The 54297-nt window shown below is 43.6% G+C and carries 70 protein-coding genes and 8 tRNA genes (2 of these 78 running past the window's edge); 9 read left to right on the top strand and 69 right to left on the bottom strand.

From position 1 onward, the window contains the following. The 4 genes in view from fadB to fadX are tightly spaced (at most 52 nt apart) and all read right to left on the bottom strand, a layout consistent with a single transcriptional unit that may run on beyond the window. Nucleotides 1–1190 carry the 5' portion of a 3-hydroxyacyl-CoA dehydrogenase/crotonase FadB gene (gene fadB, locus ACZ43I_RS07485; RefSeq protein WP_344702406.1) on the bottom strand. 1069 nt of this gene lie to the left of the window's left edge, so the window shows 1190 of its 2259 coding nt (coding positions 1–1190); it begins with the start codon at nt 1188–1190; its stop codon lies off the left edge, out of view. Between the two features lie 52 nt (nt 1191–1242). Beyond that, entirely contained in the window at nt 1243–2448 is a 1206-nt protein-coding gene (gene fadE, locus ACZ43I_RS07490) for an acyl-CoA dehydrogenase FadE (RefSeq protein ID WP_425568355.1), read from the bottom strand. A 52-nt stretch (nt 2449–2500) separates the two neighbouring features. After that, complete coding sequence (fadD, locus tag ACZ43I_RS07495; protein WP_344702404.1) at nt 2501–4015, bottom strand: long-chain-fatty-acid--CoA ligase FadD; 1515 nt, start codon at nt 4013–4015, stop codon at nt 2501–2503. A gap of 24 nt (nt 4016–4039) precedes the next feature. Then, complete coding sequence (gene fadX / locus ACZ43I_RS07500; protein WP_344702402.1) at nt 4040–5602, bottom strand: fatty acid degradation protein FadX; 1563 nt, start codon at nt 5600–5602, stop codon at nt 4040–4042. 467 nt (nt 5603–6069) lie between these two features. On the opposite strand from fadX, the gene ACZ43I_RS07505 reads away from it, so the two are divergent. Both ACZ43I_RS07505 and ACZ43I_RS07510 read left to right on the top strand, forming a co-directional pair. Continuing rightward, a complete protein-coding gene (locus ACZ43I_RS07505) occupies nt 6070–7260 on the top strand; it encodes an amidohydrolase (RefSeq protein WP_344702400.1) in 1191 nt (396 codons plus the stop codon). Nucleotides 7261–7872: 612 nt separating this feature from the next. After that, nucleotides 7873–8661, top strand: coding sequence for an Ltp family lipoprotein (locus ACZ43I_RS07510; protein ID WP_344702398.1), 789 nt, complete (start codon nt 7873–7875; stop codon nt 8659–8661). A 187-nt stretch (nt 8662–8848) separates the two neighbouring features. On the opposite strand, the gene ACZ43I_RS07515 is transcribed toward ACZ43I_RS07510, so the two are convergent. The 6 genes from ACZ43I_RS07515 to ACZ43I_RS07540 all read right to left on the bottom strand — a co-directional run bounded on the left by ACZ43I_RS07515 (nt 8849) and on the right by ACZ43I_RS07540 (nt 12309). Further along, entirely contained in the window at nt 8849–9760 is a 912-nt protein-coding gene (locus ACZ43I_RS07515; protein WP_344702396.1) for an N-acetylmuramoyl-L-alanine amidase, read from the bottom strand. Between the two features lie 49 nt (nt 9761–9809). Further along, a complete protein-coding gene (locus ACZ43I_RS07520) occupies nt 9810–10091 on the bottom strand; it encodes a holin (protein ID WP_344702394.1) in 282 nt (93 codons plus the stop codon). A 19-nt stretch (nt 10092–10110) separates the two neighbouring features. Continuing rightward, entirely contained in the window at nt 10111–10368 is a 258-nt protein-coding gene (locus ACZ43I_RS07525; RefSeq protein WP_344702392.1) for a hemolysin XhlA family protein, read from the bottom strand. A 12-nt stretch (nt 10369–10380) separates the two neighbouring features. Further along, nucleotides 10381–10512 (bottom strand): hypothetical protein, encoded by a 132-nt coding sequence (locus tag ACZ43I_RS07530; RefSeq protein WP_344702390.1) that lies wholly within the window; start codon nt 10510–10512, stop codon nt 10381–10383. A 246-nt stretch (nt 10513–10758) separates the two neighbouring features. Continuing rightward, nucleotides 10759–11178, bottom strand: a complete 420-nt coding sequence (locus ACZ43I_RS07535) for a sigma factor-like helix-turn-helix DNA-binding protein (RefSeq protein WP_344702388.1) — start codon at nt 11176–11178, stop codon at nt 10759–10761. Nucleotides 11179–11379: 201 nt separating this feature from the next. Continuing rightward, nucleotides 11380–12309 (bottom strand): DnaD domain-containing protein, encoded by a 930-nt coding sequence (locus tag ACZ43I_RS07540; RefSeq protein ID WP_464761403.1) that lies wholly within the window; start codon nt 12307–12309, stop codon nt 11380–11382. 359 nt (nt 12310–12668) lie between these two features. On the opposite strand from ACZ43I_RS07540, the gene ACZ43I_RS07545 reads away from it, so the two are divergent. After that, nucleotides 12669–13019: a helix-turn-helix domain-containing protein gene (locus ACZ43I_RS07545; protein ID WP_344702384.1), complete on the top strand. Its 351-nt coding sequence runs from the start codon at nt 12669–12671 to the stop codon at nt 13017–13019. Nucleotides 13020–13213: 194 nt separating this feature from the next. Then, nucleotides 13214–13660 carry an ImmA/IrrE family metallo-endopeptidase gene (locus ACZ43I_RS07550; RefSeq protein ID WP_344702382.1) on the top strand — a complete coding sequence of 149 codons (447 nt, stop codon included), beginning with the start codon at nt 13214–13216 and terminating at the stop codon, nt 13658–13660. 40 nt (nt 13661–13700) lie between these two features. On the opposite strand, the gene ACZ43I_RS07555 is transcribed toward ACZ43I_RS07550, so the two are convergent. Continuing rightward, complete coding sequence (locus ACZ43I_RS07555; protein WP_344702380.1) at nt 13701–14306, bottom strand: DedA family protein; 606 nt, start codon at nt 14304–14306, stop codon at nt 13701–13703. Nucleotides 14307–14459: 153 nt separating this feature from the next. Here ACZ43I_RS07555 and ACZ43I_RS07560 point away from each other — a divergent pair, with 153 nt between their 5' ends. Both ACZ43I_RS07560 and ACZ43I_RS07565 read left to right on the top strand, forming a co-directional pair. Further along, entirely contained in the window at nt 14460–14699 is a 240-nt protein-coding gene (locus tag ACZ43I_RS07560) for a hypothetical protein (RefSeq protein ID WP_344702378.1), read from the top strand. Nucleotides 14700–14954: 255 nt separating this feature from the next. Further along, complete coding sequence (locus tag ACZ43I_RS07565; RefSeq protein ID WP_344702376.1) at nt 14955–15695, top strand: hypothetical protein; 741 nt, start codon at nt 14955–14957, stop codon at nt 15693–15695. 631 nt (nt 15696–16326) lie between these two features. Here the strand turns inward: ACZ43I_RS07565 and ACZ43I_RS07570 are convergent. The 8 genes from ACZ43I_RS07570 to ACZ43I_RS07605 form a co-directional block, all read right to left on the bottom strand. Beyond that, nucleotides 16327–16414, bottom strand: a tRNA-Ser gene (locus ACZ43I_RS07570). Between the two features lie 36 nt (nt 16415–16450). Beyond that, nucleotides 16451–16522 (bottom strand) — tRNA-Glu (locus ACZ43I_RS07575). A 1-nt stretch (nt 16523) separates the two neighbouring features. Beyond that, nucleotides 16524–16598, bottom strand: a tRNA-Asn gene (locus ACZ43I_RS07580). 6 nt (nt 16599–16604) lie between these two features. Next, nucleotides 16605–16678: transfer RNA gene (locus ACZ43I_RS07585), tRNA-Gly, on the bottom strand. A gap of 9 nt (nt 16679–16687) precedes the next feature. After that, nucleotides 16688–16763: transfer RNA gene (locus ACZ43I_RS07590), tRNA-His, on the bottom strand. 13 nt (nt 16764–16776) lie between these two features. Continuing rightward, a tRNA-Phe gene (locus ACZ43I_RS07595) sits at nt 16777–16849 on the bottom strand. 33 nt (nt 16850–16882) lie between these two features. Continuing rightward, a tRNA-Asp gene (locus tag ACZ43I_RS07600) sits at nt 16883–16958 on the bottom strand. Between the two features lie 23 nt (nt 16959–16981). Continuing rightward, nucleotides 16982–17055 (bottom strand) — tRNA-Met (locus tag ACZ43I_RS07605). Nucleotides 17056–17533: 478 nt separating this feature from the next. Between ACZ43I_RS07605 and ACZ43I_RS07610 the strand changes: the two genes are divergently transcribed. Then, nucleotides 17534–19012 carry a purine-cytosine permease family protein gene (locus ACZ43I_RS07610; protein WP_344702374.1) on the top strand — a complete coding sequence of 493 codons (1479 nt, stop codon included), beginning with the start codon at nt 17534–17536 and terminating at the stop codon, nt 19010–19012. 281 nt (nt 19013–19293) lie between these two features. Further along, nucleotides 19294–19650 carry a hypothetical protein gene (locus ACZ43I_RS07615; protein ID WP_344702372.1) on the top strand — a complete coding sequence of 119 codons (357 nt, stop codon included), beginning with the start codon at nt 19294–19296 and terminating at the stop codon, nt 19648–19650. Nucleotides 19651–19923: 273 nt separating this feature from the next. Here the strand turns inward: ACZ43I_RS07615 and ACZ43I_RS07620 are convergent, their stop codons facing one another. The 44 genes from ACZ43I_RS07620 to ACZ43I_RS07835 all read right to left on the bottom strand — a co-directional run bounded on the left by ACZ43I_RS07620 (nt 19924) and on the right by ACZ43I_RS07835 (nt 50963). Further along, a complete protein-coding gene (locus ACZ43I_RS07620) occupies nt 19924–20145 on the bottom strand; it encodes a hypothetical protein (protein WP_344702370.1) in 222 nt (73 codons plus the stop codon). Between the two features lie 56 nt (nt 20146–20201). Further along, nucleotides 20202–20810, bottom strand: a complete 609-nt coding sequence (locus ACZ43I_RS07625; protein ID WP_344702368.1) for a hypothetical protein — start codon at nt 20808–20810, stop codon at nt 20202–20204. After that, nucleotides 20810–20980, bottom strand: coding sequence for a hypothetical protein (locus tag ACZ43I_RS07630; RefSeq protein WP_344702366.1), 171 nt, complete (start codon nt 20978–20980; stop codon nt 20810–20812). Before ACZ43I_RS07630 ends, ACZ43I_RS07625 begins: the two co-directional genes overlap by 1 nt. Nucleotides 20981–21245: 265 nt before the next feature. Continuing rightward, on the bottom strand, nt 21246–22784 hold the full coding sequence (locus tag ACZ43I_RS07635; protein WP_344702364.1) for an N-acetylmuramoyl-L-alanine amidase: 1539 nt from the start codon (nt 22782–22784) through the stop codon (nt 21246–21248). Then, complete coding sequence (locus tag ACZ43I_RS07640) at nt 22768–22905, bottom strand: hypothetical protein (RefSeq protein ID WP_344702362.1); 138 nt, start codon at nt 22903–22905, stop codon at nt 22768–22770. The genes ACZ43I_RS07635 and ACZ43I_RS07640 overlap by 17 nt, the downstream gene beginning before the upstream one ends. A gap of 55 nt (nt 22906–22960) precedes the next feature. Continuing rightward, nucleotides 22961–23254, bottom strand: a complete 294-nt coding sequence (locus tag ACZ43I_RS07645; protein WP_344702360.1) for a holin — start codon at nt 23252–23254, stop codon at nt 22961–22963. 16 nt (nt 23255–23270) lie between these two features. Continuing rightward, the gene (locus tag ACZ43I_RS07650) at nt 23271–23561 is read right to left on the bottom strand and encodes a hemolysin XhlA family protein (protein ID WP_344702358.1); all 291 of its coding nucleotides are present in this window, start codon (nt 23559–23561) and stop codon (nt 23271–23273) included. Nucleotides 23562–23599: 38 nt separating this feature from the next. Next, nucleotides 23600–23896 carry a hypothetical protein gene (locus tag ACZ43I_RS07655; protein WP_344702356.1) on the bottom strand — a complete coding sequence of 99 codons (297 nt, stop codon included), beginning with the start codon at nt 23894–23896 and terminating at the stop codon, nt 23600–23602. A gap of 1 nt (nt 23897) precedes the next feature. Beyond that, on the bottom strand, nt 23898–24266 hold the full coding sequence (locus ACZ43I_RS07660; RefSeq protein ID WP_344702354.1) for a hypothetical protein: 369 nt from the start codon (nt 24264–24266) through the stop codon (nt 23898–23900). Nucleotides 24267–24299: 33 nt separating this feature from the next. Then, nucleotides 24300–29450, bottom strand: a complete 5151-nt coding sequence (locus tag ACZ43I_RS07665; RefSeq protein WP_344702352.1) for a phage tail spike protein — start codon at nt 29448–29450, stop codon at nt 24300–24302. Further along, entirely contained in the window at nt 29447–30247 is an 801-nt protein-coding gene (locus ACZ43I_RS07670) for a distal tail protein Dit (RefSeq protein WP_344702350.1), read from the bottom strand. The genes ACZ43I_RS07665 and ACZ43I_RS07670 overlap by 4 nt, the downstream gene beginning before the upstream one ends. Beyond that, nucleotides 30244–34071: a hypothetical protein gene (locus ACZ43I_RS07675; protein ID WP_344702348.1), complete on the bottom strand. Its 3828-nt coding sequence runs from the start codon at nt 34069–34071 to the stop codon at nt 30244–30246. Before ACZ43I_RS07675 ends, ACZ43I_RS07670 begins: the two co-directional genes overlap by 4 nt. An 18-nt stretch (nt 34072–34089) precedes the next feature. Further along, nucleotides 34090–34440: a hypothetical protein gene (locus ACZ43I_RS07680; RefSeq protein WP_344702347.1), complete on the bottom strand. Its 351-nt coding sequence runs from the start codon at nt 34438–34440 to the stop codon at nt 34090–34092. 5 nt (nt 34441–34445) lie between these two features. Then, nucleotides 34446–34946 (bottom strand): tail assembly chaperone, encoded by a 501-nt coding sequence (locus tag ACZ43I_RS07685; RefSeq protein WP_344702345.1) that lies wholly within the window; start codon nt 34944–34946, stop codon nt 34446–34448. Between the two features lie 69 nt (nt 34947–35015). Continuing rightward, complete coding sequence (locus ACZ43I_RS07690) at nt 35016–35558, bottom strand: phage tail protein (protein ID WP_344702343.1); 543 nt, start codon at nt 35556–35558, stop codon at nt 35016–35018. A gap of 13 nt (nt 35559–35571) precedes the next feature. After that, nucleotides 35572–35988 (bottom strand): tail completion protein gp17, encoded by a 417-nt coding sequence (gene gp17, locus ACZ43I_RS07695; RefSeq protein WP_344702341.1) that lies wholly within the window; start codon nt 35986–35988, stop codon nt 35572–35574. Nucleotides 35989–35999: 11 nt separating this feature from the next. After that, a complete protein-coding gene (locus ACZ43I_RS07700) occupies nt 36000–36386 on the bottom strand; it encodes an HK97 gp10 family phage protein (protein ID WP_344702339.1) in 387 nt (128 codons plus the stop codon). Beyond that, a complete protein-coding gene (locus ACZ43I_RS07705) occupies nt 36383–36703 on the bottom strand; it encodes a phage head closure protein (RefSeq protein ID WP_344702337.1) in 321 nt (106 codons plus the stop codon). The genes ACZ43I_RS07700 and ACZ43I_RS07705 overlap by 4 nt, the downstream gene beginning before the upstream one ends. Beyond that, entirely contained in the window at nt 36696–37019 is a 324-nt protein-coding gene (locus ACZ43I_RS07710) for a phage head-tail connector protein (protein ID WP_344702335.1), read from the bottom strand. Before ACZ43I_RS07710 ends, ACZ43I_RS07705 begins: the two co-directional genes overlap by 8 nt. A gap of 12 nt (nt 37020–37031) precedes the next feature. After that, complete coding sequence (locus ACZ43I_RS07715; RefSeq protein ID WP_344702333.1) at nt 37032–37205, bottom strand: Rho termination factor N-terminal domain-containing protein; 174 nt, start codon at nt 37203–37205, stop codon at nt 37032–37034. A gap of 14 nt (nt 37206–37219) precedes the next feature. Then, nucleotides 37220–38020, bottom strand: coding sequence for a N4-gp56 family major capsid protein (locus ACZ43I_RS07720; RefSeq protein WP_344702331.1), 801 nt, complete (start codon nt 38018–38020; stop codon nt 37220–37222). 21 nt (nt 38021–38041) lie between these two features. Further along, complete coding sequence (locus tag ACZ43I_RS07725) at nt 38042–38626, bottom strand: phage scaffolding protein (RefSeq protein ID WP_344702329.1); 585 nt, start codon at nt 38624–38626, stop codon at nt 38042–38044. A gap of 232 nt (nt 38627–38858) precedes the next feature. After that, complete coding sequence (locus tag ACZ43I_RS07730; RefSeq protein WP_464761413.1) at nt 38859–39020, bottom strand: hypothetical protein; 162 nt, start codon at nt 39018–39020, stop codon at nt 38859–38861. Between the two features lie 10 nt (nt 39021–39030). Next, nucleotides 39031–39228 carry a hypothetical protein gene (locus tag ACZ43I_RS07735; protein ID WP_344702326.1) on the bottom strand — a complete coding sequence of 66 codons (198 nt, stop codon included), beginning with the start codon at nt 39226–39228 and terminating at the stop codon, nt 39031–39033. Between the two features lie 94 nt (nt 39229–39322). Then, nucleotides 39323–39601, bottom strand: coding sequence for a hypothetical protein (locus ACZ43I_RS07740; protein WP_344702324.1), 279 nt, complete (start codon nt 39599–39601; stop codon nt 39323–39325). Continuing rightward, nucleotides 39601–40536, bottom strand: a complete 936-nt coding sequence (locus ACZ43I_RS07745; RefSeq protein WP_344702322.1) for a phage minor head protein — start codon at nt 40534–40536, stop codon at nt 39601–39603. The genes ACZ43I_RS07740 and ACZ43I_RS07745 overlap by 1 nt, the downstream gene beginning before the upstream one ends. Continuing rightward, entirely contained in the window at nt 40517–41887 is a 1371-nt protein-coding gene (locus ACZ43I_RS07750; RefSeq protein ID WP_344702320.1) for a phage portal protein, read from the bottom strand. The genes ACZ43I_RS07745 and ACZ43I_RS07750 overlap by 20 nt, the downstream gene beginning before the upstream one ends. A 12-nt stretch (nt 41888–41899) precedes the next feature. Beyond that, on the bottom strand, nt 41900–43159 hold the full coding sequence (locus ACZ43I_RS07755) for a PBSX family phage terminase large subunit (protein WP_344702318.1): 1260 nt from the start codon (nt 43157–43159) through the stop codon (nt 41900–41902). Then, on the bottom strand, nt 43156–43581 hold the full coding sequence (locus tag ACZ43I_RS07760) for a terminase small subunit (protein ID WP_344702439.1): 426 nt from the start codon (nt 43579–43581) through the stop codon (nt 43156–43158). The genes ACZ43I_RS07755 and ACZ43I_RS07760 overlap by 4 nt, the downstream gene beginning before the upstream one ends. Before the next feature lie 280 nt (nt 43582–43861). Continuing rightward, on the bottom strand, nt 43862–44278 hold the full coding sequence (locus ACZ43I_RS07765) for a hypothetical protein (protein WP_344702317.1): 417 nt from the start codon (nt 44276–44278) through the stop codon (nt 43862–43864). A gap of 21 nt (nt 44279–44299) precedes the next feature. After that, nucleotides 44300–44722: a RusA family crossover junction endodeoxyribonuclease gene (locus ACZ43I_RS07770; protein WP_344702315.1), complete on the bottom strand. Its 423-nt coding sequence runs from the start codon at nt 44720–44722 to the stop codon at nt 44300–44302. A gap of 41 nt (nt 44723–44763) precedes the next feature. Beyond that, entirely contained in the window at nt 44764–45063 is a 300-nt protein-coding gene (locus ACZ43I_RS07775; RefSeq protein WP_344702313.1) for a MazG-like family protein, read from the bottom strand. Continuing rightward, nucleotides 45064–45459 carry a hypothetical protein gene (locus ACZ43I_RS07780; RefSeq protein WP_344702311.1) on the bottom strand — a complete coding sequence of 132 codons (396 nt, stop codon included), beginning with the start codon at nt 45457–45459 and terminating at the stop codon, nt 45064–45066. Further along, on the bottom strand, nt 45456–45707 hold the full coding sequence (locus ACZ43I_RS07785; protein WP_344702310.1) for a hypothetical protein: 252 nt from the start codon (nt 45705–45707) through the stop codon (nt 45456–45458). The genes ACZ43I_RS07780 and ACZ43I_RS07785 overlap by 4 nt, the downstream gene beginning before the upstream one ends. A 239-nt stretch (nt 45708–45946) precedes the next feature. Continuing rightward, complete coding sequence (locus ACZ43I_RS07790; protein WP_344702309.1) at nt 45947–46258, bottom strand: hypothetical protein; 312 nt, start codon at nt 46256–46258, stop codon at nt 45947–45949. A 12-nt stretch (nt 46259–46270) separates the two neighbouring features. Further along, on the bottom strand, nt 46271–46543 hold the full coding sequence (locus ACZ43I_RS07795) for a hypothetical protein (RefSeq protein WP_344702308.1): 273 nt from the start codon (nt 46541–46543) through the stop codon (nt 46271–46273). A 3-nt stretch (nt 46544–46546) separates the two neighbouring features. After that, nucleotides 46547–46708: a hypothetical protein gene (locus tag ACZ43I_RS07800; RefSeq protein WP_344702306.1), complete on the bottom strand. Its 162-nt coding sequence runs from the start codon at nt 46706–46708 to the stop codon at nt 46547–46549. Between the two features lie 13 nt (nt 46709–46721). Further along, nucleotides 46722–47489: a ParB/RepB/Spo0J family partition protein gene (locus ACZ43I_RS07805; protein WP_344702304.1), complete on the bottom strand. Its 768-nt coding sequence runs from the start codon at nt 47487–47489 to the stop codon at nt 46722–46724. Between the two features lie 163 nt (nt 47490–47652). Then, a complete protein-coding gene (locus ACZ43I_RS07810) occupies nt 47653–48033 on the bottom strand; it encodes a hypothetical protein (RefSeq protein WP_344702302.1) in 381 nt (126 codons plus the stop codon). After that, nucleotides 48026–48586, bottom strand: coding sequence for a hypothetical protein (locus ACZ43I_RS07815; RefSeq protein WP_344702300.1), 561 nt, complete (start codon nt 48584–48586; stop codon nt 48026–48028). Before ACZ43I_RS07815 ends, ACZ43I_RS07810 begins: the two co-directional genes overlap by 8 nt. 17 nt (nt 48587–48603) lie before the next feature. Continuing rightward, on the bottom strand, nt 48604–48792 hold the full coding sequence (locus ACZ43I_RS07820) for a hypothetical protein (protein ID WP_344702298.1): 189 nt from the start codon (nt 48790–48792) through the stop codon (nt 48604–48606). Beyond that, complete coding sequence (locus ACZ43I_RS07825) at nt 48789–49670, bottom strand: ATP-binding protein (RefSeq protein ID WP_344702296.1); 882 nt, start codon at nt 49668–49670, stop codon at nt 48789–48791. The genes ACZ43I_RS07820 and ACZ43I_RS07825 overlap by 4 nt, the downstream gene beginning before the upstream one ends. 12 nt (nt 49671–49682) lie before the next feature. Continuing rightward, nucleotides 49683–50534, bottom strand: a complete 852-nt coding sequence (locus ACZ43I_RS07830; protein ID WP_344702294.1) for a hypothetical protein — start codon at nt 50532–50534, stop codon at nt 49683–49685. 12 nt (nt 50535–50546) lie between these two features. Beyond that, nucleotides 50547–50963, bottom strand: a complete 417-nt coding sequence (locus ACZ43I_RS07835; RefSeq protein ID WP_344702292.1) for a hypothetical protein — start codon at nt 50961–50963, stop codon at nt 50547–50549. A gap of 133 nt (nt 50964–51096) precedes the next feature. Here ACZ43I_RS07835 and ACZ43I_RS07840 point away from each other — a divergent pair, with 133 nt between their 5' ends. Continuing rightward, the gene (locus ACZ43I_RS07840) at nt 51097–51252 is read left to right on the top strand and encodes a ribbon-helix-helix domain-containing protein (RefSeq protein WP_344702290.1); all 156 of its coding nucleotides are present in this window, start codon (nt 51097–51099) and stop codon (nt 51250–51252) included. A 15-nt stretch (nt 51253–51267) separates the two neighbouring features. On the opposite strand, the gene ssb is transcribed toward ACZ43I_RS07840, so the two are convergent. The 6 genes in view from ssb to ACZ43I_RS07870 are tightly spaced (at most 59 nt apart) and all read right to left on the bottom strand, a layout consistent with a single transcriptional unit that may run on beyond the window. Next, a complete protein-coding gene (ssb, locus tag ACZ43I_RS07845) occupies nt 51268–51789 on the bottom strand; it encodes a single-stranded DNA-binding protein (RefSeq protein WP_344702288.1) in 522 nt (173 codons plus the stop codon). Nucleotides 51790–51816: 27 nt separating this feature from the next. Next, nucleotides 51817–52641 carry a recombination protein RecT gene (gene recT, locus ACZ43I_RS07850; RefSeq protein ID WP_344702286.1) on the bottom strand — a complete coding sequence of 275 codons (825 nt, stop codon included), beginning with the start codon at nt 52639–52641 and terminating at the stop codon, nt 51817–51819. Between the two features lie 2 nt (nt 52642–52643). Beyond that, nucleotides 52644–53042, bottom strand: coding sequence for a hypothetical protein (locus ACZ43I_RS07855; protein ID WP_344702284.1), 399 nt, complete (start codon nt 53040–53042; stop codon nt 52644–52646). After that, on the bottom strand, nt 53042–53989 hold the full coding sequence (locus ACZ43I_RS07860) for a YqaJ viral recombinase family nuclease (protein ID WP_344702282.1): 948 nt from the start codon (nt 53987–53989) through the stop codon (nt 53042–53044). The genes ACZ43I_RS07855 and ACZ43I_RS07860 overlap by 1 nt, the downstream gene beginning before the upstream one ends. Nucleotides 53990–54048: 59 nt before the next feature. Continuing rightward, on the bottom strand, nt 54049–54231 hold the full coding sequence (locus ACZ43I_RS07865) for a hypothetical protein (protein WP_344702280.1): 183 nt from the start codon (nt 54229–54231) through the stop codon (nt 54049–54051). Nucleotides 54232–54245: 14 nt separating this feature from the next. Beyond that, nucleotides 54246–54297 carry the final stretch of a hypothetical protein gene (locus tag ACZ43I_RS07870; RefSeq protein ID WP_344702278.1) on the bottom strand. The gene runs 149 nt beyond the window's last position, so 52 of the gene's 201 nt are visible here — the last part of the coding sequence; its start codon lies off the right edge, out of view; it ends in the stop codon at nt 54246–54248.

The following is a 54297-nucleotide window of genomic DNA, read 5'->3' on the forward strand; positions in this document are numbered from 1 at the left end:
TCTTCCTTCATGCGGTTTTTAACGCGATCGAATCCCATAAGATCCCAGAGCTGGAACGGCCCCTTCTTCCAGTTGAACCCCCATACAAGCGCCCGGTCTATATCTTTATAGTCAGAAGCCGCTTTCGGTACGTTCAAAGCAGAATAATAGAAGTTGTTTCTGAGTGTCTCCCACATGAACAGCCCCGCTTCATCTTGAGCATTGAATATTACATCCATGTTCGCTTTCAGATCTTTGCTGAACTGCCCCAGGATTTCAAACTGTGGTTGCTGTTGGGAGACATAATCATTCTGTTCCGGGTCGAAGACGAGAATCTCTTTTTTGTCCTTTTTGTAGAAGCCCTGCTTGGTCTTCCTGCCGAGTGCACCCTGTCCGACTAGTTTTTCGGCTACTTTGGTGTCATGGAAAAATTCTTTTTCCTCAGGAATCTGCTGCAGTCCTTTAGTTACAGTGACTGCAATGTCCAATCCGACCAAATCGCTCAACCCGTAGGTCCCCGTACTCGGTCTGCCGATGCTGCGCCCTGTCAGAGCATCCGTTTCGGTAATCGACATACCTTGGGTTTCAGCCCGGTGCATGATGTCATTCATCGTCTGTGTGCCAACCCGGTTAGCGACAAATCCTGGAACATCATTAGCAATCACTACACCTTTACCGAGCTTATCTTCAGCGAAGGCTTGCGCTTTATCGACCGATTGTTCAGAAGTGTCTTCAAGCGGAATGATTTCCACAAGCTTCATTATCCTTGGCGGATTAAAGAAATGCATTCCAAAGAATCTTCTGCGTTCTTCTTCACCCAATACTTTTGCGATATAAGCAATCGGTATGCCGGAAGTATTCGTTGCAAATAGTGCGTTATCTTTTGCAACACCCTTCACCTTATTCCACACTTCATGTTTAATCTCCAACTCTTCCTTAACAGCTTCGATGAAGATATCCGAATCATCCTGCCCCTTCAAGTCATCTTCAAAGTTGCCGTAGGACAAGTTTGATGCAAAATCCAGGTCGAACAGCTGTGGACGCTTTTTATCTGTTATCATCTCATATGCTTTTTTTGAAATCTTGTTGCGATCCTTGTCATCCGCCACTATATCCAATAATTTCACTTTCAAGCCGGCATTGACGAGCAGTGCAGCAATCTGACTGCCCATTACCCCAGCACCTAGAACGGTTGCTTTTCTTATCGTCATGGAAATACCCTCCAAATTATTTGATCTCCGATGTACTTTTGCCCTACGGACTTTAGATGAATGCAGAGTCGCCGGTCAATGCACGGCCTATCACCAATGCATTTATTTCATGGGTCCCTTCGTATGTGAAGACCGCTTCAGCATCCGAGAAGAACCTGGCGATATCATACTCGGCAAGGATACCATTGCCCCCTGTAATGCCTCTGCCCATAGCCACAGATTCCCTTAGGCGTAACGCGTTCATCATCTTCGCAGTAGAGGTCGCCACTTCGTCGTATTCACCCTTCTCCTGCATACGTGCAAGTTGTGCAGATAAAGTGATTGCCTGCGATAGGTTACCTTGCATCATGGCCAATTTTTCCTGGATCAATTGGTACTTGCTGATTTCCTTGCCGAACTGTTTACGTTTAGTCACATAATCAAGTGTGGCACGCAGTGCCCCTGCCATTGCGCCAGTCGCCATATATGCCACGCCTGCACGTGTCGAATAAAGGATTTTGGCGATGTCTTTGAAGCTGTTGATATTTTGAAGTCGATCTGCCTCTTCCACTACGACATCCTTTAAATGGATGTTGGCATTGGGTACGATCCTGAGTGCAATTTTATTCTCTATGATGTCGATATCGACACCTTCCTGTTCTGGTCGGATGATGAAACCTTTCGGTTTGCCGGTTTCAACATCGACCGCAAACAAAGGGATGACATCTGATACATTCGCTCCCCCAATCCATTTTTTCGCGCCATTTATAATCCATTTGTCACCCTCACGTTTTGCCGTCGTCTCCAATCCTCCCGCCACATCGGATCCGTGCTCCGGTTCAGTCAATGCAAAACACGTTCTGAGTTCATGGGACTGTAGTTTTGGAATATAGTGCGCAACCTGCTCTTTACTCCCTCCAAACAAGAAGGCATTGTGACCAAGTCCTTGATGGACACCAAGCAAAGTCACCAACGATACATCAAACCTGGCTACTGTGTAGGATAGGAAGAACTGGAACATCTGACTTGCCATCCTGGCGCCTTCCCGACCTTCAAACAACAAAGGATTATTGAAATAGTCAAGTTTGCCCATCTCTTCAAAGAATCCCTCTGGAATGGTTGCATTTATCCAATGGTCATTGATGGAATCCCGGTATTTACTCTCAAGCAGGTCGTTCAGTTGCTTTAAAAACTTCACCTCTCCTTCAGTGAGCTCTTTAGACACATTCAGTAGATCTTCTGGATATAGTTCCTTCAATAGTTCATCTTTAGTTGCCATTATATTTCCCCCATCATTTTATGATACCGCTTCCAAAATCGCTGTTGATCGTCTAGTGCACAAGCCCATTCTCCTGTGCTTTTTCGTTCATGAGTTTCTGGATGGCCATCCTGTCCGGTTTTGCAGTCGAGTTCAACGGGATATCCGTCAGTTTCAGATACATCCTCGGAACTTTATAACCTGCTAATCTTTCCCTCATATGTGCGTTCAAGACCTCTTCAAAACCTTCTTCATCCTCCGTCAAGACGACTGCTGCAGAGACCGATTCACCATATTTCGGGTGATCGAAGCCGACTACGATTGATTGCCTCACTAATGGATGCTCGGATAATACAGACTCGACTTCAGACGGCAATACGTTTTCACCACCGGTGATGATTAGTTCTTTCTTACGGTTGACGATGAATATATCGCCATCCTCGTCTTTGCGGGCGAGGTCTCCAGTTAGGAAATAGCCGTTGTGGAATGACTTTTCAGTCAGTTCCGGTCTATTCCAATAGCCTGGTGTTACGTTTTTACCTTTAATCGCCAGTTCCCCTATTTCATTCGTTCCAACTTCATTACAATCATCATCGAGCAGCTTCATATCGACATACATGATCGGCTTACCGATACTCATCGGTTTTCTTTTGGCATTCTCTGGCGTATTGACCATTGCTAGAGGTGCCTCAGTCAGACCATAACCATTAATCAATGTATGGCCCATGCTTTCAAAATGTCTCTGGACAGCTGGTAGCGGAGAGGAGCCTCCCTGGATCAGGAACCTTATATTTTCAAAGTTTTTAATATCAAAGTTGTCCGCAAAAATCATGCCGTAGTACATCGTCGGTATTAATGTGAGGTAATCTGGTTTATGCTCCGCCATCAGATCATTCAACTGTGCCCCATCGTAGTAGCGGTGCAGCACGAGTGTACCCCCTACCATGATTGCCGGAAGTGCGGTGTCATTCAGCCCGAGGACGTGGAACAACGGCGTCGTAAGGATTGTTTTATACGAGGCATTGATCTTATAGGTCAAGGCCGTGTTCACGATATTGCTGATGAATGAATCATATGTGAACATCACTCCTTTAGGGAGTCCAGTCGTGCCGCTTGTATAGATTAGTGCTGCAAGCTCATCACTTTCAACATCGACGGTTTTGAAAGGTCGATGGTTATCAGGGTTGCATATGTCATCATATTCTTTTGAATCGATATTCATATGAAGTAGACCTTCAGGAGTGCCGGTCAGGCTTTCCTTATGCTTTTCTGCATACAAGATTAGTTTGACGCCAGAATCTGAAATGACGCTTTGTATTTCTTTTGGACTCAAACGCCAGTTCATCGGTAGAAATACCGCCCCCATCTTGAATGTCGCGAATAACAGGTCGAATATTGCTACATCGTTGGGCGCAAATATCCCGACTACATCCCCGTGGCCAATACCTTGTTCCCTGAGGTGATTCGCCAAGTTTTCAGCGCGTTTGTCCATATCCTGATAAGACCACTCTGTCCCCTTCAGAGGATCTATTATTGCTGGTTTCACTTCATCATAGTCCGCCCGTGTCTTGATCCAATCATAATTCATGTCTATCTTCCCCTTTGTTTGTAATTATTCTCCCTTTATGGAATATTGCAGTTTCCCCCATGTTTCCTGATAGATTTCCGGATCCATTACTTTTATATCTTCTGCAATGATCGGTTTGAAATCCATCTGAGAAAGTACATCCTTTTCCAATTGAAGCCCTGGTGCGATTTCAATGACTTTCAATCCTGCATCAGTCAACTCAAAGACCGCACGTTCCGTAACATAGTAGACCTGCTGCCCGAGCTGTCTGGAATAAGCTGCATTGAAATCCATGCTTTTGACGCTGTCCACGAACTTCCTGGTGTGCCCCTCCTCTTTTATCTCAAGAGTTTTATCGCGGCACGCTGTCTCGCTTCCCACGACCATGGTGCCTGAAAAGATCAATGTCTGGACAGTTTGACTGATGTCTATAAAGCCGCCGCTGCCGTTCAGCCTTTCCCCAAAAGCCGAGACATTGACATTGCCGTGTTGGTCGATTTCCGCAAAACTCAAGTATGCGATGTCGAGACCACCATTGAATATGAAATCCCAAGTCATGTCATGGCGTATTCTCGCATCCAAGTTATAATTCATGCCGAAACGCTTGCCGCTGCCGAACATGCCGCCAAAAATACCGGTATCGATGTTCAAATTCACAAGCTCGCTCACCTTCTCTTCACGTAGCAGGTTGGAGAGCTCGTTATTGATTCCATAACCGATGCTCACACCATCTCCCGGTGAAAGGAACTGGGCTGAGCGTCTAAGAATTATTTTCCGTGCATCGAATTTCGGGAATCTTTGTCTAGACTCTGCAATCCTGTGGTGCCCTGCCAAAGCAGGATCATAATAATCCTGTATCACTTGCTTATGATATTTGGGGTCTTCATTGACGACTACGTAGTCTACAAGTTCGGCCGGTATGAATACGTCCTTTGGATTATAGCTGCCATTCTTGATGATCTCTTTCACTTGGACGATTACCTTGCCGTTATTACTGCGTGCTGCAGCAGCTGCAGCATACCCTTCTCCGAGATGGGATTCATGAGTCATGTAGATGTTGCCCTTCTCATCCGCATAAGTCCCCCTTAATAAAGCAATATCAATCTTAGGGAAATCATAGTGCAGATATTCATCACCATTGATATCAATGACTGACACTATATCTTCCCCAGTCACATCATTTGCTCTACCACCCGAATACCTTGGATCAACAACTGTGTTCAAGCCAATTTTAGAGATCATGCCCGGTGAAGCCGATGATTGATGGCGATACTGGGTGGCGATGATGCCTTGTGGCAGGAAATACATTTCTATTTCATTATTTTTAACCGCCTTGACTGTAAACGGCGATGCTATCACCAAACTTGTGATGATGCATTTGACCATCCCCCGTGTTACAAAGGAATCCAGATCGAATCCATCATCAAAATCACTGATGTCGTTCGAGACGACAAACGTAAGACTATTTACTTTCTTATTCTCATCATGCTGTTCTGCCAAGTTTTTAAGTATTTCGACTGGCAGATTACCCACTGATAGAGCAGCTATCGAAATGACATCCCCTGTTTTAACGATATGCTCCAAATCATTGTATGAAATAATCTTCATATTCCATTCTCCCGACATTATTTATTCCAACAACACTTTTAACATATAACATCCCCCTGTTTATGTTGACCTTACAATTTTAAATGTATCACTACGACAATTAGTTGTAAACGTTTTCATTTCAGAAATATTTAAATTTTCTCATTATAAAGTTTTATATCTGATGTTATAACCTAGTACTAAAAACATCTTAAAGCCTAATGATACAAGCAATTAAGGAAAAAATAACAAGTCTATCTGTATAACATTTAAGGATAGAATTAAAAGTGTAAATATGAAATAAGTAAATATTGACCTTTAATTAAAAAAATGGCCAATAAAATATTTAATTGAAATTTTACCGCTCTCTGACCCGCTTACGTATATCCTGAAAATTACTAAAGTATTTTTGCAGGCTGTGTTAATGATTTCCTTTCAGGCACTTGAATGCTAGAATTTACACCAAAAGATATTAGGGGGTATTAATAGTGGATTTGAAGGATAAACTTTTTAGGAAACTGGAAGATAAAAAGCAGGATATGATTGAAACCAGAAGATTTCTGCACGAAAATCCCGAGCTGTCATTCGAAGAGCATAACACTGCGAAGTTCATCGAAGACTTCTATCACGATAAGGATGTCAAAGTTACAAGCAACGTGGGCAATGGATACGGCATCATCGTTGAAATCAGTGGCAAGGGCCCGGGTCGGGTAATCGGATTGCGCGCTGATTTCGATGCGCTTCCCATAGAGGAAGAAGCAGATGTGCCTTTCAAGTCCAAAAATGAAGGTGTGATGCATGCTTGCGGCCATGATGTACACACTGCCTATATGCTCCACTTGGGTGAAGCGCTCATTGAACTCAAGGAAGAATGGCCAGGGACCATAAAACTGATTCATCAACATGCTGAAGAAGTCCCGCCTGGCGGCGCAAAAAGCATTGTCGAATCAGGGATGCTCGATGATTTGGACGAAATCTACGGCATTCATATCTTCCCAGCATTCGATACCGGTACCATCGCCCTCGTTCCCGGCAACGCAATGGCCGGCAGATCGAACTTCACTTTGACCATCCAAGGTTCCGGTGGTCATGGCGCCATGCCGCATACGACCCGTGACGCCCTGGTTGCCGGCTCGTACTTCGTCACAGAAGCCCAGACCATCGTGTCGCGACGCATGGACCCGAACGATTCAGTAGTCGTATCCATCACAGCATTCGATGCACCTGGAGGGTTTAATGTAATACAGGATAAAGTCGTACTGCGCGGGACTGTCCGCTACCTGGACGAAGATAATAAAGAGCCTGCATACGAAGCAATGAAGAAGATCACTAGAGGCATCGAAACCTCTTTCGATGTCGAGTGCACGCTCGATTATCTTTATGATTATCCCGTCACATATAATCACCCCAGGGAAACACAACTTGTGGAAGATATCCTCAAAAAGAGCGTTGGATCTTACATTGATGAGATAACCCATCCCAAACCTTTCAGCGGCTCGGAAGATTTCTCCTACTATCTCGAAAAGATACCAGGCACTTTCATAAACATCGGTGCCAGACCTGAAGGCATGGAAGACCCGTACCCCAACCATCATCCTAAATTTTTGATAAACGAAGACTCTTTATTGATCAGTGCAAAAACGCTTGGTGAGATTGTCCTGGATAGACTTAAAGGATGATGAACCTTAGATGCAAGATATATACACCCTTTGCGTCAACCATACTTCAATAAATACGAGAGAAACGCCCACTAGATATTTATCTAATGGGCGTTTCTTAGTTGATGAAAGATTTCGAAATTAAAATAGAATGCCAATGTATTAAATTTTTCCCAATCGCTAACTCTTATCCTCTTTATTAAACAGTAGAAGAGATGGTTTTATCTTATATGGTCTCTGTATTATGTTTAGATTTAAGAGCCTGTAAATTTCTCAAGAGGAAAAATTAAATAGTAACAACAATTATTACCAATATTAGGATACAATGTAATTATAATATTAATGAAAGTTTTTACATAAGATGAATTACTTACTTCCAATAAACTTTTAGCCAGTAATCAACAATTAATCTATCGATTTTACCACTGTAGCAAATGAGGTGAAAAAATTGTAAACTTCCTTCATCTACTTAGAATCTTTACCATTACAACATCCTAACTGATCAGATAATAATGAATTATAGTGGTTATATAACATCCTATTGAAAATTTAGCCATATAAAGGGGGTGATTTTATCGATTGAGATTGAGTGCACACATCATATTACATAATTCAGAAAAGGGGATGTTTAGGTTGGCGAAAAAGCAAGAGGAACAAGAATTTTTTGACAAGGATGGCAATAGAGTTATTATGCAGCAACCAAAGAAAAAAGGCGGTTGCCTGAAATGGGCATTTATCATTATAGGTGTCATAATTTTATTTGGTGCTTGTAGCGCTCTATTGAGTGAAGGAGATGGAGAAGATACTGAGACTTCGAACAGTAATAATGATTCGGAGACGGTAGAAACAACTGAGGATAATACCTCAGATGAAAGCACAGAAGAAGCCAGCACTAAAGACGAAACTGAAGAATCTGAAGAACCTGAAGAGGATAATGCGAAAGAAGAAGAAAATAATGACGATGTAAGCCGGGAATTTAAAAATGCTTTAAAAAGCGCAGAACAATATAATACCACTATTCCGATGTCAGAAGCTGGTTTGTACGATCAATTGACAAGCTCAGCCGGCGAAGATTATCCAGAAGACGCAGCCCAATACGCCATAGATAATCTGGATGCTGATTATAAAGAAAATGCTTTGAAATCAGCGCAAAGCTACCAAGATGTCATGCCAATGTCAAAAGCCGGTCTATACGATCAATTAACAAGCTCAGCCGGCGATAAATATACTGAAGAAGAAGCTCAATATGCTATAGATAATTTGGATGTCGATTATAAAGAGAACGCTTTAAAATCAGCCCAAAATTATCAAGATATCATGCCGATGTCTGACAGTGAACTATTTAATCAATTAACAAGTGCAGCAGGAGATCAATACACAGAGGAAGAAGCCCAATACGCTATAGACAACTTAGACAACTAGTTTCCAAGGGGCATTGTGCCCCTCTTTTTGTTAATTTTTATAAATATCTTACGAGAGATAAATAATACATTTCAAAAAATGATTCATTGTAAGCATTATCAAAATTTTGTACTACTTTCAAAAGTTTTTAAGCGAGCAAAAATTTATTCCATTATGTATCCTCCCTCAACTGTGGGAGGCATTTTTATTAACTAAACGTACCCCAATCTGTGCCGACCTCACCAGTAACACTATTCCATGTTTTGACTGGCAGATATTTTGTCTGACCATTTACATAGTATTCAATCCAGATATGATTATCCTGCCTCAATAGATAACTGTACTCTGTTGACCATCCTGGATTTGCGTAGCCGCCTTCAGGGGCGGACAGGAATGGACTGCCAATGCGGGACATGATCCGCGTGCCTCCTACTTTAAAGGTTCCATTTGTTTTAAGGTATTGTGTGCCATATTGATTAGTCTGCCATTCTTCTTCAGGCGCGGGTGCCCCTGTATCTGATAGTGTCTTGAACGGCACGCCAAAGTAGTCACATACCGCTTTGACATCACAGTCCGCCATATCTGTAATGTACCGACCTTGTTTATCTCCGAAGATCAATGGAAAATCTAAGTTGTTCGTCATAAACCCATGCTCGACCAGGACCATCGGGAAAGTAGTGGATTCCCTGATGATGTGAAGGTTTGTCCATGAGTTATATTGGGCTGCATGCAGTCCATTACCATGGACACTATAACCCTTCCCTTTCATATTGTTGATGATGTTGGTTGCGAACTGCTTGCCCTGGCTACTGGTATACCAATAGAATGCACAACGGCCGTTTGCACTTGATGTCCCAGCGTTCGCATGCAGGGATATTCCAAGATCTGGGCGCTTGCTGTCATAGTAGTTGGTGCGATTCACAAGATATACATCCTTGCTGTCGAATGGCTGTGCCATTATGACTTTAAAACCGTTATGTTCAAGCAGACGCTTTACACGTTTCCCCAACTTATTATTAAAATCGAATTCCGCATAGCCTTTTCCATCTTTGTAGACACCTTTACCTGGTGGGAATGTGTTGTTCCCATGTCCAATATCCAATGCAATTACTTTACTCATACTTACCACTCCTTAATCTATTTTTAAAATTCGGCATAAAAAAGACACCCTATTTCAGAGTGTCTGTTGTAAATCCTTCTCTTTTGCTCGCAACTTCCCATGCACCTGTTGCCATCAGACCGCTGATCACCCCTGCGGCCACCCTGCCACCCATTGATAATTCAGCACCCAGTTCAGGCACGAATGTGGTCAAGGCACCAAGACTTGCACCGATTGTTACGCTGATCAAGGGCAGAAAATTCTTCTTCATCTTTTGGGTACGTTTCAACACTTCCACGATGCCAAGTGTGATGCTTGCTATAACTCCACTGAACAACAGTATTCCTTCCATCGTTTTTCATCTCCTCTCATTATATGAAGATGAACCCAAGCACAAATATAATGAACGGCACCAATATGCCGGCTGCAAAACCGGCTGCCCATTTCAATGTCAGCTTGAGCTCCTTCACCTTCTTCTCGTTATGTTGGCACATATCGAACGCCTTATTAGACTTGTCATATGCCTCATCCGCACGCTCCCGTATCTGCTCCAGCCCGCTCAGTTTGCCATCTATCTGTCCCAAGCGGTCAAATATCTTAATGGCGATATCTTTTTCATCTACTGGCATCAAATCACCCCTTCACTTATATTCAAGCGCATATTGACCACCCCCTTTTTCCATAAAAAAGAGGCCGCTTCTCAGCAGACCCATATCTTTAAAATGCTCTTTCCAGTAATGCAGATAGATCATCAGAGCTAGCTTGGCCCTCAAACTTTTCTCCTCACCGCTTCACGCCCCCTACTTTTTGTGTATTGTTCTACTCAAGATCGTTAATGTTTGGCGACAAACAAGAAAGACACTCATATGAGTGTCTTCACAGTATCTGTATTTAGAACGAGGTCAATGAAGAAAAGTTGTGCGGCCAAGCATTTCATCTTCTCTATCCACCCTTAATTCTACAGTAGTCCCCCCTACATCCTCATCATTTTTATAACAATTTCATCATTTTCAACTTTTTCAGTCCTTCATCAACAAACATGCATCCTTCATGATCTGGTAGACGCGTGTCGTTGACACCCCAACTTCTTCTGCGATGCTTTGGTACGTCATGCCATCGAGTCTTAGATTGAAGACTAGCGCCATACGTTCGTCTGTAATACGGCTCCACCTATTCTGGATATATCGTGCTTTCGCTTCAAGACGGGATAGTTCAGCATCCATCCTCAACCGTCTTTCAACTTCATTGTGTACCGGGTCACTGGTGGTACCCTGTGCTTTTGGCATGGCGGATTCGATACCATACTGGGCAGTCGCACCACCACCCACGTCTGACTTATATTGCGCGCGCAATTCTTTTATTTTCGAGATATAGTACGGATAACTATTGATCATATCCATAATCTTTTCTGTTGAGTATGTTTCAGTTTCATATTTCATAATTCAGCTACACCCCATTTTAAAATTTGATTAGTGTTTAAGTAAACGAGACACCCCCGCTCGTTCTGCAGATTGAGTTGTACATTCTGCATCTCTTCTATATATCGTTCCATTATTAAATACGAGCAAGTTTTGTAATGGCTAAACACTTCTTTTATAAGCAGTTCTTGTTATTGCACATATGCTCTTTTAACATCTCGCCTATCCGTCGCTTCTGAATTCCGCAATCATCTTCTGAATTTCAGGATCCTCACCAGCTGTCTTGATTGATTCTGGTGCTCCCTCCGATTTTGATCTGTTTTCATCATTCAACCAGGATGGTGCAACCTCACCCATTCGCTCACGCTGCCTCTGTTGGTAAGAAGGCTTCGTGCGCTTTAGGTTGGCACGTTCAAACCGTTGTCTGTCCGCTTTGACTTTTTCTATAGTATCCAAGCCATCAGCCTGCCAACGGGATAAAATACCGTTGATATAGCTGTGATGCTTTTTGCCTGCATCATACGTTTCTTTCATGGCTTCGATAATGATTTCTGGAGAATGTCTTTTTAACCATTCATCCACTTGTGCATTTAAAGCAGCAGCCACTACCCCGAAACCGAAATACTCATATGCTTGATATATCTTCCCAATCCGTTCCTCGTAGACTTTGGATGTATATTGCTTATCATCATTGTTGTTCATTATTAATTCGTTATTCACCTTATCGTCATTATTGTTTGTGCTTCTTTCTGTCACTTGTGCGCACTCAGTGTGTCCCTCTTGTATCTTTTCAGATGCTTTCCTGTGTCTTTTCTGTATATCTCCATTTTGATAGACGTCATAATTAACGACAGTCAGTAGCGTCTTTTTGGTGTCCTTTTCTGTAAGTATCATCCCATCGCTCTCCAATAATTTCAGGAAGCCATCAACCTTTGTTCTCGACCAGCCCCAACGTTCTCCAAGCTGGCGTATACTGGTAATCCTTTGTCCTCTCTTGACTCGAATCAATTCATTATCACACACCACTTTGTTGTCTTTATGATTGACCATCAGCAGTAAATCCACCCAAACCTCAAACTTAGAAAATTTTCGTTTTTCCTGGAAAAGCCAATGATCCTCTATACTCCGGTGTAGACTGATCCAACCAGTCATGCAATCATCCCCACTCTTCTTACTTCATTTCTTCAGTTATCTATTCAGCAACCAGTTCATCGGTGACTTCTTTCCAGAAACAACTGCATATTCCGTTTCGATTTAGTTTAAGGTAAGCTGCTGATAAGTTACTCTTAGTGAGTAAATTTAAATCAAAAAATTTTATTTGCTTGCTATGGCTTCGAATACAATAAATATACTTTTGACCATTAAAATAAGCATCCTGCTAACTTTCATTATAATACTCCTTATGAGTAAGTCAATAAATAATTTACTCATTATGTATAAATAACTTTCTCTATTAGAGTAAATGACATATACTTATCATGTGAGCAACATCTATGAAAGCGGGGAGTGCCATGAATAAAGACCGTCTGATACATCTGAGGGAAAAGAAAGGATGGACTAAGGCCGAGAGTGCCCGTAGATTAAGCATAGCTACCAGCACTTATTCGAGCTATGAATATGGCCATCGAAAGCCCGACAGTGAAATGCTTGTAAAAATAGCTAAACTACATGATGTGTCCACCGACTACCTGCTGGGAAATGATAGGGAGGAAAAAGAGAATCTCTTCGATGAAACAGATGTTTTGATGTTTTCTGATAAAGAGGGATTTGATAATCTTTCAGAAGCTGACAAGCAGGAGTTAAGGGAATTGTTGAATGATCAGTTGGAGTTCTGGATTGAGAAGAAGAACAAGGGGAAATAACTTGCTGCCATAGGCAGCTGTGAATATGAGTAGAAGCAATGCTTTCTAAGTGAATTATAACGATTAGTCTTCGCTAGAAAGTGCTTTTAATCTACTTCAGCATTTAAAACAATGCTCAACTGACCACAAGGGTTTTAGGTGGTCAGATATTTTTTAAAGTCAAAATCGAACATACGTTCCTTAAGGGGGATTTTATGAGAATTGAAAAAGTCGTCAACGAGCTGGTTGATACTTGCGTTACAGATAGCCTGGACTTGAACATCCCTCACCTATCTTTTATGTTCTCTGCACACATCATGTATAACGATCATACAAGTTTTTACTACAATAAGCAGGGGGTAGATATCATCGCCATTAAGGTTGGCGACCCCTTCGAGATGTGGCAGTCGTTTTGCCATGAAGTTGGGCATATGTTCCTCCACTGCACCAATCAGCAGGTAATGCCTCATGCCTTCAACTATAAGCAGGAGGCTGAAGCAGAGAAATTCGCATTGCTGTTGATGATGCCGGAAAAGCTGATTATGCGTCATAAATTATATGAAGCGCAAGATATTGCTAATTATTTTGAAGTCCCAATCGATTTGGCCATGCTGCGCATGGAAATGCTGATAGAATATACGCGTGCGAATACCTTTGACTAGGAGGTTTAAAATTATTATGGGCGAGTAAGTGATAAAATCATCATTTCTTTTTTCTTATTATTAATATAAAAATAAAGATAATCACCACTGCAATAAGAATGGCATAAATGATCTTTGAGTAGATATCCATATACTCGACAATTGTCTGCCACGAGCCACTGGCCGAAGCACCTAAGTACACAAGGACCGTATTCCAAATTAGAGTACCCAATGTGGTCAACGCAAGAAACAGCAGAATATTCATGCGCGCCATCCCTGCAGGAATCGAAATGATGCTGCGCATCAAGGGAATGAAGCGGCTTACGAGGACCGCCCCTATTTCATATTTACTAAACCAGTCATTGTATTTACGGAGGTCTTCCTGATCCAGACGGAAGATATGCCCCCACTTGTCGACAGCCTTTTCCATCCGCTTCTGGCCTTGAGATATTCCGAAGTAATACAATGCAGTAGCACCACCGACGGAACCGATGGTCGCTGAAATGGCAGCACCAGCTACGCTCAAGTTTGACTGGGTCGTCATGAAACCGCTGAAACTCAGCACCACTTCGGAAGGAATGGGTGGAAAAACATTTTCTAAAGCCATCAAAAAGGCGATGCCGAGATAACCGAAACTATTTATGATATAGGTAAGCAGACTTTCCATTTTATCCTCCCCATCGCACCCAAATTATGGATGGATTATACATTTAATGTCCTTTTCAATTACCCGTATTTGATTTCATTATGCTGTAATTGTTTAACAGCATGGATAATATGGTAATAATAATTAAATGAACAGACAAAGGAGTGTTTGATCATGTCAGAAGAAAATAAGAACCAACAGGAACAGATGAAAGAAGTAGCAGAGCAGAAGGCAGAAGAAGGCAAAAGACAGAAAGAACAGATGAAGGAAAAAGCCCAAGCCAAACAAAGTGATTATAGAGATGAGAAATCAAAAGATCTTGCTAAACATGTTGAAACACAAGGTAGAGCCCCTGATGTAGAAGATCAGGCAGAGTTGGAAAAAGGCGAAAACCCATCCAATCAATACAGATAAACACACTGCAAAACACAGGCACACCCTAAATGGGTGTGCCTGTGTTTTTAATTCCATATACACTATTTAGTTGAATCTTTAAGTTTTCGAATTTGATATTTGAGTTGCATAAGTAATATATGTTTGAGCGAACGATGCTTAAATTAAAATAAAATTGATATTTAAACTTTATAAAAAAATATGAATGAAATCTAACTTAGCCAACAAGCAACCTATGTTACAATAAATGTAATTTAATCTAGGAGGTTACATATCATGAAAAAGTATCTATTAACTGGCGGCTTTGCCACTGCACTATTACTTGGTGCTTGTGGGACCGATGAAGAGCAGTCAGAAGAAACTGTAGCTGAAGAAACGACAGAAGAACAAACTGAGAAATCCGAACCAACTGAAGAGGTCACTGAGGAAACAACTGGGGAAGAGACTACTGAAGAAGCTGCTGAAGTTGAAGACGAGGTTGATGAAGTGGTTGATGAAGTTGAGGAACCAAATTCACTTGCAGAGGCAAACGAAGAACTTGCCGGCGAGGATGGGTTGACAGAAATATACGGATATAATGATGAAGAAGTTACTGAAGAAATAGGTAGCCTAATTGTTACACGTAATTCCGCTGTTGTGTTTGGCATGGAATTAGATGAAGATACAGCATGGTATTTTGAAGATGAAGGTTACTCACTCGGAGACGAAGTACAAATGATAACTATCGAGTACACAGTCGAAAATACTGTGGAGGATCCAAGAGATTTTTATCTTAACCAGACAACACTTATTACAAGCACGGGCGAACAAATAGAAAGCGAGTGGTTAATGGACAGTGGTTTACAGTCTGAAATGCTAGGTGCTGTTAAGTCGACAGGAGACGTAACTTTTTTACTGCGAAATAGTGATGCGGACGATATTGAATGGGTAGATATTATTATCCCGAGTTTGAGTGATGAGAATTACGATATAGTGTCTGAAGAATACAAACAACGTATTGAAATAATGAAAGAATAAGATTAAGCCACTTCATGAGTGGCTTTTACTATGGTCTAGATCAACACGGCGCATTTCGAGTACTCTGTTTGTTTAAACCAAGCAATATAGGGACTGACTCCTTGCAATCTTTTAACTGTACCTAGAAGTTGAATAATGCCACGTATAATTGAATATCCATTTCGCGGAATAATCTATGTATAATTTGTCTTATAGCATGAGTAGCCTATTAGACAGGTATGACTAATCTCTTTATAGTCAAAGTTATTCTATTAGAGTATAAATTTCTCATCTCATTACCTCTATTAAATCTAACGGCAACAAATACAGAAAAGGCATAAAATCATAGAAAATATACTAAGTAGAATAATATTTTGCAGATGTACATAAATGAGGTTGAGGCCAGCTCATAATTTTTGAGTACAGTGACAGGACTGATATGGTTGTCGATACATCTAATCTCACAGTTTAATTGTACCTTGAGCCCTTCTGCTGAATAAAGAAGCATAATACTATACTTAGAGCCATTCGCTCGATGAACATAGACCAGCTCAGGGAAACATGATGAAGAAAAATTTATAGAAGAAAATAAAAAGTGGACACGTATTGAAAACGTGTCCGCCTTAAACGTTGCTATATCAATAAGTTTTAACGGACAGTGAGGGATTCGAACCCTCGATACGGGGTTACCGTATACACGCGTTCCAGGCGTGCGCCTTAAGCCACTCGGCCAACTGTCCAAGATTTAAAAAGAAGTGAGAGTTCTCACTTCAGTATGACCCGTACGGGACTCGAACCCGTGTTACCGCCGTGAAAGGGCGGTGTCTTAACCGCTTGACCAACGGGCCATGGCTCCACAGGTAGGATTCGAACCTACGACCGATCGGTTAACAGCCGATAGCTCTACCACTGAGCTACTGTGGAATAAATTGGAGCGGGTGATCGGAATCGAACCGACAACATCAGCTTGGAAGGCTGAGGTTATACCATTTAACTACACCCGCTTTAAAAAATGGGGCGGCTGATGGGTTTCGAACCCACGCATGCCGGAACCACAATCCGGTGTGTTAACCACTTCACCACAACCGCCATTATTTAAAGATGGTTCAGGACGGAATCGAACCGCCGACACTGTGAGCTTCAATCACATGCTCTACCGACTGAGCTACTGAACCTTGCTCTATTTAAGTTGTATATAATCAAAAAAATGGCGGTCCCGACGGGAATTGAACCCGCGATCTCCTGCGTGACAGGCAGGCATGTTAACCGCTACACCACGGGACCTTTTATATGTAGACAGAAAAAAATTGCGGGAGGTGGATTTGAACCACCGACCTCCGGGTTATGAGCCCGACGAGCTACCGAACTGCTCCATCCCGCGATAATATTATTACGTTTTTTAACGCCTGATATATATACTAAAGGTTTTCTGTTTTATTTTCAAGTTATTTCATCAATTTACTTGAGTAAAATTTACACTTTAATCCTCAATTCTCTCCCCCTATCAACTTTTCTATCATTTTTCTTTAATATAGAGGCTGTAAATGAAAAAAATTTAGATATACATTCGCTTTATATCAACTCCTTGATATTATTGTCAAACAGAACTTGGTATTAAATATTTCACACCCTTGCCATCTAACTCTTATCAACGTTTTCACGGTGTTTTCATAATGGTTTCTGAAACTAATTTTTCAAACATTATACAATTAATATTTCACTTTATATACTGTATAAATATGAAATAAATCACATTGAACCCTCTGAAAGCCGTGTACGCGTTTGAAATACCATTCAATCTTCTATATAGTATAAATGTCGGTTAATTATAAAATTTCAAAAGAATGGAGAGGATATTTATGGGATCTGTGCAAGTGACAGATCAGCAGAACACTCATAATGTCGAAGAAAGTGACTACTCACTGAACAAAGTTCCCTATAAAGAACGGAACATGGACTGGTTAAGCATAACCAATATCACCTTCGGGATTGCAACTGCTATCTTCTATTTCCAGCTTGGCAGTGTAATGGCATTGCAATTTGGTGCAATCAACGCCCTTATCTCAGCAGGTTATGCGATTGTAGTCGCTGGTATCATGGCGACAATCATCTCTTATCTATCTGCACGATCGGGCATGAATGTGAACTTGATGTCCAGAGGTGGCGGATTTGGCTACATAGGCGCCTCGTTGACCTCTTTGATATATGCTTCAAACTTTATTATGTATTGTGCTTTTGAAGGGATGATACTGGTCTACGCGGTGCACGAATTTTTCCCGGCCATACCGAAGTGGTTGTTGATTGTGGTATTCGGCTCCCTCGTCATTCCTTTGAACTGGTTTGGAATCAAACAATTGGATAAGCTGCAGAAATGGTCTCTGCCTATATTTTTCGCCTTTTTGATTGGCGCAATTACAGTCGCTCTCTTTACAACATCACTTTATGATGGGGCATTCTGGACATACATGCCTGAAGGCGTCCAAGTAGGCGGCACAGCACTCTTGATGTGCATTGGTATGCAACATGGTATCATGGGGCTCACTGCCCTACTCGCTTCCGATTATGCACGGTTCTTGAAACCTGAACACATCAAGCTTGGATCGGTCGCTATCGGATTCATCCCGCAGATTTTCTGCTACGGAGTAATGGGCGGCTTAGGTATCTGGTTCGGAGTAAGACTTGCAGAACCAAACCCTGGTGTCTATATAGTACAGCTCCTCGGTATTGGCGGGGCATTGTTTACAATGCTTACACAAGTTCGCATCAATGTGACGAACATATACAGCAGTTCCCTATCCTTATCCAATTTCTTCGAAAACGTATTCCGTTTCACCCCGGGACGTAGATTCTGGATTGTTGTAGCCGGGATGACTGCTATGGCACTAATGCTTGGTGGCATCGTCGATCACCTCGATGCAGCACTTACATTCCAGGGGGTGTTCCTCCTCGCTTGGGCGTCTGTTCTTATAACCGATGCTCTCATCGTTAAGATGCTGCTCAAGATCGGGCCTGCATTCTATGAAGCCCGACAAGACAATTTGTATAAATGGAACCCTGTCGGGGTAGTATCATTGATCATCGCAAGCGTACTCGGCACTGTAGCGGCATTAGGTTATATGGGGCCATTCCTGGCCAACACTGCAGCCTTTTTCGCTTCTCTTCTAGCTGCCTTGTTGACGGTGCTGATTGCCATTATTACAAAAGGTGAATTTTACCTTAAAACACGTGTAGATGATGTCGATAAAGAAGATTATCTATTCAAACCAAAATCATATAAGAGAAAAACTTATAGGGCAAAACGTCCTGTATTTCTGAACGCCGAACGCATGGAAAAATAAGTTGCCAAAAAGCAGGAGAACCTCTCTCCTGCTTTTTATAATGTCCATAGATAACAAATCCCCTCTACATTATCCATAATCGCTCTAATTTAGTTTGAACACCATACCAAAGGGAATAACTATGTAAAACTTAGGAGGCATTGTATATGTATAAAAATCAATACAAACCATTTGAAACAGAGAAGGATGCAGAACTCTATTTGGATAACTACATCGACTTGAAATAGTATGTAGTCATTTCAAACCAGAATCTTGCAGATCTTAAAGACAAATTCCCTGAATTGGAAATTGTCGATAGTGAGAGCAATGATTTCGACGATAAGGTGACACAACTGGAGTTTGACGCAGGAAGTAAAGATGACTTCATGAAGCATTATGATGCAGGCGCAGTCATCATTTTCGAAAGATTTGATGAAACAGATTCATTAAAAACCGAACAAGATGAATCCAGTGAGAAGCAGACCAACGTCAAACCACGTGATGAGTACGATACTGAAATTGTAGATACAAATACAGGCGAACGTTCCATGATGAAAGTTAAGAATAATGATCCATCAAATGCAGACTATAATAATGACGAAGCCGTCTACTTCAGAAAAAGCGACAAAGAAGAAGAAGAATTCCTAGAAGGCAAATAAAGAACACATGACCGTACGGTCATGTGTTCTTTATTAACTTTACATCAATTGTTGCGTTATTGAAGTGAACTTAATATAAAACCCCGCAACCTTATGGTTGCGGGGTTGGTACGGAGATGGAGGGAATCTTGATAAGCGATTTCCTCTTAAATATATAAACTGTGAAATCAGTGTTTTCAAGGGATGCAAAACATATCATAAAATATACAATGTTTTTTAAATCCAAAAAGATGAATTATGTGGCCACCTCATGGGTGGCTTTAACTATGTCTACTATTCGAAGTGAGATATCAACAATGTCTCACTCAACTCTATCGCATTCAGCATGCCTGCGACGGCGCCTGGTACATCATTCAGATCTGTGTAGTAATCGACAATTAAATCATTCTCCATCGTGTAATAGAGCGATTGGTACTTGTCGATTTCACCAGATACAATGGCTTGCTGCAGTTTGTGGTTAAGTATGACGTAGTGCTCAATAATGTTTAGTTTCATAGTGTGTCCCTTTTAGATGATTATAACATAAAAAACCACCTACAGTGAGGTGGTTTCTATTTCAGTTTTTTGAGCGCAAGTTGCAAACCATTTTTGGTCGTATATTCTTTAAGGTTCGTGAATCCAAAATCTGAATAGAATTTGTGAAGAAAATCAACATCTTCATATTCTAGATAAACGATACTCCCACCGGTTATATTGCTTGCTTTCATTATATGGTCGTAAGCACTCTGCAAAATATCTACTCCTGATATAAGCTTAGCTTTTTTGCATTCATCAGAATAGTTTTTAGCAATCTGCCCAATTAAATAACCTGTAATGATAGTTGAGTTATCTTCCACAACTCCTCCACCAAACCTTATCTTACCTCTAATAGCGCTAGACAGCTTCTTATAATGTCTGCTTGGGATGACTAGAGGTCTATTAGCTATTGCGAAATAGCCAACTAATATAGATTCTCCTCTATATGATCCAAAAATAAGATGAGTTGCAGAAATACCAGCTTTTGAAAACTCAATCGCTTTACTTTTCAGAAAGAATTCCACATCGTGAGCAGTGTCTTTGCCGCTTACTGTGATGCTTTCAAACGTGTTAAGGATGGTTTGCGCTACCTCTTCACCATGCTCATCAAGAATTTGCATCAAGGGTACTACTTCTAATGCCATTATTTAGAAAAGCTACCTACTATTGAAGATAATCTTTCTTTGCTTTTCACTTCCGTGATTGTTTTGGTGTCTCTAACCTTTTGGTAGCGTTCTTCTTCCAATGCTCTGGCAAGCACTCTTGCTGACTTACTATTAAACTTAAACTCTGTAGTAAAGCTTTTAGTAGCCATTTGATTCTCCCCCTAGTGTGCACACTCACACATTTATCTTGTACATATAGTTTAATACAATTAACCACATTTTACACGACATATGATTGGTATTCTAGTGCTAATTTCGAAATGTCATAATTTCGTTATCAAAAGCTTATATTATTAAATACCCTTTTCGTACAAAAATGATTCATCTTATAGGGGTTTTATGTATCTCCTCCACAGGACAGAGAGAAAGACTGTGGAGGTTTGCAATACACATATAGTGTTTTCTTACTTTACTCTACTTCCACGCACCCCAGTCATCGCCAACTTCACCAGTGACTGGATTCCATTTCTTGACCGGAACCCACTGGTCGGATTTCAAGTCGAGTAGCCAGATGTGACCATCAGAACGTGCAATCTCTCTATAGTCTAAGCGTTGCCCAGGCTTCATCCATCCAGTGGATTTAGCGGCAAGTTTCGGACTGCCCTTACGTTTTTTAATTGGCTCATTGCCGTTAATCCAAACGCCTCTTAACTTCTTCCATTGCGTACCGTGCTTGTTTGTTTTCCATTTAGCATCGTTTTTCTTGCCTGGTTTCGGCTTTGCTGGCGCAACAGGTGCGTCCACTTTACTGTCGAGCGTTTTGAATTTCACACCGAAGTAGTCGCATACCGCCTTCACATCACAGTCCGCCATATCCTCGATATATTGATTCTGTCTGTTGCCAAAAATCAATGGGAAATCCAAGTTGTTTGTCATGAAACCATGTTCGACTAATACCATAGGGAATGTCGTACACTCACGGATCATGTGAAGATTGGTCCATGAATTATACTGAGAGGCGTGCAGGCCATTACCGTGTATGCCATACCCTTTATTAATCATGTTGTTGATGATATTAGTCGCAAACTTTTTCCCCTGCTTACTGCTATGCCAATAGAATGCACAGCGACCGCCCACATTAGGGTTGCCTGCGTTTGCGTGCAATGATATGCCGAGGTCTGGACGCTTGCTGTCGTAGTAGTTGGTCCGGTCCATCAACGGCACGTCTTTGCCATCGAACGGCTGCGCCATGATGACTGTGAAGCCGTTATGCTCCAGGATCTGTTTCGTCTTTTTGGCCAACTCATTATTGAACGTGAATTCCGCATAGCCTTTGCCATTTTTGAATACGCCCTTGCCTCGACCAGGGAAGGTATCGACACCATGGCCGATATCGAGTGCGATGACTTTGCCGTTTTTCTTCTTCGGCTTTGTCTTCTTGGCAGCTGTCTTCGTTTTAGGCGGTCGTGTGGCGTGTGTCTTGCTCACGTTAATGTTCAGAGGGTCAATGCCATTGCACGTGAACGCTTTTGCGTCTAGCGCACCGTATGGCTGGAATTGAATGTGCAGGTGGCTGTTCATATCATCTGCGTTGATATTATTGGAGTTGCCTTGATATGCGACAATTTGCCCCTTCTTCACTTTCTGCCCAATCTTCAAATAATCAAGTGGATTACGATCCAAGTGACCATAAATAACCTGGTAGTGCTTGCCATTAGCATCAAAGAAAGTCAATACTAACGTCCAGCCAAATGTATTCCAGCCGGTGCCTGGTGCAACAAGCGCATTGGCGACAGATTTAATCGGTGCTTTATGCTTTTTAGACACATCATATGCTCTATGGTAGCCGCCACAATAGGAATCGACATTCATGCCGTATTCATAATGGTCTCGTTTCCCCCAAGGTTTTTTGCCTTTGTCGGGATCATAAGATTCAAAGTATTTATTAGGGTCTGAAGTAATCCTGAAACCGTCATCATTCAGATACTTAATCGGATTATTTTTTACTGCCATCGGCACTGCCTCCTCCACCAAATTGAGTATCACTATTCAAGATGGTCGGATCTGTATACACTTCTTTTTCTTTATCGGAGTTCTTTTGATTGGATTTGTTTTTATTGTCTTTTTCGGACATTACACTCACTCCTTATATAAAATAAAAAGGCACCTCAGTTAAGAGATGCCTCACCTTATTTCCTTACGTTTCTAGGCCCTTGCGTCTGCCCTTCTCGTTTGCTCGCCACTTCCCATGCGCCGGTTGCCATCAAGCCACTGATAAGCCCAGCAACGACTCTGCCACCCATTGATAATTCCGCGCCCAATTCGGGTACGAAGATGGTCAATGCGCCAAGCCCTGCACCAATCAGGACACTGATCAGTGGCAGATAGTTCTTCGGCATGCGCTGCGTCCGTTTCAATACCTCCACGATGCCGAGTGTGATGCCTGCAATAACACCACTGAATAATAGTATGCCTTCCATCATGTCTCACCTCCTCTCATTACGTGAATATGAACCCAAGCACAAATATAATGAACGGCACTAATATTCCAGATGTAAATCCAGCCACCCATTTCAATGTCACCTTGAGTTCCTTTAACTTCTTTTCATTGTGTTCAGACATATCGAATGCTTTGTTAGACTTGTCAAACGCATCATCTGCCCGTTGCCGTATCTGTTCTAGTCCACTTAGCTTGCCGTCAATCTGCCCTAAGCGATCAAATATCTTAATGGCAATATCTTTGTCTTCTGTCGGCATCAAACCCATCCTTTCATCGATGTTCGGGCACATATTAATCACCCCTTTATTTAGACATAAAAAAGAGACCTCTACGGTGTAGGGTCTCCAGTTACTCGATTGCCTGTATCGTCTAATCGAAAGGCATCCTCATCTTTTTGAATGACATAGTAGTCGTAGTCTTGCTTGATAAACGGCGGGGCGCTGTTGAGCCAATCCTTGATACCTTTCGCCTCCTCAAATGTGCTGTATGCGTCCGCTTGGCTAAACTCTGTCACACTACTTGTCATGCCGTTGAATGTATTTACTCTGACGAGAGATTCCTCTTGATTACTTTCTTTTTCACGTGCTACAAAGTACCTTGTATCTTTACCTGTCAGTTTTGCCATATTATTTTTCCTCCTTGATAATCTCATCCAATAGAATGAGTGTTTGTGTTTTGATCGTACCTTCTGCGACTTGTTCGATTTCCTCGGTGCCGATGCTTTCCAGCTCTACTTCCACATTTTCATCCATGAGTTCCGCCCTTTTTCTGTGGAACTCTGGAGCTGTTTCGGCTTTTAGCGTCACACCCCCTTGCCCGTCATCTGATTCTTTGTACTGTTCAACAAGTTTTTTATTCACCTCTTCTGACGGTTTGAGTGCATCCTGCACCTTTTGATAATTCCGTTGTATCTTGAGTGATGTCTTGACGGGGAACTCTTTTGCCGCCAACTGCGATAGTCCGGTAAATATATTTTGCAGTTCTGATATTTTCATAATCATTCTCCTCAATATAAAAAGCCGAAGCATTTAAGCCACGGCTTCTTTTAAGATTTTAACTTCTTTTTCCAACGCTTTGATCCGCTTGTCCTTGTCGCTATCCAATTCAAATAGCGTCTGTATTTTTAAGTCTTTTTCATAGTCGTTTATCGCAAGCAACTTAACGCCTTGCACCGCCCACCACAGCACCTTATTGCCATTGAATCCATCGCCCTCACGCCACTCAGATGGAAATAGATCATAGTTGCTGTTCTCCCTGATGACAATGCCTTGATGAATCAGGTCTTTTTCAGTTCCTTTTTCAGAATCTAGTTTATAAGTGTGGAGCTGTAACTCGGTGCGGAATATTTCGAGAACGTCAAGATTCCACTCTTCAATGCTATTCTTATATCTCTCGTGTGACATTGCACGCCAGTTGGCAAATCTAATATCTCGATAAGCGGTAGAGTCCCCTTCATAAAATCTATTGCTAGTGAATCTTACCTCACTGTTACTTCCAATATAGGAGTTACCGTCATTGTTGAATCCTATCTTTCCGCCCTCTATAAATACACCGTCAGTCCGTAAAGGCATGTAGTAGCTAGTGTTTCCTGCGATAGTTGTGCGTACTTCTCCATCTGTTAAAGTCTGCAAGAACAGATGCCTACTATTACCATGTAGGCTATTCACAACTACTTTATTTACAATAGCTCCATCAGCTCTTAAATTCTGATAGTTCGTGGTTTGACCGTTTAACGTGATACGTAGTTCTCCGCCTGATAACGGTCGAGCGTAAAGGTGTTGCGCCCCTCCCAATGTGGACGCTGAGTTTATGTTCCAAAAATTTGCATATAATCCGCTTGCTCTGATAGGGAGGTACCTGTAACTGTCAACAAAGCCATCTCCCGGAATGTCTGGGTATGGGCTGACACGCACTTCGCCGTTACTCATAGGAGCTAAGTACACGTTGGCATTAGATGTACCGAGCGCAGCACTTGTAACCAATACACTGTCCATACTGAATCTTTTCGAGCCATTACTATTATACATAGAAATGCCGTCAATATTCATATCCATCTTCGCATTATCGTCTCGGGTAATTGTCATGAACCCGCCCTCAATATTCAGTTCGTGCGCTCCATTTCGTGAGTAAATGCGACGTGCCGACAGGTCTAAGGCGTTTAAATTACTAATAAACGCACTCTTAGCAGTAAGACTGTTAATGAACCCAACATCAGATGTGAACCGATTAAATAACGCTGTATCAACTTTCAGCCAATCTGACTCAATCATGTTCGCACCAAACCACTCAGATGTAGCTGATGCAAAATTCGCTTTAGCTGCGTCAATGGACATGGTATTAATTTCGTTGATAAACGCTGTATCAGCGACCAACTTATTGACCAATGCGGCGTTGACCTTCAGCTTATCCGCATCTACCGATTCAGTAGCCAAGTGTTTGTTTTTGATAAACTGCAAGTCTGCTGTTCCTGCGACGATATCCCCAAAGTTTGCTTTAGCGGCTTCAACGGAGAGTGCTTTGACATCATCAGCAAAGACTGTGTTTGCAGTCAACTTGTTTACAAGTGCCGTATTAACAAGCAACTTATCTGCGGAAACCACTTCCGAATCGAGCATCGCGTTCTTAATAACACCCGTAGTCAGGTAATCAATCGTTGCTGATGCAAAGTCTGCTTTGACCGACTCAATGCTCCATGACTTGATCTGGTTCTGCACGGTGATGTTGTTCGAGAAATCCACATTGTTTGCAATCATCGACATGCCGGTAGCATCCCCGACAATGGCTGTCGCAAAGTCTTCACCGCCGACGTGTGTGGTTCCTAGCAGGAAGCCATCTGATTGCAGCTTGAAATCTGTGAACTGGATTGTATCTTCTAGTGCGGGTGTCCAGTCTGTGGCCTTGTTGCCTTTTTCGAGTTTTAAATAAGGTTCTTTAACAGAACCACTACCGAAATCTAGGTACACAAATATGAATTCTCCTACCGAACCAGTTGTAAAAGTCCTATTAATTTTTGAACCCTCAACTGTGTTTATATACCCTATTACTGTAGAGATATTAGGAGAAGGTTTTGAGATATCCCCATTCGGTAAATCACCTTGATATATACCAAATCTATTAGACTCAGTTACAGTATAACTAATCGTATAAGTCGTATTTGGTTCTACTTTTATTACAGCTGATGTAGCTGAATTGTTTATTGTACCTTGGTTATGAAGATGTTTAGAATAATTAGATTGTTGAAACAAATTCCTTCCACCAATCTCAATCGCATCTATATCCGTCTGCCACACCCTCGTGCGAATCGCATCCGCATTACCATCTATAATAGCACCTTTATCTGCCATCCAACTATCCGCATCATCAATATCTCCTTGCAATGTGACAACCTCAGTCCTAAATCCATCCACATTTGCTTCATATGATGCAACTTGTGACTGTATAGCACTCATGTCATCACCAAAATCAGATTGGTATCGTGCAAAATCCGCTTTCAATCCATCTGCCGTAGCTTGAAATTCACCAATTGCTCGGTCATTTTTATCTACCCTTGTCATCGTTGCGCCGATTAAATCTGCATTTGCAATGATGTCAACTTTTGCAGTAGATATATCTGATTCAGTTTCTGATACTCTACTGATGACACGTTCTAATCCCTCTGCTGTTTCTCTCGATTCATTAGTGACTGATGTAATTAAATCATCCTGTTCACTGTTATGCGTGAGGATTCTACTGACTTCTTCTGCTGTTGATGTCGCTTGATTGCTCCACTGTTCAATATCATCATCATGCAATTGAGTTTTATCTTGTAACAATCCGATAGATTCTGCATTGGCATCTAACGTTGTACCATACTCTGTGATTTTATTCTGGATAGGTTCGATTTCTGTTCGATTGAGTTTCGCTTCAAGTTGTCCATCAATATATTCGATTTGTTGATTCAACGTTGTGATTTTCGCTTCGGTGTCTTCGGGGGCGGGTTCGTAAGGAGTCGCTTTATTCCCTTGTTCTAATTGTAAATTTCTTATCTCAACTTTATCTCCAAGTAATGCGCCATCTAATGATGATAAAACTAATAAACTTCTTGTTTGTATACCACGTGAGCCACCCTCCACTTTAAGTGTCGAATGTCTTTGCCATCCATCGCTAGGATAAATTGCATTATCTTCGCTATACAATGCTCCGTCAGGCGTTCTTGTGTCGAATCTCAATCGAACACCGTTTTCCACCGTAGTACGAATATCAAAAGACAATATATAAGGTATACCTTTTTGAATTTCTTCAAATATGATGTCAGGCATGCTCATATCGGATTGAATCCAATGATATGCGTTGAATCTAGGGGTGTCCGCTGTTATTTCGGTAACAGACATTTTGTTTTCTTCATCGTAATACCTTTCGGTTACATCTGAATTATCACTTGATTCTAAATAAATGCTTTTACTGCCAACCAGTAAATTCCGCCCACCAACTTCCAATCCATCCAGTTCAGCTTTCGCCGCATCCAACTGTTGTTGAAGGCTCTCCTTCGTCTCACCGAACTCAATACTCCCGACCTTACTCTTCAAGTCACTGATGACTTCCCGGAGATTCTTAGTGACCGTTTCAACATCACCACCGGCCAGCGTTTCAAGCCGTTGCTGTGAGGTCTGCTTATAAGTCTCGAGGTCATCCTGCACAGCGCCCGCCTTTTGAGCGGCATCTGATTCCGCTTGAGAGATGGCGTCTGTCTTCGCTGTACTGATAGCCGATTCAATTTCCGTTCTTTGAGTGGAGATTGAGGTGTTCAGCCTGTTTTCCACATCGTCGGAATAGTCGTTTGCCGCATTTATTGCGCCAGTTCTCACCGTGGATATTTGTCCTTCCAGCGTCGTCTTCTGCTCATTCAGTGCCGTACTCATCCGCTGTTCAGCCGCTTGTGTTTCCGCTTTGGCGTCGATGACGGCTTGCTGATAGGCGTTCTCTATGGCTGTCGTCTGGGCATCATACCGGGCATCAAAGTCATTTTTGAGTTGTGTGATGTAGCTTTGCGTATCACTCTGATTCCGTTTGATCTGAGCAGTAATATTTTGCTGCCGACGGTCAGTCTTGAAATGCTGATAGTCGCCTAAAGTGATTTTACTGAGGTTGTCATCGAGTAGGTTATTCTCTATTTTGTGTATGCGCGCCTTTTTGATGATGTCAGCTTGCTTATAAATCACACCAACACTATCACCAAGGTCATGCGCCCCTACTCTGGCAACATCAGTCTTCCATGTTGCTTTCGGTACACAGTTTTCAAGGAGCCATTGATAGGTTGAATCAGCAAGCAGTTGCTTATTCTCTACATTCTCAAAAATGACTTCTGGCATTACACGAGGATGAATCTCGCCGTTTTCAAAATAGCCATATTCTGCAGTAGCTGATGGAATCTCTATCCAATTTTGCCCGACCGGACTTGTGATGCCATCTTTCGACCATTCGATGTCGCCGAATTCAAGACGTGGACCGAAACCGTCACCAGCTTCTTCACCACGTCCCCGTCCGACTGCTGCGGTATAGACTTCCGATTCGTCTTGCTCTTGCGTCAGGTTCAACAAGTTAGTGCCATAAGCAAATCGCTTACCCGTCCATTTGCCAAGGCGTTTTTTAATGTACAGATCTTTGCTAATGATTTTGCGTCCATCAAATGTCAGGCCGTAGTCAAACTCGACCCCGAATTTCTCGATGATTAAGCTGCGGGCATTGGCAACACTGTCTCGATAAAAGTTGATATCTGCGGTACCCGTTACATCATAGTCTTTTACATACCACCCAATCGGATTGAAAGCGGCATCTGCCACGGGCTTTATATCGTAATCCCTGAAGCGTCTATCATGTATGTTGCCCATTGCCTTGGCTTCATCGAAGAAGATATGCACGCCATCAAATAGCAGTATGCGTTTGTTATCCGCCCTTACTTTTCGAGCGTGGATTTTATACAATTGGAACCGTTTATGTCGGTCATAGTGCCCTGCAAACCATGCCCGTTCTATATTCTTCTTGTGATTGTACTGCGTACCCTCTTTCGTTTCATAAAAAAGAGGAACTTCAACGGACAACTGATACAGTCCATTGAGCTCCACTGTTTGAATTGCGGATAGCAAGTGCTTCTTCGGTATAATCTTCTGTAGCTTTTTCTGTCTGTCGAATAGATAAATCATAGGCTCACACCTCTATACTTGATGGTGATACTTGCAGGCGTCGGTGTGACGACCAGTTGGTCCCCTGTCTTCACTGTGAATTCTTCCATATCGCTTTCTATATTCAAACCGTCCATTGCATCCGTCTCTGTCACATTCTTGGTCAATGTCTGGTCTTCCAAATACAGACGATACACAGAAGAAACGTTCTCATGAGAATAGTTGATATTCAAGTCAGTTGTCGTATTCCTCAAACTCCACTCCTTGATACCTGTATCAAATTTGATTTCGATATAGGGTTGGACAGGTTCAGAAGACTCTATAGAAAGTATTTGAGCGCTAGTATAGTTGATTGTGTGCTCATCCCGATATTTCAATGGATCGTGCCATAGGAAATCCAAGACGAATGACTGTTTTTCAGCTTCATCATCTGGTATCGAGCCACCTTCATACACCACATAGTAGGTTAAGTTCGCTTCATCACTGAATCGGATATGCTTTGCATGCTTCAGCAAGCCATTCAAGGCGCTCAGTTTTTCTTTGAGGACACTTGTATCAACTGCATCGATTTCGACCGTCACACTGATGGTTTTAGACGCCATGCGCTTACTGAGCACCATCAGCCCATCATATCCAGCTGGTGTGGATGTCTGAATGTCGTAACTGTTCAACTGACGGCCAGTGACGTTTGTCGTTTCTACAATGCAGTTGATGTCGCTTAGCGTCTCGTCAATGTTCGTACCTTCTACAATCAACTGATGAGGAGACGGGAGATGTAGCCCTCCCGTTCGTTCTCCTGGCAGTTCAAACTCTATCATTCATACACACCTCCTAGATATGACTCTTCGAGATTGGTGACACGGACAGATTCATCATTGATATCCTCGACAAATCCTCTGTATTCTTTATCACCAAGACTAAACCGGATATTGGCGGACTGTTTGACATCCAGACCATTCTCCAAGTCATGCTTGATTTCCGCATCGCCAATCGCCGTAATGCTATTGTTTAAGTCTTTACCATCCACATCGAATCCAATAGGATCAAACTCTGGCTGGTACGCATTCTGCATCTTATCAGTCATCCTGAGTATTTCATTGACGACTCTTCCAGATTCATTGCCGATACCAATTGCCAAGCCCTGGGCTGTATATTCACCCATTGCCATGGTTACACGGGATGGTGACTTAATTTTCAGTGCGCTCCGGATGGTAGCAGCCGCTCTGTTGGCAATGCCTCTTGCGGTCGCATATACAGACCCTGCCTGACTTTGCAGACCGGCTCTATAGCCGCCCATTGTGTATGCGCCTGCGCTGTAAAAGCCGCCGTAACTGCCCCGGATTGTCGCGATAGACCGTGACATCGTGGACTGAATGCTCGCGACTGCACGGGCACCGCCACTTGTGATGCTACTGACCATAGCGTTCATGCCTGAATTCGTTGCGGCGACCATCTGACTCATACCGGCACTCGTAGCCTGAGACATCGCTTGCATACTGTTTGTACCGGCTACTTGCATCTGTCTGTAACTCTGCGTAGCTGCTTTATTCATACTGGAAGTTTCGGATGTACCTGTGCTGCTGATATCAGCAAAGTTACTGTTTGAATTACTGAGGAGACTGTCGAGTTCAGACATGGAGCCACTACTCATTCCTTCAAACTCACTTAGCACATCACTACTCAATCCGGCCGTTTCGCTACTGCCCGTACTGGCCAAACTTTCGAAGTCGCCGCTCATTATGGCATCCATATTCGCTGTCTCTGCTGTGGAGCCGCTGGACATTTCTTGAATGGCCGCTGTAAAGTCACTGCTCAAGCCAGAGGCTTCTGTTGAGCCTGTACTGTGGAGGCTCTCCATGTCTGCAGAACCCATCTGATTCATGCCGCTGATGTCCTGCGTCGCATGGTCACGCATGTAGCCTGTTTCGCTGGTGACGCCAGTGTTGAGCGCTGCTGCATTCGTTGTACCTGAAGACATCAAGCTCTCGAAATCAAATGCCGAATTACTCGCCATCGCACTGGTATTACTGTTGACACCAGAAGCCATGCTGCTTGTATTGTTCGTAGCATTGGCGCTCATTGTACTTGTGTTCGTGCTGACACTGTTGGCCATCTCAGATGTTTTGGCACTTGTGTCACTGCTTGCAAGACCTAGCGTATCACCGATGAATCCGAATACTTTTCCAACTGTTTCACCAATGGCGCCGAGCACCGTACCGACGGTTTCTCCGATAGAGCCAAATATTTCTTCAGTCGTTGCTCTGATGCCTTCCCATGCTGCTGTCCATTGACCAGTTACCACATTGATAAAGAGCTCAATGATGCCAAGTATCAACGTAACTGCAATTTGCACGACGTTTGAGATCAACGCCCAAGCGACTTCGAAAGCGCCTGTGATGACATGCAGTCCGGCTGTTACAACGGCAATGATGCCACCGAGGACGCCACCGATGATTGTAAGTACTGCAGGGAATACTACGCTCGTAATCTGCATAATCTGCTCACTGTTGTTACTCCAAAACTCGCGAACTTTTCCGAAGATGCTTGAAACAGTATTCCAGATAGCACCAACTACTGTGGAGATAAGGCCCCAAACGGCCTCCCACACCATGCTGGCGACAGCAATGATTGTTTCATGGTTCGCTTGCCAGAACGCAACGACTGCACCGACAATGGTTGAGACGATGTTATATATCGCTGTGACCACTGTAACGATCGTATTGAGTATGATGTCCCACACTCGCATTGCCACATTGACAATTGTTTCATGGTTATTCGTCCAGAAGTTCGCAACTGCAGTAATCACTGTGGAGACGATATCCAAAATGAAGCCAAGCACTGTGAAAATGGTGTTTTTAATGAAATTCCAAGCGTTCACGATAACTGGTACCAGCGTGTCCATCACGTACTGCACAACCGTCAGGACAGCGTTCCATACACCTGTGACTATCGTTAGGATGTTCTGTTGATTCGCATCCCACCAAGCGACCAGCATGCCCCATACGGACATGATGAAGTTACTCACTGCCGTTATGGCGTTGGAGATATGTTCTTTGACTTGGTTCCAGATATTGACGACTCTGTTCCTGAATTCTTCGTTGGTCTGCCATAGCCATATAAATGAGCCGACTAATGTCGCGAATACAGATATCACGGCAAATACTTTCAAAGTCACTGCACTGAATACGCCAGTGAGCGCTTGAATACCGGTCCATATTGCCATTGCAGCTGGCACGGCCATCATAAATACGCCAGCCAATGTTGTAATGACACCGATAAGTAGGCCAACTACCGGATGATTCGCCAGCAACTCTTTCGTAAACTTGAATATTTCATTAGCTACGTTAAGTACAGCTTCACCAAGCGGCGCCATGGCAATACCGAGGTTGACCAGTGTTCCGATGATATTGCCGATTAAATCGACGACTACCGGCCCGGTTCGCTCAATGTACTCGACAAAGTTTTGGAAGGCTCTGTTATTGGATAACTCAGCTGCCCATTCTCTAAAGCGTTGCGTCATACGCTCCAAGCCATCAAATACATGACTGCTGTTTGCGCCGAATGCAGCGAATAGGTCAATGATGCCGAGGAATGTATTGCCAAAGATGCGTCCAATTTTCGGCATGTTCTCCATCACATAATTCGTAAAGTCGTGGAAGCCGTTCGTTTCAGCCATTTTAGCGGCCCAGTTCGCAAACTGCTCGCCTAGGTTATTAAATCCTTGTGCAACCCAATCAATCAATGGCATGGCAGCGTTCATCATGTCGATTAAGCCCTTGCCAAATTGACCGGCCGCTCGCATGATATTTTCGAATACCCGAACGCCTGTTGAATTCAGATTGTCAAAGAACCGTGTCATTGTCGGTGATTTGTCCAAGAAGTTTTGAAACTCCTTTGACATGCCAGAGATGGAATCGACCACTCCGTCAATGAATGGGCGCATCTGCTGCAATGCACTGTTAGCGCCGTTAATCGCATTCGACATGATGTCAAAGGTCGCATCCATATGCGCATCGACTATATCGCTCCATGTGGATTTAATGCCATCTAACGCTGATGTAAATCGTTTTGATGCGTCTGTCGCCCGAAATGCCTCATCGTTGTATCGTTTGAGCACTGTGGCAACAATGCCTCCAAAGGCCAAACCACCTGCGCCAGCTATTGCGAATGCTCCAACCAGTGCCAGGAGGCCCCCTGTGACAGTACCAAGCGCAACGCCCAGTGCCATAACGGCTGACGTCAATCCAGCTATGATCGGAATACCTGCCGCCAGTGATGCGAACAACGCACCTTTAAAGACATTCGCCATGACAGTCGCGACTGACCGGATGTTAGTGGCCAGCTCACCCATTCGCCTGTTAAATGGATCCGTAAAATTCTTCTGTATGGCATGGTACGCACGACGGAAACTGAAATGGTCCACATCTGCTTTTATCTTTCTGGTGACTATCCTCCGTTCAAATGCTTTTGAGAGTGCTTCTGCTTGCAGCAAGCCACGACGGAACTTGGAGATGTTTGCATCCACATCCGTATTGATTTCATCCGGCACTTTATTCGCCTGGGCTGCCGCTTTATTGATGTTCCGCTCGAAGTTACGGATATTCGCATATATGCGCGCTACAAAGCTCTGCACATCATCCATCTGCTCACCCCTTTTTATTTATCTATTTTTATTGACTGTTTTGAGCCATTCGTCCATTTCTGCAACTTGCTTCTTGCGGATATGCTTGCGTCGATGCTTATCCACCCACTTTTCGTACTTAACCTGCTCCTTGTCTTTATCGATGAGCTCACGCTGTTCTTCGATATATCGTTTTTGCGGCTTCACATTGGCGCCGTTGTTCATCCGAGCCATTGCGTTGGCAGTGAACAATCCGTCCTCAAGAGTGTCCAATCGCCGGTGTCTGGCGCCTTTAATTAAATTGCGCCAATACCGGGGTGTCATCTGCCATATTTCGTGTTCTGGAATATAGCCAAGCATGCGCTGGGTGGTGGCAAAGACATAATCCATGTCAATTACTTCATTGCTTCTTCTTCCTTCGCTGGATCCATCACTGCTTCGTACATGTCCACGAGAGACTGAGCGCTCTCCTTGGCCGCCTCTTTCGCTTCTTCCTTCGTCTGGCCATCTTCCGGCTTCGCCTGTTTGTAGCTCTGCCTCACGTTCAGCCAAAACCCCCTGATTTCCTGCTTGAAATAACCAGAGTTTTCTAGGGTTTCGATGGCACCCCGGATGAGCTCGATCGTATCTTCTTTCTCATCGATGATTTCGCCCAACGCTTTTTGAATGTCACCTTTTTTAAAGCGGGTTACATGAGCCGTGGCGCAGTCCCAGAAGTTCAGCAGTGCATCCGTACGGCGTTGCACCAGTCCAAGATAGATGGCATTGATACCGGGCGTTTCGTTGCCGTCCTTGTCTTTCGTCGCATATTCTTTGGCACGCTCTCCGAAAAGGAATGAGCCCTTCGCTTCTACCTGTTGATCTTTGATCACAAGTTCTTTAATGGATTCAGTCATAATGTAATTGCTCCTTTATAGATAAAATAGATAAATAAAAAGGACGAGCGATTGCCCGTCCGGTGTGCTTTATACTCCTGATGATGCGTTATCTCTATTCTCGAGTGAGCCTGTGAATTCACCTGGTGCTTCGAAGTCTATTGCGGCTGTAGATGGATTCAGTACCGCATCCGGTAGCTTCGGCAGTGCACCTTTAGCCGTCTCGACTTTAATAGCCAGTGTGTGCTCGATGGTATCTTCTTCATCGTCAAATGACTTGCTGATTTCAGAAACAACAGAGTAGCCGAATACGGCATCATGTCCATCTACCTGAGCTGCATCAATCGTCACTTCTTTCACGCGTTTGTCAATGAGCCATATCTTAATCTGCTCTTTGTTTCGGATGGCGTCATCTAAGGCTTCTTGCCCTACGTCGCCTTCTACACGATTGGCAGTAAATGTGACTTCTTCAGCATGTGCGCCGTAGTCACGATCTGTTTTACCACCTCTGATTTTATCAACAACCTCATTTGTAATCGTGTGACCGCCTTCTGTAATGTCGCCAACTACTATTCCTTCAGCGCCCAACTCTGAATTGGCAGGCTGTACCAGTACTGCATAATTGTTAGCCATTCACTTCATCTCCTTATTTTTCGTTTCTGTATAACACATGATGTCGGACTGTATAGACCAAGCGCAACACACCATGAGATGTGTACTGGTCAATGTCCGTCATCACCTGCTCATTGCTTAATCTGATTTTCTCGACTTCATAATGCGCCATCGGAATCTTTACACGGGTGTAGAACTTCAGCCACTTCATCAGCTCCCGGCATTCCGGCTTACCGTCTGCATAGACGTGCATCTGTACGGCAATATCCTCACGCATGGATGTGGAAGTTACCTCTTCAGTGACATTCGTCTCACCGATGACGATGTACGGTGTCACGAGTTCCTTCTTCACGCCATCCTCGACACCCTTCACTTTAGCCATCAGAGGCGACTGCAGGACCGTATTGAATAAGCCGTTATATAGTTCCTCATGAGCACTCACCCAGTTCATCCAATCTCCTCCTAACTAAAGTAATTTTTGAAGTATCTTCTCGCGACATCTATGGCAGGGAACCAGAATGGCTGGGCGACCATGCCATAAGTCGTGTACCACTTGCCGTCATCCCCTTTATAGGTCCACGGGATCTTCTTTGCTCTAGAGCCACCAGGGCCTGTAGCGTAGATGCCAGTCCCAAACTCCAGGAAAACTGCCCAATACGTACCAACACTAACTGTCGCTTCCAAGCCGCCGATGTCAGACTGTATGGAGTTCTTTGTCATACCAGTATCGACTGCTACACGACTGCTTGCTTCCGTATCGAGTAATACAGCGGTCTCAGTAACACCTCTTTGAACCTTCTCGATCGTTTCATCGTTGTAGGCTTGCAAAGCTCTTGCTAAATTCTTCATTCGTCCACCTCTTTCAGTGGAATCCGATTGACTTCATGCTGTCCACCCTGGTCTTCGACATCGCCGATGATTTCGTACTCTTTCCCATCATGCATGATGATGTCGGTGTGCTTGGGCTTCACCCTGTACGGCACATAGAGCGCCCGTGTGAGCTGTTTCTGCATATTATGGAAGGTTAGCCTTTCAGATGTAGAAGGCGTGTCCATGAAGCCGTTGACCATAATTACCGTCTCCACGACTTCTTCCTTAAACGGATAGGAGCCAGATTGAATCGTCTTTCGAGTGATGATGCTGATCTCATGTGGGAATTCACTCATGAACATGTGCGCCACCCCAATTCAGCTTACGCAGCGGTTTAATGATCGCATTCAGCTTCTCATCAGTGTCAGCATCATAGCTATAACTGACCGAGCCCATAGAACGGCTAGAGATGCCCTGCTGTTGCGTGAAATCCCGTGCGATGGACTTGGCAATGTATTGCTCCACTTTAAATGGCAGCTGTGGGCTAAATGTCCGATTGCAATACTCTTCTGCCATGCCCTGATAGTGTGGGATAAGCGTTTCGATGTGCATATCTTTTGATGTGTCCGCGATATCCCACTTATTGATTGCTTTTACTTTCGTTGCATCCATTTACTGCACCTCCTATTCCTGGAGTGCTTCGATCAGTTCCGGCTTCTTCATTTCAGAATAGCCTTCGACACCCTTTTCTTTAGCAAGGTCTTTGAGTTCGGATACTTTCATGTCGTCGAGTTGTTGTTTAGGAGAGAGGTCAGACTGTTTCGTCTGCCCCTTCCTTCTGTGTCTGCGTAGCATCATCTATACCAGCCCCCTTAGACGCCTGCTGAAGCGATTTTTACAACACCATTGTCATTCTTGAGGTTGACAGCGTAGAACTCGTTACCTGCAAGCACAACTGTACGTGCGAGGATGTCCGGGTCAACGTTGATTTCAGGTTGTTTCTTGTAGACGATTTCCACAGCGCCTTGCTTTTGGAGGTAGGCTTCTCCAGCTGTGATGCGGTTGGATGTCACGATGGAAGTTACGCCGACAATTTCGGATACTTGACCTTTAGTGAGCGCTCTGTCCTGTACGGAACCGCCAGCGGTGAACAGGCTTTGGATGAGGTCGTAGTAGTCGGATGGATTCATGAAGAGAACATAATCCTCTGCATCTTCATCACCGAAAGTCTTCAGTGCGCCCAGTACGGATTCAACCGTGTTCGGTGCGCCATCGAAGGACTGTGCTGTACCAGCGAGCGCCGCTACATAGTCGATGTCGATTTTGTCCGCCATCGCTTTAGCGAGTTGCGCCTGTGCTTCTGAAAGTGTGCCATCCACATTAGTAAGGATGGCTGTTTCAGTAACCTCTACCGCTTTACCAGCTTCTTTGACAGTGACCTGTGTAGTCGTCATGCTCATTGCTGTCGGGTCCATTGGTACGCCTTCAGTGAGGTCTTCGGCGGCGCCGATGTAAGCATACTTCGGACGAGTGATTGTGTCGCCACCACGGCCTACGAGTGTGTTATCTACGGATGCGAAAGGTGAAAACTTGATTTTGTTAGGCAGTTCTGCGGAAATTGCATCTGCCATTACCTGTGGATTTACTAGGTTTGCAGCTTGTGTTTGAGCCATATTCAATCATCTCCATTAATATTATTTGGTAAATTCGTCGTAAAGCTGTTTGTTATTGTTGTAGAGGTCATTCTTTTCCGTGTAGGACATCTTGTCAAAGTCCTCTTTCGTGATGCTTGGTGCAGGCCCACCCTCTTGTGGTGTCCTGCCTGTCTTCTTCTGCGCTTGGAACAGGTACGGTTTATTCTCTTTGAGTGTGGACAACTTATCATCCAACCCTTTGATAGTACCGTCTTCTGCGACTTCCAAGCCGTCTTTGTCGATGAATGCCAGTACGTCGGATGGATCATTCGCCTCTTTGGCTACTGCCAATTTGATGGCGCTGTCCAGTTGTACTTGCTTCAGTTTGTTTTCGTAGTCTGCGTTAGAAGTTTCGTACTCGTTCAGTTTCTTCTGAAGTTCTTCGTTGTCAGTCGAGTTTTTAAGCTGTTCGATTTGATTATCCCGTTCAGTGATTTCTTCATTCGCTGTATCGAGTTGGGATTGTAGGTCATCTGCTTTACTTGCAGACTCCTTATACTCCCTCACCGTGTCGTGATGCTCATCAATAATCTTCGGGATATGCTCCTCGTCAACGCCTAAATCTCTCAAAAATTGCCTTTTCATATATAAATCAATCCTCACATTTTTTATTAACACTGGTCTAATCCAGCACGAGTTATACACCTTTTAACGCCATGAGTAGTTTGGGCAAAATAAATACGCTTACCCGACTGGATAAACGTTAAGCACGGTGTAGTGCCATCAAGATATTCCCACTCTTATCATCATGGGAGATCACCTCCTCGTTAATGTTTACAACTGAAATTAATCACTTGGCATCACTCCCTTCGGTGGTCTATTTGTCGACTCTTAATCGCATCTGCAATCTCCGTTGTTCTCTCATCGATGGTTGGTTTTCGTCCTTGCTTTTGAGTTCTCGAGCAATCTCCGCTGTATTCTTCTCAACAGCTTGTAGTGACTTGGCAATGTCTTTCAAGTAGCGTTCTGATTTATCCATAATTGACCTCCTAGAACCTTCTTGAATTGCGCTCTTTCTTCCACAGCTTTATCTCACGAATAGTCAGCAAGATGCTCAGTACTGTGAACACAGCATATGCTGTGCCTCTAACAGGGTCTTCCGTGCCGAAATGTGCAATGGAGAAAAGAATTGATGTTAAACCAAAGAATGCGAATATGGCTATGTTTAACCCCTTAACACTTCCCATGCTGACTACCTCCTTACAATCATTAGAGCACCTGTAAATGGGTTCTTGATAACATATACATTCGGTCTTATCTGTTTTAAATCGACTGAGATGTTCATTCGACCAGCTCATATGTCGCATGGAAGATGTCGGGTTTGCAAGGATAGAATCGTCTATTTTCCGTGGGACTCGGTTCTTTGATAATATAATCGCCTTCGCAAGCGGTCATAATACCTTCTCGCGTCCTTATTTTTAAAACAGGCTTGCCGTCTTCGTATGTTGCATTGAGGCTTATATAAGGGTCGTAATACATCCACATGAATACTCTATCTTTGTCTTTATCGGTGAACTTCATGGCCTCAACCTCCACTGGTTTCTTTCTGTACTTTGCCATCAGTCATCCACTCCTTTAGATTTAGCCCACTCTTCATACGTTTGATAAGGTATCAGGCTTGTACTACCATCATCATTCCTTGCCCGTCTGACAGAGGGTAACTGTCCATTGACCTTATATAACTTCTTACATCTGCAATTGATATTCTGCTTGGCACTGTCCACACCTACCAGATTCCCGGGAGACGGTCCAACGGATAAGCCGACTTTAAACATGCCGGTCTCATTTTCTGACTTGCCGTCCATCTTCTGGTGCGATGCTCGGGTTCTGCGGTCAAGCGTTGCATCCCAGTAGCCTTTGATACGAGCGCCGAAGGAACGCGCTTTATCTGCTGCATCATCTGCGGATTGCGTTTGTGCCCGATGACCTTCTGTACGTGCCACCATTCGAGCCTGTCGCATGCTCAGTCCGACATCCTGGTTGATGCGGTTTGCTATCTGGTTGTAGCTATTGCCTGCCAGGATGCCCTCTCCAATATGCCCCTGGAGCTTCTGAATGACCTGTTTACGATGTCTTTGAAACGTCGGTGCCAGCTTAATCAATTCGATCGGCTGCTCCAGTGCTTTCTTAATCTGCTCAGTCGATGGCACCGTAAAACTCATCTGAATACCACTAGAATACTCGAATAGATACATATGGCGCATATAGTTGTCCAAGTAAATCTTTGTCTGACTGAACACAATCAGGTTGACGATTTCGCTGTAGTCATCCTGCAGAAGCTCTTCAATGCGCTGCAGCTCCTTTTTGAATCGGTTGTACTTGTTGAATTCCGTCCAAGTAATATGCGGATCATCGTGTTGATACTTATCCAACATTTCAGCGAAAGACTGTTTGATGTGTTTCAGACGGGCAGCTAGTATCTTCTCAGCTTCGTGTTCAGCTTCGGCAATGAGTTTGTCGATATGCTTATCGATGTCATTCTGGTTCTGGACCATCGCCCTCACCGCCCATCACGATACCCTCCGTGTCCTTGCGTTCCTTCTCCTTTTCTACATCATCCACCCAAGGATGGTGCGTCAGGACTGTTTCCTCGGATAGATAAGACTGAGATGTCGATGCAATCTCTGACTGTTCTTTTTCATTGACCATACGGTTGTAGTTGAATGTGACATCCACTTCTTCAGCAAGGTTGCTGTCAATGCCTTCATACTCGAATATGAACCACAGGAGCTGTTTGATGGCCGGGATGGTCTTCCGTGCCAACTGTTTGGCTTTAAGATCTAGGCCGGTATATAAGAAACGTAGTGCAATACCTGAAGGACTGTTGCCGAGTTCGTTTCGGTTGAAATCCACGCCTCTGCCATAGTCATAAATATAGCCGCGCAGTTTATCCAGCCATTCATTAGAAGATGTCACGGGCACCTCTACGCGTATTGTTTCAACGCCGCCTTCACTGTCCACGTTGATGGCTTTGTAGTACTTCAGGTTCTTCATAAACTCCGATAAGTCTGTGCCTTCATAACCTTTAAGAATGTAGATAAGCTCAGTCGATTCATCAAACATGTTCTGTGTGTCAGAGGACCGTCGGTTCATTGCATCAATAAATGTCTTATAGCGCCATATATCGCTTGTGGAGTCACTGTTGTTCTTGAATGGTATAAACGGTACTCTGCCCCAACTCTCACCATCTAGATGCGTTGTTGGGTTGTCCTCGTTCATGCCATGATACCAGGCAAGCTCCAAGCCACTATCTACATAGAGATAGTAAGTCACATCATCAGCCGTCCAGTACTCGACCCGGTATTCATTCCTCACCGTGTAATGACGGATGACAGCATTAAGCACACGCTGCTTGCGGTCTTGCCAAATGGGGATAATCTGCTCAGCTGGAATCTCCAGCATCTTGAAGTCACCTTCTTCATCCACGTATGGATGCACCCACTCAACCCCTTTATTAGAAGCAGCAGTGAGAATGTCGTTTAGGTCATCATCAAAATCATAGTCAAGATGCTTCTCAATGGTTGCCATGACCGTTTCGTCTTTATGTTGATAGTTGGGGGACTCTCCTGCGATGTAGCCCACTTTCTGGTCTACCAGATTAGCATGGGGATTGTGGTCGAACCGCCAGTCCGGCTTTAAGGGATCAAAGTTCCCTTCATGGTCTGTGGGTTTTTGCTCATCTATGATATCCGGATGGTTATCGTAGTACCGTTGGCCCGTTCGATAGATTTCAATATTTGATGCGTTTTCTTTAATAAGACGAATAATCATTTCTTCTTGTGTTTCTTCAGATGGCTTGACACTGTCTGTCAGCACCTCACCATGCGGTTTTGTGAATGGATCCATGGGAAGCCCCCTTTATTTGAGTATTGATAATGATGATTGCTTCATATCGCGTTCCATTGCATAGCGTAACTGGTCGATTGTGTGGTTATCGACATCCTGGAGCCTCGGCAAAACATTGCCGTCTTTGTCTGTTTGATAATCTATATTTTCAAATTCATACGCTGTCTTTGGCGTCCGTTTAGGATCAATCACGATTGCATCCAAATCATCCAACCACTTTTCACCAAACTCAACAGAACCAGGACCTTTCTTCGAGCCTTTCACTCTTAATCCGTATGATTTTACTTCATCCACTGATTTTGGCTCTGCACCATCGGCAGTAATTGATTCATCATCATATCCTTTACTTTTAATTCTTTGAGCAGCTGCTCTGTTGCTTAACTTCACTTCATGTATTTCTGCAATGGCGTATATCGTTCTGCGCTTCTTATCGTAATGCCACCGTCCAAAGCTGAATGGATCTGAAGCATAGCCCCAGTCAATGCCTTGTCGAATATTGTCGAACATTGCAACCTCTTCATCGGTAATGGTCCTGAATTGCAGATTGTCGAATGGCACGACACCAGAGCCGATGGCTTCGCCTAAGTATTCATGTCTGTATTTACGTTCATTTCTTGCCTTGGTTGCCTCTGCTTCTTCAACAAACTGCTTAGAGATGAATGGGTTGTCCAGGTATGTTGAGTGATGCACGAATGTGTTATCTGCGATGAATGCTGATTCATACTTCTTATTCACCCAGGATTGCTTACGCTTTGGCGGGTTATACGAATAGAAAAATTTATAAAAAAGACCATCTTCCAGTTCTCCTCTTAACAGGGAGTTGGTGATGGTCGTGACTTCATCTTCAGTTAGGAATTCGGCCAGTTCTTCAATCCAAGCGATTGCAAATGGGAATTCAGCACTCTTCAAGGATTTGATGCGCTCCGGCTCTTTTGCCCCTCTGAAGACCATATAGTTTCCACGCGGCAGATATGTGACTCTCATGGGGGATTTATTGACCTTGAACAGATGACTCACTTTCTGTTCTGATATCGCCCACTTGATTTGTTCGAAGATGGAAAGCTCAATGGTGTTATCTATCTTACGGATGCCAACAGCGTTCACTGGATAGCGCATAAGCATCTGTACGATGATATGAGCGATGTCTGATGACTTGCCGGAGCCCCTGCCCCCCTTGCAGACGACGTTGAGGATGTTTGGATTCTTCGCTGTTTTCCACACCGGATGAAAAGCTGTAGGCAGTAGCTCTGATATCTTAATCGCAGTTGTCATTCCACATCATCCACAAACTGAACGGCGCCGGTGTGTTCGACTTCTTGCTTGTCCGTCCAGAGCTTGTAGCGCTTGCCTAATAGCTCAGCCGCCTTAGTACGTTGTGAAGTATCAGATCGTCGCTCATGGCGCTGCACTTCGCTTTCAAAATCACCTAGCGGAACAACCATCAACTCCTCATCCTCAACTTGCCCACGCATGACAGAGGTGAGATACTCCATGACCTCCTGCTGATCTGCAACGGCTTTGCTTTGCAATTCGGCCAAACGCTCGTCAATATAAGCTTTTATACTATCATTTTCTAACAACTTACTCGCATTCGTCTTTGCATAATTCTCGCTATATCCAGCATTGATCGCCGATTTGAAGACATTCGCATGTATAACATATTCATCAGCAAAGCGCTGCTGCTTCAGTGTCATTTTCCTTTTAGCCACTTCATATCTCACCTACTTTCTCTATTTATGTATTGTCTTGCTCAAAACCAGCGCTGATTGCCACCTGTATTTGTGGATTCTCTATATGGATCAGCACCAGTTTTCAGCAAACATTGAAAAAAGCCACCCACGTTTGTGAGCAGCTTTCTAACTATGGAGGTCTGTCGTTGAGCGGTGTGAGTGGGCCGTCCGCTCCTACCCACAGTTTACACTTTGCACATGCGACTCCCCAAATTAATTATTTTTGTTATTTTCGTTATTTTTGTTATTTGTCTGTAAGTATTTCTGCGCACTCTTCCAGTAGCTGCATTACCTTATTTGGCGACAAGTTAACTATTTTCGATATCTCCTTGATACTCGTGCCGTTTAAGCGATGATGCAGGACGATGGCTTGTGGTTCGTTTATAATCCAGTCCAGACGATTTTGAATGTACTGCACCTTCTCCTTGTAACGGTCAATCATCCGGTCTTGCTTGATACGCCTGTCCACTTCAAACAGTATCGGTTCACTTGCGCCGCCTACGGCTTTTGGCATTCCTGCTTCATCCCCGTATTGAGAGACGAGCCCGGAGCTCGATAATTCCTGGTGTGCGCGTAGCAGCTGGTCAATCGTGTTGATGTTTTTGTTGTACTCGTTTATCAGCACAAGCACCTCGTCTTTTGTCGGTTCAATCAGTCGCATAATTAAAACTCGCTCCCCGTTTTATAGTTTGTCTATCACTATGAGCACATGGTCAGTGTCCCCATATTGTTTCCTTACGTTAAGCTCTACAATTTGTGAATCATCCTTGTATACCGTTTCATTCAGTGCATCCAGTATGCCTTTGGCCAAGTTATCCAGGTCTGGCTTTTTCTGATACACCAGCGAACCGTCTTCTATGGCCTTTAACTTCTTTTTGGTGTAAGACTTAGGCGGAGTAAAAACGAATGTCAGATGAACGGTTATAGGACACTCAGCAATGGTCAGTCGCTGTCTATTCATGTAGCTCTTGGCTGTCAGTTTCACTAAACGCTTGTATGTTCTGCTTCGCCTAGAATTGACTGCCTTTGATTTACCCGAAGCAGCCTGATACACACGCGGTCTTGGCTGTGGTACTGGTTTGCCCTCTACTTTAAATTCAATCATTATCACGCTCCAGTATCTCTTTCACTTGCTGCAGTATGTCTTTAGAGGTCTGTTTCTTTGATGAATGTGCCATTAATCGTCTTACCTTTCCGTCCTTTAATCTCGTCGTATGCGTACTGCAAGCACTCCTCCAACGTCATACCGTGCTGTTGAGCCAATATAATCAGTGTGACCACCGTGTCGCCTATGCCGTCCTTTAGTGCTTCTGTGTTGCCTCTTGATAATGCAGCAGCCACTTCTCCGGCTTCCTCATAGAATTTAAGCGCTTGTCTGTCTGAGTTACCTTCGTGTAAGTTTTTGTCTTTGCTCCACTGTTCTACTTGCTGTATTAGTTGATTCATTTATTTAATCTCCTCCAGTACATGTATTTCGTTCGCTTGAATATCAGTTGCAGACTGACCGTAATTTGTCATGATGCATAGTTGCTTATGATCTAGGTAAAAGAATGATTCATACAATCCTTCTGGCGCTGAACCATTGACTGCAAATACAGCAAGCGTGTGAAAGCCATCAGTGAATGTGCCTCTATACTCCAGGAAGTCACTTTCATTCAGATGAATGCTCCTCGCTTTTCTGTCCGCCTTACCGATTAGTGTGATTCGATCACCTGGCATAATGACTTTATCTGCAATATGCAGGAAGTCTTCTCTGATGTCGTCCTGGCCTAATCTAATGAAATTGGCATTTACGGTCATGAAGAAGTCTTTACTTCCGAAATCGCTGACGGCTGCTTTCATTCCAATTCCTCGCTTTCGTACTGCCAAATAATATCCATGATTTGATTCCTTAACAGATGTGGTCTATCGACGTACTTTAAATTCTTAGGTTCTAATTCGACGATTTCATCAAACGCCTTAGCTTTGCGAAGAGCCGTCTTCAAATCGTTGTACTCGTCACGCTCGTCTCGGATAGGGTTTCTTCGCTCGAAACGCTCTTCGTAATACTTAACCGCCTTTTCCAAGTAAGGATATTCATGCTCACTCATTCCTTCTCCTCCTCCATCATTTTTCAAGCTCATTGATTTTCTTATAAAAAGCGAAAGATGTTATGAACAGAAATGCATTCAGCCCAACCGATACGACAAGCAGTCCAATAGTTGTTGCTAATAAAATAGTCATCATTTCCTCAACCTCCCAATCCAATTTACAGCTAAATCGATAATCACCATCAACGTTGCAATAATCAGCAGTATGAATGCTGTGTAGCCGAGCAATACGAGTCCTGTCATCTAACCCTCTCCCTTCTCTTACCGCCATCCCAATTGGCATCCGATCGAGCAGCCGCTTTAGTGTAGCTGCATTTTAGGCGTTTATTTTCCTCGCCCAACTTATTGACCAACGCTGTCAGCTCTCGTTTTTCTCTCTGGAGCTGTGCCACTTGCTTGCCTGCTTTTATAGCCAAATGCGTTTTCTCGATAAGTAGTTCATGGTATTTCTTGCGCCACTTATTTTTTAGTAGGTTTTCCCGTCGTATCGTTGTTGCTTGTGCATCGAGCCGTTCTCCACATGTACCATTGCAGTGATGATTGTAATGCATTAAATCAGCTCCTTATATATAGTCAAATAGCGTAGCCTGTCGCGCGTTTTCTTCATTTTGGACACTTAGGTCGGGCAAACTGCTTTCAACGCCCTGTGGCGTCTTCTCGCTGAAGCTGTGCTGTTTTATAAAGCTTCGATACTCTACATACGTTAATTCCATATCCTCCGTCAGGACTGTTTGGTACATATGCTTAATGACTGCGACATGATCTGCCTTAGGAATGGCTGTGGCAAACCTTTCGCCGTCCTGGTACAAATGACGGAGGTTGAGGAAGTAGCTCATACGTTACAGCCTCCTTAACTTCATTAATTCTTTATGCATTTCAAGGTTTTCATCACTCAGTTCTCGCGCCCATTCTTTCCACGCTTTAGCCGCTTGTATCTGTGCGATCAATGTACCAACCAAGCCGCCTATAATTGCCATTAAAATCATGATGGTTGCACTCATGTCATCACTCCCCTTAGATATACACTTTATATTGATTCTTACCGTACTCTTTCATTTTGACCTGGTCCGCACGCTTTAAGTCCGTGTTGTAGACCTTGACAATCGTCTCAATGATCTTTGGCACAGTGTTCAGCAACTTTAATTCATCTTCTGTTACGTTGACCGCAGTAACCAGCCGCTTTGTATCGACACCTGCGTCATACAAACGCTTCAAAGCCGAGATTATCTTGCCGGTCGGCGCTTCCATCCTCATACGCAGCACCACCTCATCAGTAAAGCTATACGCATCTGTTTCGTGAGTAACTACGAACACGCCATGCTGGATAATCTTTGCAGATGACTTGATTCTTGAATCTGCGCTTTTACCGAGAATGCGCATCGCTTGGACCACTGGCATACCACTGTACTCTTTAAACTCGTTCAGTTTGGCATAGTGTTCATTGCCGCGTTTGATGTGATACTCGATATGCTGTGGCGTCGTCCACTTGCTGACGTCGGTATTCGCACGTTGTATGGCATTCTCTTTCATGTCTCTCTGAATGATGAAGGTAACGGGCTCGTCCAGCTCTTTATGTGCCATCAACCGGTGCTGACCATCCATTACTTCCATATGTTCGTTGACGATGATTGGCGGCATCTCATATCCGTCTTTGATATTCTTGACCAGCGCCTTTACATGGTTCGCTGAAATCCCTCTATTCTCTTCCATGAAGCTGAAGTCGTCGTACTGATCGGTTTCGTATACGCTGTAGGCAACTTTATACTTGTCTGTTACAGTCATTATCTCCACTCCTTAAACATTGAATGAAAGCAATCCATCCAGTAATCAGATAGCCGCAACGGCTTATGCTCCACTGGTCGATGGATATAACTTTTAACCGCGTCCGGTTCTTGCTGGTCGTTGGTTGGTATTGGAGCATGTCTGTTGTGTGCTTTCTTTTGAATCATTCGCTCATCTCCTCCAGCTTGACTAACTTAGTCCCACGGTATTTTACTTCTATGTTATGACGCTCCTTTTTGCTCACATAAGTTTTAATCGTTTCTTTTGAAAGGAAAAGCGCTTCAGAAAGCTCTTCAATCGTCCCTGTCGATTCAAGGGCGCCGTCCCGGATTAGATCATACACAGGTTCATACTTACCGTATTCGACCACCTTTTCTGCACCCTTTATTAAACCTTTTTTAGTCCGATATGCAATTTGATAGATGCCCATCTCGGACTTCCCCATTCTTTTCGCTATCGTTTCCACAGTGCCTTCTGCCATAATGTTGCCGTGTCGTAGATACCGATATACCTTCTTCTTTCTACGCTTCGCTCCACTAGCCAAGATCCATCACCCTCCTAGGTTCGACTTCATCCACGGTCATCCCCATTGCAGTAATACGCTCAACCATCGGAGCCGGGTATGTCATTGGGAACTCTTTGTTTAGTTTGCGCATTGTCTTAATTCTGCCGATCACTTCCAGCACTTCTTCATCCGTCATATCCTCTTTAGGCTTCTCCACTTTTTCTGTCGCTGCTCTTTCTTCGTTCCACCCTTTACGAATCCTGTTGTAGAGGAGTGCATAGGAGATCCCGTTGCGCTCTGCTTTCTGGATTAAGTCCGCGTCCAAGCTCTTTTGATTCAGAATGGGGGTTGTCGCTGCTTTTTCCAGCGTCCATCCCGCTTTCAATCGTGCACCGAAAGTGTTGTCTGATACCCCATTCTCAGCAGCCATCTGGGCATAGCGCACCTTTTCCATTGACCGACGGCCGCTGAGTGGTCTTGTTTTGGCTTCCTCTACCGTCCAACCGTTCCTGACGCGCCTGGTAAATGTTTCATAGTTGATACCATTACGCTCTGCTTCTGCTACATCCTCACTTCTGTACGTCCTTTTCACTGTTCTTTTCTCCTTTCTCACACTTCTTGTATGCCATTTCGCGTTAATGCCTCTGCGACCTTCTGCCGAGCGATTTGTTGGCCAGCTCGGAGCAGTAAGTCAATGTAATGGTCGTTGAACATGCCAATGCTTTGTATGTCTCGCTTGGTGATCTCGTCGCCATCCAGCAGCTTGTAGACAATTGATTTCTCTGTAGTTGCAATCATCGGTTATCTCCTTTCAGTCTGTAGTCTTCAAAGTCCATTCGGATCGTGTAAGCATCCTGATTCATTCGAGAGTGAATACGCTCCAGTTCAATCGTTCTAACGAATTCCTCGTCTGATAAGTTGGTTGTAAATACATTGAATTTTCCTTTGCGGATTTCCATCAGCTTGTAAAATTCATCCACCTTCCATGGCTTGTCAAAACTGGTGCCGATGTCATCCAGTACGAATAAGTCAGCTTCTTCTCGATACTTCCTTAATTGCACTTTTGCAGCTGAATCATCGAACCCGTCTTTGACGCGCTCCAGGTATTCGCTCGAACTGATGAAGAAGCATTTGAACCCTTCTTTATGCAGCTGATGGTATATCGCATTGGCCAGCATCGTTTTTCCTGTGCCAGGTGCGCCTTTCATGATGAGGTTGGTCAGTATGTCTTCAGCGTCCTCTTCCACGGCTGTACCGTACTCCTGGTTGAATTCTTCGAGTGTCAGATCTGATCGTTCATAGCGTTCATACAGACGCTTCTGTTTGAAATTCTCCGCAAACTTGTCTGCATACCGTTTGGCAATTATCAGCGCACGCTCCATCTTTTTATTGTCGAAGGTTTTGAATTTATCGAAGGATGCGCGCTTATGAGAATACGGGAACATGGACGCGCGCCAGTATTCCTTCTGTTTCCGTATCTCTATTTTCTTTCTGTCACTTTGCACTTTATCGCAGTGGCAGCCGATTTCTTTTTTGTTGCCATCATCGAATGTCACCAGTTGCACCCTTCGGTTGCATCCGTCACATCTATGACTGAACGTTCGTTCAACTGGCTTCCGGGTTGGAACAGCCACCTTGCTCTCGACATCGCGATATAATTTACTCAGCTCTTCCATGCTGTGCCTCCTTTAAAATGGCGTGTAGCCCGTCTTCTCATCTTCTTCGAGTCTTGCGTTCATTTCTGCGATTTGCCTTTCTTGACGACTGGTGTCCCGAGAGGGAGAGTTAGCTTTGTAAGTCGACACCATGTTCTTCGCTTCTTGCTGATACCCTTCGATATCCAGATAGCTTTCTGCGTTTAAGAAGGTTGTCGGATATTTTTGAAACTGCTTATCTGTGACAGTTCTGAGATATGCTTCCGTTCCTTTCTTGATCGCTTCGTAGCCATGTTTCTTGTGGCAGCGTTTAAAGATTGATTTGACTTTCTTCTTGTCGAGCTTCTTATCGTAAAGATTCCACCATTTCTCGAAGTCGGATTCGATAGCATCCGGAGGATGCGGAGATTCGCTGTAGTCAACTGTGTAGTCAACTGTTTTGTAATCATCTGTTATTGAAGAAAATGAAGTTTCTTCATAATCGGAAAATGAAGTTTCTTGATAATCCGATTGTGAAGTTTCTTTATTATCAAGTTTCTTCATAATCGAGTTTGTTATCTCTTGGATATTCGCCCTGTAATGATTTGTCGGCGCGTTATTAGCTTTTTTTATCTTTGTCGAGATGAAACCTAATTGCTCCAATTTCGTCGCTGCTCGCTTCACCTGGTACTGAGTCAACATAATTTCGTCTGTCCAGTCTTTATAGCTTTTGTAGAAAAAGCCATCTTTTCTTTTCGTCCGATCACTCCAATAAACTATTTGATTTAATAAGAGTGCTGCGTTAATATCTTCAGTTAAAATCAAATACACTTTTGGGAAGCTGATGATGTTGTTCTGGCCAGAAAGCGAAGATATTATTGTCTTAATTTTTTTGTCGTTATTCACTGTTTCCACCTCTCATGCAGTTTCGAATTCGCGCTCGTATAAGTCCTCGAATAATTCTTCTAATACCTCTAGTGCCGCACCTTCTTTATGATTTTTAACAGTCACTCCGTTGTATCTAATGCAATCCACACCGTTAGAGTTAATAATGTAGTCTGCGATATTCTGATTCTTTGGATCTTGCATCAATCGACTCTCGTCTATTTCCACTGCAACTGAGGCTTTTCTGTACAACAATCGATTCGGTTCGCTTTTGTACTGATTCAATGTCACCATAAAGTCTGCGAAATACATTTTATCTTCGTGATAAAACTCGTACTGTTCGTATACATCCAATCCAACTTGATTTTCTGCCGCCACTCTTGCATGTTCGAAGAGCCTAAATAATTCTGTCTTAAACTGATTTTGAAGATCTGTTTTACATCTGTTCACCAGATCACTCCATTCATATATATTATATAAGTTATATAACTTATATGCTTAATATACTGCTTCCACCATCTCTTGTCAATATGGGTTATATAACTTATAATGGTTATCAATATAACTTTAGGAGGTTATTGTCATGGCGGTTGATAAAGAGAAGAACAGGCAGGTGCTCGTCACTTTCACTAATGAACAATTGAAACGAATTGAAGATTATCAATTTGAAAACCGCATCCCCAGCCGCACTGAAGCGATTAGAGATCTGGTTGATAAAGGATTAGAGAGTGCCAAGTAGGCACTCTTTTTTTGTTTAGAACGGCAGATCATCATCACTGATATCCACCGGGCCATCACCCTGGAAGGGATTATCTTCTACCTGTTGTTTATTTTGACTGCCATAAGCGTTGGTGTAGCTATTCGAATTGTTCCGCCCCCTGCTCTCGCCACCGTAGCTGCTACCTGAGGCGCTTCTTTGGTCTTGGGGAGTCGATGGGCCACCGGAGCCATTGGATCCCTTAGGCTCCAGGAATTGCACGCTGTCAGCGACCACTTCAGTCACATAGACTCGTTGCCCCTCTTTATTCTCATAACCGCGGGACTGAAGTCGGCCATCTACACCAGCCAGGCTCCCCTTCTTTAGATACTGATTCACGTTCTCAGCTTGCTTGCGGAAAGTAACAATGTTTATAAAGTCTGCACCCCGTTCGCCATTGGCGTCGGTAAATGGACGATTGACTGCCAAGGTGAAGTTGACCACGGATATATTGGATTGACTGACTTTGAGTTCAGGATCTTTAGTAAGGCGACCCACAAGTACTGTTCTATTAATCATGATTTATCCTCCTAATTAGAGAGGGAGTTATTCCCCCTCGTTTTCTCCATCTGCAGGTGTGTCCCCTACCATCTCAGGAATGTCTACATATGCTTCATCATCTGGCGTAATATCTTTGATATTCCTTCCAGTGCCTTCGTCATGTTCAACAGCATTCTGCATTTCTACTGATACCGGAAGATACTTCCACATGTGACGGATCACAGTCTTTTTCGCCATTTCCTCATAATCCGTCGCCCAAGGACTGTACTTACTGTTGCCTGCTTTACTACGCGCCCTGCGTTTCTCAATTTCTGATTTCGGCATGTATTCGAATTGATAGCCGCCGTCTTTGAAGTGTGCTACTGCATAAGCCCCTTTAAACTGTCCACGATTATCTTCTGCCGGCTTGTGCTTCAAGTCGCTATGCAAGCCAAGCTCATACTCAAAGTCATCATTCTCATACACTGCATGGGCGTAGATACTTTGGATGTGACCAGAACGCCTGGCCAAGTCAATCATGCCGCGATAGCCAATGATGAACGTGACATCCGTTGTCCCTTTCTTATTGTTCTTAAATGGTAAGAAGTAGCAGTGCCCCATTGGACCCGGCTCCAGGCCAAGTTGTGCAGACTGCATAACGGCGCCCAGGAGACTTGTCACATCCGCCTCTTTCAGTTGTGGTGTAGTCCTGATGACTGTCGTTGCCATTCTTGTCATACGTTCAACGCTCATATGCTTCGGCAGCGCTTGTGCCATTGCAGGTGCCATCTGATCGATATAGTCGTTTATGGTCATTGGCTTCTTGCCGTTTGCCACCTCGTTATTCTGTTTAGTTGCTACTTGATTTTTGAGTGTTTCGTTTGTCGCCATGATTATTTCTCCTCCTTGATTTTGCTGGAATCAGCGATTAATTGAATATCTTCTTTGCTTACGCGTCTGATACAATTCATTCTCGTAGCGACTAGATAGACATCAATGTGCTTTGAATCAATCTGATGAATACCTTCTCCCGCTATACCGAACCCGGTATCAACTCCTTCTTCATAAGAGAGTGTGTAGTCCGTTTTTACGTTATTCCTGAATCCGCATATAACACCCTTTTCTTTCGCTGTTACTTTCTCGAGTTTTTTTATTTCAACCATTGAATCATCATCATTGTGTTTTTCGCACCATTCATAGAAATCTTTTTGGCCTTCAAATACAGGCACTCCTCTTTTCGGTTTTGTCCAACGTTTGGATATCTCAACATAATCTCCGATCTCAAACTTCATCACTCTTCCTCCTTGATTTCTTTGATAGCGAGCTTGCGGAACGTCGTTTCTTTGTGGAATGCATCGAGTGTGTCCTTACCGTACTTCTCTTCAAGCGCCTTCTTATCAATCGTGCGCCTGGTTTGCGGCTTCCAGGACACCAAGAAGTTTGATGTCTTACCTGCTACGTTATGGCCAAGCTGGTCCTTCAGTTGGTTCTCGTACTTCGACTGGAGCTCCTTCGTCTCTTTGATGTCCCGTTTACATGCTTCGATGGCCTTCAAGAGTGTGTCAGCATCGTCACTGAGCGCCACTTCTTCGTCGTCGATGTCTTGATACATATGATTGATGAAGGCGCTCGTTGCATCGCTTCCATCGATTTCAGGGATGACGCCAGCTTGCACATGGTTCTCCCAGAAGTCCTTTTCGGCTTCGATGATGATGTCAATCAGTTCTTCATCACGGTCAATCTCTTTCCAGATATAGGTGTTACCCCCACATAGAACGGCGATGTAGGCTTTTTCATAGCCTGTCACGGCCATATAATGTTGCACCTGGCAAAGGTACTGTGCCGGGATGTCATCACCCTCCCACTGGTCCTTGTTGTACTGTGAAGTAGTCTTGCATTCGAGCAGTGCTTTCTCCCCCACTACCACACGATCCATATTGGCGAGCATGAAGTCGTGCTCTGGATGCCTCAGCATCCTGTTGTCTCTTCTCACGCGCTTGCCTGTGCGGTTCTCAAACTCTTTGGCTACGATGTCTTCAAGCACATGACCCCAATAGATATATTCGTTGTCGATGCCCTGCCTGAGCTCCGGGTTCGTCTTCTCGAAGAACAACTGCGTCTTGGACTTCCATTTATTCACGCCAAGGATTGTGCCCGCGTCGCTGCCGCCAATGCCTGTCTGACGGTGTTGCAGCCATTCTTCGTGGGTCAATTGCTTAATATTGATTGGTTGTACCATGATAGACCTCCTGTGATATAATTAAGTTGGTATAATTTCCTTACTCGTCCTGATTGCAGTCAGGGCGTTTTTACTTTATAAAGAACAATTGCTAGGAACCTTGTTCTTTTCCGGTCGTGCAGTATCGGCGAAAACTCAATGTCTACCACTTCGATATTCGTAGTGTTCACGAGCGACTGAACATCCCTCTCAAAGACTTTCTTGCTATCATGCTGGATAACTTTCACTTTGATTTGATCCATTCCATCACCTCCCTTCAGTAATCTTCGAGCTTCAAATCCACAAGCTCAGTTGTTTCATAATTAGCT

Source organism: Salinicoccus jeotgali, from assembly GCF_055379195.1.

Bases quoted from the DNA above. Each gene is read 5' to 3' on its own strand.
- ACZ43I_RS07540 (WP_464761403.1), bottom strand. From the start codon at position 12,309: ATGACTGGTTGGATCAGTCTACACCGGAGTATAGAGGATCATTGGCTT.
- ACZ43I_RS07645 (WP_344702360.1), bottom strand. From the start codon at position 23,254: ATGATGGAAGGCATACTATTATTCAGTGGTGTTATTGCAGGCATCACA.
- ACZ43I_RS07515 (WP_344702396.1), bottom strand. From the start codon at position 9,760: ATGAGTAAAGTAATTGCATTGGATATTGGACATGGGAACAACACATTC.
- ACZ43I_RS07795 (WP_344702308.1), bottom strand. From the start codon at position 46,543: ATGAGCTACTTCCTCAACCTCCGTCATTTGTACCAGGACGGCGAAAGG.
- gp17 (WP_344702341.1), bottom strand. From the start codon at position 35,988: ATGAACTGGGTGAGTGCTCATGAGGAACTATATAACGGCTTATTCAAT.
- ACZ43I_RS07770 (WP_344702315.1), bottom strand. From the start codon at position 44,722: ATGATTGAATTTAAAGTAGAGGGCAAACCAGTACCACAGCCAAGACCG.
- ACZ43I_RS07630 (WP_344702366.1), bottom strand. From the start codon at position 20,980: ATGGCTACTAAAAGCTTTACTACAGAGTTTAAGTTTAATAGTAAGTCA.
- ACZ43I_RS07715 (WP_344702333.1), bottom strand. From the start codon at position 37,205: ATGATGCTACGCAGACACAGAAGGAAGGGGCAGACGAAACAGTCTGAC.
- ACZ43I_RS07735 (WP_344702326.1), bottom strand. From the start codon at position 39,228: ATGGGAAGTGTTAAGGGGTTAAACATAGCCATATTCGCATTCTTTGGT.
- recT (WP_344702286.1), bottom strand. From the start codon at position 52,641: ATGGCGACAAACGAAACACTCAAAAATCAAGTAGCAACTAAACAGAAT.
- ACZ43I_RS07700 (WP_344702339.1), bottom strand. From the start codon at position 36,386: ATGAAGAATTTAGCAAGAGCTTTGCAAGCCTACAACGATGAAACGATC.
- ACZ43I_RS07685 (WP_344702345.1), bottom strand. From the start codon at position 34,946: ATGACTGAATCCATTAAAGAACTTGTGATCAAAGATCAACAGGTAGAA.
- ACZ43I_RS07705 (WP_344702337.1), bottom strand. From the start codon at position 36,703: ATGAGTGAATTCCCACATGAGATCAGCATCATCACTCGAAAGACGATT.
- ACZ43I_RS07740 (WP_344702324.1), bottom strand. From the start codon at position 39,601: ATGGCAAAGTACAGAAAGAAACCAGTGGAGGTTGAGGCCATGAAGTTC.
- ACZ43I_RS07805 (WP_344702304.1), bottom strand. From the start codon at position 47,489: ATGACTGTAACAGACAAGTATAAAGTTGCCTACAGCGTATACGAAACC.
- ACZ43I_RS07785 (WP_344702310.1), bottom strand. From the start codon at position 45,707: ATGAGTGAGCATGAATATCCTTACTTGGAAAAGGCGGTTAAGTATTAC.
- ACZ43I_RS07750 (WP_344702320.1), bottom strand. From the start codon at position 41,887: ATGGATCCATTCACAAAACCGCATGGTGAGGTGCTGACAGACAGTGTC.
- ACZ43I_RS07760 (WP_344702439.1), bottom strand. From the start codon at position 43,581: ATGACACTGAAGCAGCAGCGCTTTGCTGATGAATATGTTATACATGCG.
- ACZ43I_RS07780 (WP_344702311.1), bottom strand. From the start codon at position 45,459: ATGAAAGCAGCCGTCAGCGATTTCGGAAGTAAAGACTTCTTCATGACC.
- ACZ43I_RS07660 (WP_344702354.1), bottom strand. From the start codon at position 24,266: ATGAAAATATCAGAACTGCAAAATATATTTACCGGACTATCGCAGTTG.
- fadX (WP_344702402.1), bottom strand. From the start codon at position 5,602: ATGAAGATTATTTCATACAATGATTTGGAGCATATCGTTAAAACAGGG.
- ACZ43I_RS07670 (WP_344702350.1), bottom strand. From the start codon at position 30,247: ATGATAGAGTTTGAACTGCCAGGAGAACGAACGGGAGGGCTACATCTC.
- ACZ43I_RS07755 (WP_344702318.1), bottom strand. From the start codon at position 43,159: ATGACAACTGCGATTAAGATATCAGAGCTACTGCCTACAGCTTTTCAT.
- ACZ43I_RS07800 (WP_344702306.1), bottom strand. From the start codon at position 46,708: ATGAGTGCAACCATCATGATTTTAATGGCAATTATAGGCGGCTTGGTT.
- ACZ43I_RS07860 (WP_344702282.1), bottom strand. From the start codon at position 53,989: ATGGTACAACCAATCAATATTAAGCAATTGACCCACGAAGAATGGCTG.
- ACZ43I_RS07625 (WP_344702368.1), bottom strand. From the start codon at position 20,810: ATGGCATTAGAAGTAGTACCCTTGATGCAAATTCTTGATGAGCATGGT.
- ACZ43I_RS07640 (WP_344702362.1), bottom strand. From the start codon at position 22,905: ATGTCCGAAAAAGACAATAAAAACAAATCCAATCAAAAGAACTCCGAT.
- ACZ43I_RS07680 (WP_344702347.1), bottom strand. From the start codon at position 34,440: ATGGATTATGTCTTTGCCACCACCCAGCGCATGCTTGGCTATATTCCA.
- ACZ43I_RS07620 (WP_344702370.1), bottom strand. From the start codon at position 20,145: ATGAAACTAAACATTATTGAGCACTACGTCATACTTAACCACAAACTG.
- ACZ43I_RS07665 (WP_344702352.1), bottom strand. From the start codon at position 29,450: ATGATTTATCTATTCGACAGACAGAAAAAGCTACAGAAGATTATACCG.
- ACZ43I_RS07535 (WP_344702388.1), bottom strand. From the start codon at position 11,178: ATGAAATATGAAACTGAAACATACTCAACAGAAAAGATTATGGATATG.
- ACZ43I_RS07745 (WP_344702322.1), bottom strand. From the start codon at position 40,536: ATGGTCCAGAACCAGAATGACATCGATAAGCATATCGACAAACTCATT.
- ACZ43I_RS07725 (WP_344702329.1), bottom strand. From the start codon at position 38,626: ATGAAAAGGCAATTTTTGAGAGATTTAGGCGTTGACGAGGAGCATATC.
- ACZ43I_RS07790 (WP_344702309.1), bottom strand. From the start codon at position 46,258: ATGCATTACAATCATCACTGCAATGGTACATGTGGAGAACGGCTCGAT.
- ACZ43I_RS07765 (WP_344702317.1), bottom strand. From the start codon at position 44,278: ATGCGACTGATTGAACCGACAAAAGACGAGGTGCTTGTGCTGATAAAC.
- ssb (WP_344702288.1), bottom strand. From the start codon at position 51,789: ATGATTAATAGAACAGTACTTGTGGGTCGCCTTACTAAAGATCCTGAA.
- ACZ43I_RS07840 (WP_344702290.1), top strand. From the start codon at position 51,097: ATGGCGGTTGATAAAGAGAAGAACAGGCAGGTGCTCGTCACTTTCACT.
- ACZ43I_RS07655 (WP_344702356.1), bottom strand. From the start codon at position 23,896: ATGGCAAAACTGACAGGTAAAGATACAAGGTACTTTGTAGCACGTGAA.
- ACZ43I_RS07690 (WP_344702343.1), bottom strand. From the start codon at position 35,558: ATGGCTAACAATTATGCAGTACTGGTACAGCCTGCCAATTCAGAGTTG.
- ACZ43I_RS07560 (WP_344702378.1), top strand. From the start codon at position 14,460: ATGTCAGAAGAAAATAAGAACCAACAGGAACAGATGAAAGAAGTAGCA.
- ACZ43I_RS07565 (WP_344702376.1), top strand. From the start codon at position 14,955: ATGAAAAAGTATCTATTAACTGGCGGCTTTGCCACTGCACTATTACTT.
- ACZ43I_RS07610 (WP_344702374.1), top strand. From the start codon at position 17,534: ATGGGATCTGTGCAAGTGACAGATCAGCAGAACACTCATAATGTCGAA.
- ACZ43I_RS07820 (WP_344702298.1), bottom strand. From the start codon at position 48,792: ATGATTGCAACTACAGAGAAATCAATTGTCTACAAGCTGCTGGATGGC.
- fadE (WP_425568355.1), bottom strand. From the start codon at position 2,448: ATGGCAACTAAAGATGAACTATTGAAGGAACTATATCCAGAAGATCTA.
- ACZ43I_RS07720 (WP_344702331.1), bottom strand. From the start codon at position 38,020: ATGGCTCAAACACAAGCTGCAAACCTAGTAAATCCACAGGTAATGGCA.
- ACZ43I_RS07675 (WP_344702348.1), bottom strand. From the start codon at position 34,071: ATGGATGATGTGCAGAGCTTTGTAGCGCGCATATATGCGAATATCCGT.
- ACZ43I_RS07775 (WP_344702313.1), bottom strand. From the start codon at position 45,063: ATGAATCAACTAATACAGCAAGTAGAACAGTGGAGCAAAGACAAAAAC.
- ACZ43I_RS07855 (WP_344702284.1), bottom strand. From the start codon at position 53,042: ATGAAGTTTGAGATCGGAGATTATGTTGAGATATCCAAACGTTGGACA.
- ACZ43I_RS07520 (WP_344702394.1), bottom strand. From the start codon at position 10,091: ATGGAAGGAATACTGTTGTTCAGTGGAGTTATAGCAAGCATCACACTT.
- ACZ43I_RS07730 (WP_464761413.1), bottom strand. From the start codon at position 39,020: ATGGATAAATCAGAACGCTACTTGAAAGACATTGCCAAGTCACTACAA.
- ACZ43I_RS07825 (WP_344702296.1), bottom strand. From the start codon at position 49,670: ATGGAAGAGCTGAGTAAATTATATCGCGATGTCGAGAGCAAGGTGGCT.
- ACZ43I_RS07865 (WP_344702280.1), bottom strand. From the start codon at position 54,231: ATGGATCAAATCAAAGTGAAAGTTATCCAGCATGATAGCAAGAAAGTC.
- ACZ43I_RS07710 (WP_344702335.1), bottom strand. From the start codon at position 37,019: ATGGATGCAACGAAAGTAAAAGCAATCAATAAGTGGGATATCGCGGAC.
- fadD (WP_344702404.1), bottom strand. From the start codon at position 4,015: ATGAATTATGATTGGATCAAGACACGGGCGGACTATGATGAAGTGAAA.
- ACZ43I_RS07555 (WP_344702380.1), bottom strand. From the start codon at position 14,306: ATGGAAAGTCTGCTTACCTATATCATAAATAGTTTCGGTTATCTCGGC.
- ACZ43I_RS07650 (WP_344702358.1), bottom strand. From the start codon at position 23,561: ATGTGCCCGAACATCGATGAAAGGATGGGTTTGATGCCGACAGAAGAC.
- ACZ43I_RS07525 (WP_344702392.1), bottom strand. From the start codon at position 10,368: ATGCCAGTAGATGAAAAAGATATCGCCATTAAGATATTTGACCGCTTG.
- ACZ43I_RS07635 (WP_344702364.1), bottom strand. From the start codon at position 22,784: ATGGCAGTAAAAAATAATCCGATTAAGTATCTGAATGATGACGGTTTC.
- ACZ43I_RS07550 (WP_344702382.1), top strand. From the start codon at position 13,214: ATGAGAATTGAAAAAGTCGTCAACGAGCTGGTTGATACTTGCGTTACA.
- ACZ43I_RS07545 (WP_344702384.1), top strand. From the start codon at position 12,669: ATGAATAAAGACCGTCTGATACATCTGAGGGAAAAGAAAGGATGGACT.